At 42.2% G+C, this 57,149-nt stretch carries 59 protein-coding genes, 2 pseudogenes and 1 riboswitch (1 of these 62 running past the window's edge); of the genes and pseudogenes, 33 read left to right on the top strand and 28 right to left on the bottom strand.

The annotated features are described in order from the left end of the window. A protein-coding gene (locus UH38_RS16720) for a GAF domain-containing sensor histidine kinase (RefSeq protein WP_045055816.1) crosses the window boundary here: on the bottom strand, positions 1-154 show its beginning. The gene continues 1,625 nt to the left of window position 1, outside the view; the window shows 154 of its 1,779 coding nt (coding positions 1-154); it begins with the start codon at positions 152-154; its stop codon lies beyond the left edge, outside the window. A 123-nt stretch (positions 155-277) separates the two neighbouring features. Beyond that, positions 278-505 (bottom strand): hypothetical protein, encoded by a 228-nt coding sequence (locus UH38_RS16715; RefSeq protein WP_045055815.1) that lies wholly within the window; start codon positions 503-505, stop codon positions 278-280. 281 nt (positions 506-786) lie between these two features. Here UH38_RS16715 and lepA point away from each other — a divergent pair, with 281 nt between their 5' ends. Together lepA and UH38_RS16705 are read left to right on the top strand one after the other, a co-directional pair. Then, a complete protein-coding gene (gene lepA / locus UH38_RS16710) occupies positions 787-2,592 on the top strand; it encodes a translation elongation factor 4 (protein ID WP_045055814.1) in 1,806 nt (601 codons plus the stop codon). A gap of 166 nt (positions 2,593-2,758) precedes the next feature. Then, on the top strand, positions 2,759-2,947 hold the full coding sequence (locus tag UH38_RS16705; RefSeq protein ID WP_144405706.1) for a hypothetical protein: 189 nt from the start codon (positions 2,759-2,761) through the stop codon (positions 2,945-2,947). 42 nt (positions 2,948-2,989) lie between these two features. Here UH38_RS16705 and UH38_RS16700 read toward each other — a convergent pair whose 3' ends face one another. Further along, positions 2,990-3,403: a hypothetical protein gene (locus UH38_RS16700; RefSeq protein ID WP_200892486.1), complete on the bottom strand. Its 414-nt coding sequence runs from the start codon at positions 3,401-3,403 to the stop codon at positions 2,990-2,992. A 228-nt stretch (positions 3,404-3,631) separates the two neighbouring features. On the opposite strand from UH38_RS16700, the gene UH38_RS16695 reads away from it, so the two are divergent. Beyond that, complete coding sequence (locus UH38_RS16695; protein ID WP_045055811.1) at positions 3,632-4,219, top strand: PadR family transcriptional regulator; 588 nt, start codon at positions 3,632-3,634, stop codon at positions 4,217-4,219. Positions 4,220-4,250: 31 nt separating this feature from the next. On the opposite strand, the gene UH38_RS16690 is transcribed toward UH38_RS16695, so the two are convergent. Both UH38_RS16690 and menA read right to left on the bottom strand, forming a co-directional pair. Beyond that, positions 4,251-5,159 (bottom strand): o-succinylbenzoate synthase, encoded by a 909-nt coding sequence (locus UH38_RS16690; RefSeq protein ID WP_045055810.1) that lies wholly within the window; start codon positions 5,157-5,159, stop codon positions 4,251-4,253. Further along, positions 5,159-6,067: a 2-carboxy-1,4-naphthoquinone phytyltransferase gene (gene menA / locus UH38_RS16685; protein ID WP_045055809.1), complete on the bottom strand. Its 909-nt coding sequence runs from the start codon at positions 6,065-6,067 to the stop codon at positions 5,159-5,161. The genes UH38_RS16690 and menA overlap by 1 nt, the downstream gene beginning before the upstream one ends. A gap of 310 nt (positions 6,068-6,377) precedes the next feature. Between menA and UH38_RS16680 the strand changes: the two genes are divergently transcribed. After that, on the top strand, positions 6,378-7,787 hold the full coding sequence (locus tag UH38_RS16680; RefSeq protein WP_045055808.1) for an isochorismate synthase: 1,410 nt from the start codon (positions 6,378-6,380) through the stop codon (positions 7,785-7,787). A 105-nt stretch (positions 7,788-7,892) separates the two neighbouring features. Here the strand turns inward: UH38_RS16680 and UH38_RS16675 are convergent, their stop codons facing one another. Beyond that, positions 7,893-9,185 (bottom strand): glutamate-5-semialdehyde dehydrogenase, encoded by a 1,293-nt coding sequence (locus UH38_RS16675; RefSeq protein WP_144405705.1) that lies wholly within the window; start codon positions 9,183-9,185, stop codon positions 7,893-7,895. A 109-nt stretch (positions 9,186-9,294) separates the two neighbouring features. Between UH38_RS16675 and UH38_RS16670 the strand changes: the two genes are divergently transcribed. Further along, positions 9,295-11,118: an ABC transporter ATP-binding protein gene (locus tag UH38_RS16670; protein WP_045055806.1), complete on the top strand. Its 1,824-nt coding sequence runs from the start codon at positions 9,295-9,297 to the stop codon at positions 11,116-11,118. A 97-nt stretch (positions 11,119-11,215) separates the two neighbouring features. Here the strand turns inward: UH38_RS16670 and UH38_RS16665 are convergent, their stop codons facing one another. Then, positions 11,216-11,425: a hypothetical protein gene (locus tag UH38_RS16665; protein ID WP_045055805.1), complete on the bottom strand. Its 210-nt coding sequence runs from the start codon at positions 11,423-11,425 to the stop codon at positions 11,216-11,218. Between the two features lie 162 nt (positions 11,426-11,587). On the opposite strand from UH38_RS16665, the gene UH38_RS16660 reads away from it, so the two are divergent. The 4 genes from UH38_RS16660 (at position 11,588) to UH38_RS16645 (ending at position 13,374) form a co-directional block, all read left to right on the top strand. Then, complete coding sequence (locus tag UH38_RS16660) at positions 11,588-12,151, top strand: Uma2 family endonuclease (RefSeq protein ID WP_045055804.1); 564 nt, start codon at positions 11,588-11,590, stop codon at positions 12,149-12,151. 86 nt (positions 12,152-12,237) lie between these two features. Then, positions 12,238-12,459, top strand: coding sequence for a hypothetical protein (locus tag UH38_RS16655; protein WP_045055803.1), 222 nt, complete (start codon positions 12,238-12,240; stop codon positions 12,457-12,459). Then, positions 12,459-12,875, top strand: coding sequence for a type II toxin-antitoxin system VapC family toxin (locus UH38_RS16650; RefSeq protein WP_045055802.1), 417 nt, complete (start codon positions 12,459-12,461; stop codon positions 12,873-12,875). The genes UH38_RS16655 and UH38_RS16650 overlap by 1 nt, the downstream gene beginning before the upstream one ends. Positions 12,876-13,032: 157 nt before the next feature. Beyond that, positions 13,033-13,374: a hypothetical protein gene (locus tag UH38_RS16645; protein WP_045055801.1), complete on the top strand. Its 342-nt coding sequence runs from the start codon at positions 13,033-13,035 to the stop codon at positions 13,372-13,374. Positions 13,375-13,454: 80 nt separating this feature from the next. On the opposite strand, the pseudogene UH38_RS16640 reads toward UH38_RS16645, so the two are convergent. Further along, positions 13,455-14,783 (bottom strand): annotated as a pseudogene (locus UH38_RS16640) (IS701 family transposase). 717 nt (positions 14,784-15,500) lie between these two features. On the opposite strand from UH38_RS16640, the gene UH38_RS16635 reads away from it, so the two are divergent. The 3 genes from UH38_RS16635 to UH38_RS16625 all read left to right on the top strand — a co-directional run bounded on the left by UH38_RS16635 (position 15,501) and on the right by UH38_RS16625 (position 17,801). Continuing rightward, positions 15,501-16,562, top strand: a complete 1,062-nt coding sequence (locus tag UH38_RS16635) for a beta-eliminating lyase-related protein (protein WP_045055861.1) — start codon at positions 15,501-15,503, stop codon at positions 16,560-16,562. A 217-nt stretch (positions 16,563-16,779) separates the two neighbouring features. Then, the gene (locus UH38_RS16630; protein ID WP_144405704.1) at positions 16,780-17,157 is read left to right on the top strand and encodes a hypothetical protein; all 378 of its coding nucleotides are present in this window, start codon (positions 16,780-16,782) and stop codon (positions 17,155-17,157) included. After that, complete coding sequence (locus UH38_RS16625; RefSeq protein WP_045055799.1) at positions 17,154-17,801, top strand: HAD-IA family hydrolase; 648 nt, start codon at positions 17,154-17,156, stop codon at positions 17,799-17,801. The genes UH38_RS16630 and UH38_RS16625 overlap by 4 nt, the downstream gene beginning before the upstream one ends. A gap of 62 nt (positions 17,802-17,863) precedes the next feature. Here the strand turns inward: UH38_RS16625 and UH38_RS16620 are convergent, their stop codons facing one another. Further along, positions 17,864-18,265: a DUF4278 domain-containing protein gene (locus UH38_RS16620; RefSeq protein ID WP_045055798.1), complete on the bottom strand. Its 402-nt coding sequence runs from the start codon at positions 18,263-18,265 to the stop codon at positions 17,864-17,866. Between the two features lie 84 nt (positions 18,266-18,349). Beyond that, positions 18,350-18,436, bottom strand: a riboswitch (Glutamine riboswitch). A 281-nt stretch (positions 18,437-18,717) separates the two neighbouring features. Here UH38_RS16620 and UH38_RS26825 point away from each other — a divergent pair. From UH38_RS26825 to solA, 4 genes are all read left to right on the top strand, one after another. Continuing rightward, on the top strand, positions 18,718-18,855 hold the full coding sequence (locus UH38_RS26825) for a hypothetical protein (protein ID WP_160295980.1): 138 nt from the start codon (positions 18,718-18,720) through the stop codon (positions 18,853-18,855). Between the two features lie 11 nt (positions 18,856-18,866). Next, positions 18,867-20,411 carry an APC family permease gene (locus UH38_RS16615; protein WP_045055797.1) on the top strand — a complete coding sequence of 515 codons (1,545 nt, stop codon included), beginning with the start codon at positions 18,867-18,869 and terminating at the stop codon, positions 20,409-20,411. A gap of 28 nt (positions 20,412-20,439) precedes the next feature. After that, positions 20,440-21,939: a GMC family oxidoreductase gene (locus UH38_RS16610; protein ID WP_045055796.1), complete on the top strand. Its 1,500-nt coding sequence runs from the start codon at positions 20,440-20,442 to the stop codon at positions 21,937-21,939. Positions 21,940-22,042: 103 nt separating this feature from the next. Further along, positions 22,043-23,185, top strand: coding sequence for an N-methyl-L-tryptophan oxidase (gene solA / locus UH38_RS16605; protein ID WP_072044940.1), 1,143 nt, complete (start codon positions 22,043-22,045; stop codon positions 23,183-23,185). Positions 23,186-23,199: 14 nt separating this feature from the next. On the opposite strand, the gene UH38_RS16600 is transcribed toward solA, so the two are convergent. From UH38_RS16600 to UH38_RS16590, 3 genes are read right to left on the bottom strand one after another with little or no spacing between them, the layout of a single operon-like run. Further along, on the bottom strand, positions 23,200-23,667 hold the full coding sequence (locus UH38_RS16600) for a helix-turn-helix domain-containing protein (protein ID WP_200892477.1): 468 nt from the start codon (positions 23,665-23,667) through the stop codon (positions 23,200-23,202). A gap of 29 nt (positions 23,668-23,696) precedes the next feature. Continuing rightward, entirely contained in the window at positions 23,697-25,118 is a 1,422-nt protein-coding gene (locus UH38_RS16595) for an NCS2 family permease (protein WP_045055793.1), read from the bottom strand. A 20-nt stretch (positions 25,119-25,138) separates the two neighbouring features. Further along, on the bottom strand, positions 25,139-25,357 hold the full coding sequence (locus tag UH38_RS16590; protein ID WP_045055792.1) for a hypothetical protein: 219 nt from the start codon (positions 25,355-25,357) through the stop codon (positions 25,139-25,141). A gap of 9 nt (positions 25,358-25,366) precedes the next feature. On the opposite strand from UH38_RS16590, the gene UH38_RS16585 reads away from it, so the two are divergent. Together UH38_RS16585 and UH38_RS16580 are read left to right on the top strand one after the other, a co-directional pair. Next, positions 25,367-25,843 (top strand): hypothetical protein, encoded by a 477-nt coding sequence (locus UH38_RS16585; protein ID WP_045055791.1) that lies wholly within the window; start codon positions 25,367-25,369, stop codon positions 25,841-25,843. Between the two features lie 29 nt (positions 25,844-25,872). After that, positions 25,873-26,508, top strand: a complete 636-nt coding sequence (locus UH38_RS16580) for a hypothetical protein (protein ID WP_045055790.1) — start codon at positions 25,873-25,875, stop codon at positions 26,506-26,508. 222 nt (positions 26,509-26,730) lie between these two features. Here UH38_RS16580 and atpC read toward each other — a convergent pair whose 3' ends face one another. Continuing rightward, positions 26,731-27,144 carry an ATP synthase F1 subunit epsilon gene (gene atpC, locus UH38_RS16575; RefSeq protein WP_045055789.1) on the bottom strand — a complete coding sequence of 138 codons (414 nt, stop codon included), beginning with the start codon at positions 27,142-27,144 and terminating at the stop codon, positions 26,731-26,733. A gap of 115 nt (positions 27,145-27,259) precedes the next feature. Further along, complete coding sequence (atpD, locus tag UH38_RS16570) at positions 27,260-28,708, bottom strand: F0F1 ATP synthase subunit beta (protein ID WP_045055788.1); 1,449 nt, start codon at positions 28,706-28,708, stop codon at positions 27,260-27,262. A 216-nt stretch (positions 28,709-28,924) separates the two neighbouring features. Between atpD and UH38_RS16565 the strand changes: the two genes are divergently transcribed. Then, a complete protein-coding gene (locus tag UH38_RS16565) occupies positions 28,925-29,569 on the top strand; it encodes a DUF3318 domain-containing protein (protein ID WP_045055787.1) in 645 nt (214 codons plus the stop codon). A gap of 191 nt (positions 29,570-29,760) precedes the next feature. After that, positions 29,761-30,702, top strand: coding sequence for a DNA-methyltransferase (locus UH38_RS16560; protein WP_045055786.1), 942 nt, complete (start codon positions 29,761-29,763; stop codon positions 30,700-30,702). Here the strand turns inward: UH38_RS16560 and UH38_RS16555 are convergent. Both UH38_RS16555 and UH38_RS16550 read right to left on the bottom strand, forming a co-directional pair. Then, positions 30,665-31,213 carry a hypothetical protein gene (locus tag UH38_RS16555; RefSeq protein ID WP_045055785.1) on the bottom strand — a complete coding sequence of 183 codons (549 nt, stop codon included), beginning with the start codon at positions 31,211-31,213 and terminating at the stop codon, positions 30,665-30,667. The genes UH38_RS16560 and UH38_RS16555 overlap by 38 nt on opposite strands. Further along, the gene (locus UH38_RS16550; protein WP_045055784.1) at positions 31,213-31,419 is read right to left on the bottom strand and encodes a helix-turn-helix domain-containing protein; all 207 of its coding nucleotides are present in this window, start codon (positions 31,417-31,419) and stop codon (positions 31,213-31,215) included. Before UH38_RS16550 ends, UH38_RS16555 begins: the two co-directional genes overlap by 1 nt. A gap of 210 nt (positions 31,420-31,629) precedes the next feature. Here UH38_RS16550 and UH38_RS28225 point away from each other — a divergent pair. After that, a pseudogene (locus tag UH38_RS28225) lies at positions 31,630-31,830 on the top strand (DUF3318 domain-containing protein); the annotation flags it as partial. Between the two features lie 60 nt (positions 31,831-31,890). Here UH38_RS28225 and UH38_RS16545 read toward each other — a convergent pair. Then, positions 31,891-32,874, bottom strand: a complete 984-nt coding sequence (locus tag UH38_RS16545) for an SDR family oxidoreductase (protein WP_045055783.1) — start codon at positions 32,872-32,874, stop codon at positions 31,891-31,893. A gap of 137 nt (positions 32,875-33,011) precedes the next feature. Further along, positions 33,012-33,122, bottom strand: a complete 111-nt coding sequence (petM, locus tag UH38_RS16540; protein ID WP_045055782.1) for a cytochrome b6-f complex subunit PetM — start codon at positions 33,120-33,122, stop codon at positions 33,012-33,014. A 77-nt stretch (positions 33,123-33,199) separates the two neighbouring features. On the opposite strand from petM, the gene pdxA reads away from it, so the two are divergent. The 8 genes from pdxA (at position 33,200) to petE (ending at position 39,561) form a co-directional block, all read left to right on the top strand. Continuing rightward, positions 33,200-34,267, top strand: coding sequence for a 4-hydroxythreonine-4-phosphate dehydrogenase PdxA (gene pdxA, locus UH38_RS16535; protein ID WP_045055781.1), 1,068 nt, complete (start codon positions 33,200-33,202; stop codon positions 34,265-34,267). Positions 34,268-34,391: 124 nt separating this feature from the next. Then, positions 34,392-35,468 carry a 3-isopropylmalate dehydrogenase gene (gene leuB / locus UH38_RS16530; protein ID WP_045055780.1) on the top strand — a complete coding sequence of 359 codons (1,077 nt, stop codon included), beginning with the start codon at positions 34,392-34,394 and terminating at the stop codon, positions 35,466-35,468. Between the two features lie 87 nt (positions 35,469-35,555). Further along, entirely contained in the window at positions 35,556-36,368 is an 813-nt protein-coding gene (locus UH38_RS16525; RefSeq protein ID WP_045055779.1) for a prepilin peptidase, read from the top strand. Positions 36,369-36,451: 83 nt separating this feature from the next. Beyond that, positions 36,452-37,387: an acetyl-CoA carboxylase, carboxyltransferase subunit beta gene (accD, locus tag UH38_RS16520; protein WP_045055778.1), complete on the top strand. Its 936-nt coding sequence runs from the start codon at positions 36,452-36,454 to the stop codon at positions 37,385-37,387. Positions 37,388-37,557: 170 nt separating this feature from the next. Further along, positions 37,558-37,752, top strand: a complete 195-nt coding sequence (locus tag UH38_RS16515) for a hypothetical protein (RefSeq protein ID WP_045055777.1) — start codon at positions 37,558-37,560, stop codon at positions 37,750-37,752. 140 nt (positions 37,753-37,892) lie between these two features. Then, a complete protein-coding gene (gene psbV, locus UH38_RS16510; protein WP_045055776.1) occupies positions 37,893-38,384 on the top strand; it encodes a photosystem II cytochrome c-550 in 492 nt (163 codons plus the stop codon). A 178-nt stretch (positions 38,385-38,562) separates the two neighbouring features. Further along, positions 38,563-39,042 (top strand): photosystem II cytochrome PsbV2, encoded by a 480-nt coding sequence (gene psbV2 / locus UH38_RS16505; protein ID WP_045055775.1) that lies wholly within the window; start codon positions 38,563-38,565, stop codon positions 39,040-39,042. 99 nt (positions 39,043-39,141) lie between these two features. After that, on the top strand, positions 39,142-39,561 hold the full coding sequence (gene petE, locus UH38_RS16500; RefSeq protein WP_045055774.1) for a plastocyanin: 420 nt from the start codon (positions 39,142-39,144) through the stop codon (positions 39,559-39,561). A 102-nt stretch (positions 39,562-39,663) separates the two neighbouring features. Here the strand turns inward: petE and obgE are convergent, their stop codons facing one another. The 6 genes from obgE to UH38_RS16470 form a co-directional block, all read right to left on the bottom strand. After that, complete coding sequence (obgE, locus tag UH38_RS16495) at positions 39,664-40,674, bottom strand: GTPase ObgE (RefSeq protein WP_045055773.1); 1,011 nt, start codon at positions 40,672-40,674, stop codon at positions 39,664-39,666. A 68-nt stretch (positions 40,675-40,742) separates the two neighbouring features. Further along, the gene (locus UH38_RS28030; protein WP_045055860.1) at positions 40,743-41,414 is read right to left on the bottom strand and encodes a DUF533 domain-containing protein; all 672 of its coding nucleotides are present in this window, start codon (positions 41,412-41,414) and stop codon (positions 40,743-40,745) included. 330 nt (positions 41,415-41,744) lie between these two features. Then, complete coding sequence (locus UH38_RS16485) at positions 41,745-42,812, bottom strand: glycosyltransferase family 4 protein (RefSeq protein ID WP_045055772.1); 1,068 nt, start codon at positions 42,810-42,812, stop codon at positions 41,745-41,747. A gap of 222 nt (positions 42,813-43,034) precedes the next feature. After that, positions 43,035-44,036 carry a CsgG/HfaB family protein gene (locus UH38_RS16480; protein ID WP_052672428.1) on the bottom strand — a complete coding sequence of 334 codons (1,002 nt, stop codon included), beginning with the start codon at positions 44,034-44,036 and terminating at the stop codon, positions 43,035-43,037. Between the two features lie 114 nt (positions 44,037-44,150). Further along, entirely contained in the window at positions 44,151-45,932 is a 1,782-nt protein-coding gene (locus UH38_RS16475) for a CHAT domain-containing protein (protein ID WP_052672427.1), read from the bottom strand. Between the two features lie 232 nt (positions 45,933-46,164). Beyond that, complete coding sequence (locus UH38_RS16470) at positions 46,165-47,367, bottom strand: glycoside hydrolase family 10 protein (protein ID WP_082065413.1); 1,203 nt, start codon at positions 47,365-47,367, stop codon at positions 46,165-46,167. 160 nt (positions 47,368-47,527) lie between these two features. Between UH38_RS16470 and UH38_RS16465 the strand changes: the two genes are divergently transcribed. Further along, a complete protein-coding gene (locus UH38_RS16465) occupies positions 47,528-48,796 on the top strand; it encodes a hypothetical protein (RefSeq protein ID WP_045055856.1) in 1,269 nt (422 codons plus the stop codon). A gap of 119 nt (positions 48,797-48,915) precedes the next feature. Here UH38_RS16465 and UH38_RS16460 read toward each other — a convergent pair whose 3' ends face one another. Then, positions 48,916-49,275, bottom strand: a complete 360-nt coding sequence (locus UH38_RS16460) for a hypothetical protein (RefSeq protein WP_045055771.1) — start codon at positions 49,273-49,275, stop codon at positions 48,916-48,918. Positions 49,276-49,934: 659 nt separating this feature from the next. Here UH38_RS16460 and UH38_RS16455 point away from each other — a divergent pair. Together UH38_RS16455 and UH38_RS16450 are read left to right on the top strand one after the other, a co-directional pair. After that, positions 49,935-52,121 (top strand): cation:proton antiporter, encoded by a 2,187-nt coding sequence (locus UH38_RS16455; RefSeq protein WP_045055770.1) that lies wholly within the window; start codon positions 49,935-49,937, stop codon positions 52,119-52,121. Next, the gene (locus tag UH38_RS16450) at positions 52,118-52,633 is read left to right on the top strand and encodes a hypothetical protein (RefSeq protein WP_045055769.1); all 516 of its coding nucleotides are present in this window, start codon (positions 52,118-52,120) and stop codon (positions 52,631-52,633) included. The genes UH38_RS16455 and UH38_RS16450 overlap by 4 nt, the downstream gene beginning before the upstream one ends. Before the next feature lie 73 nt (positions 52,634-52,706). On the opposite strand, the gene UH38_RS16445 is transcribed toward UH38_RS16450, so the two are convergent. Next, positions 52,707-53,246, bottom strand: a complete 540-nt coding sequence (locus UH38_RS16445; RefSeq protein WP_045055768.1) for a DUF3172 domain-containing protein — start codon at positions 53,244-53,246, stop codon at positions 52,707-52,709. 235 nt (positions 53,247-53,481) lie between these two features. On the opposite strand from UH38_RS16445, the gene UH38_RS16440 reads away from it, so the two are divergent. Continuing rightward, entirely contained in the window at positions 53,482-54,300 is an 819-nt protein-coding gene (locus UH38_RS16440) for an ABC transporter permease (RefSeq protein ID WP_045055767.1), read from the top strand. Here the strand turns inward: UH38_RS16440 and UH38_RS16435 are convergent. Continuing rightward, entirely contained in the window at positions 54,297-55,034 is a 738-nt protein-coding gene (locus UH38_RS16435; protein WP_045055766.1) for a Uma2 family endonuclease, read from the bottom strand. The two genes, UH38_RS16440 and UH38_RS16435, sit on opposite strands and share 4 nt — an antisense overlap. Positions 55,035-55,088: 54 nt before the next feature. Beyond that, positions 55,089-57,014 carry an ATP-binding protein gene (locus UH38_RS16430; RefSeq protein WP_268748894.1) on the bottom strand — a complete coding sequence of 642 codons (1,926 nt, stop codon included), beginning with the start codon at positions 57,012-57,014 and terminating at the stop codon, positions 55,089-55,091. Positions 57,015-57,149: the final 135 nt, after the last annotated feature.

The following is a 57,149-nucleotide window of genomic DNA, read 5'->3' as shown; positions in this document are numbered from 1 at the left end:
CTTGCTGCCAATAAAAAGATAAATAACGCCCCGTAACATCCTGCGTAAATACTAACTCCGAGCCAAGATCGCGCCATAGCGAACTAGAATTGCGATCGCCTATTGCCTCAGTCGATATAGATAGCGGTGGTTCGGAATTAGCAGAGACGCTCATGTAACGCTTTTAAAATAACAAAAAGCTAATCAATACTTGCTTCGAGTTTGGCACAAAAAATTTTAAATCGCTCGAATTAATAACAGAAAAGTTTTACTTGCCCAAGTTTATGCTGCTAGTGCTTCAGTCATTCCATTCACCGCGTGGCGGTACAGGCGTGCGCCCAAGAGTGCGCGTTAGTTCGTCATCTCTTTGCGTTTCACCCCGCAACCACTGGCGGATTGCTACTTCAATTACTTTGCTTGGTTCCTTGGTTAAGTGTTGTAATTGATCGAGTAAAGCTGAGTCTAGCTGAATGGAAATTTCTACTTTGTCATCAAAAGAATCTAAATCAATGCTATTTTCATTCATAATGAGGTTATGATGCAGTGTTTTTTAGTTAACGTTTTTACTGCTGTAATGCGGAATTTATTATAGCTTGGGCAATTACACTTTAGCAGTCAATGCTAAAAACGCGCCTATGCCGCTAAGGTATATTGTATGGTCTTCCTGTAAAAATAAAAAATAATCCTCCCGCCTCTGGCGATTAATGTGTATAAAAACTACTTGCTATTGGTGTTATAGCGCTGTAGTAGACACTAAAATGCATTAAGTATGACAATATTTAACTTTGTTTGCTGCTAAATAAAAATATGACTGATGTTCCTGTATCTCGAATTCGTAATTTTTCGATCATAGCTCATATCGATCACGGAAAATCAACTCTAGCAGACCGCTTGTTGCAGACTACAGGCACAGTAGAGCAGCGGCAAATGAAAGAGCAGTTTCTCGATAATATGGACTTAGAACGAGAGCGCGGCATTACGATCAAGTTGCAAGCAGCGCGAATGAACTATCAATCTAAAGATGGTTTGCCCTACGTTCTAAATTTAATTGATACACCAGGTCATGTGGATTTCTCCTATGAAGTGTCGCGCAGTTTAGCTGCTTGCGAAGGTGCGTTGTTAGTAGTAGATGCATCTCAAGGAGTTGAAGCCCAAACTCTAGCTAATGTGTATCTAGCCCTAGAGCATAATTTAGAAATTATCCCAGTTTTAAACAAAATCGATTTACCAGGAGCAGAACCAGAAAGGGTAATAGGCGAAATCGAGGAAATAATTGGACTGGACTGTAGCAATGCAATCTTAGCATCAGCCAAAGAAGGCATAGGCATAGCTGAGATTTTAGAAGCAATAGTCGAGCGCGTACCGCCGCCACAAGATACAGTTACAGAACCATTAAGATCCTTAATTTTTGATAGCTATTACGATAGCTACCGAGGCGTAATCGTCTATTTTCGGGTGATGGATGGAACGGTAAAAAAAGGCGATCGCATTTTCCTGATGGCATCAGGTAAAGAATACGAAATTGATGAATTGGGAGTGCTTTCACCAACACAAAAGCAAGTAGACGAACTCCACGCCGGAGAAGTAGGTTATCTAGCAGCAGCAATTAAAGCTGTAGCCGATGCTAGGGTAGGCGATACGATTACTTTAGCTACTCGGCGGGCAAAAGAGCCATTACCAGGCTATACAGAAGCCAATCCAATGGTATTTTGCGGCTTGTTTCCCACAGATGCCGATCAATTTGAAGATTTGCGCGATGCTTTAGAAAAGCTGAAATTAAACGATGCAGCTTTAAACTACGAACCAGAAACATCAAGCGCAATGGGTTTTGGCTTCCGGTGCGGCTTTTTAGGTTTGCTGCACATGGAAATCGTGCAAGAAAGGTTAGAACGGGAATATAACTTAGATTTAATCACTACAGCCCCATCAGTAGTTTATCGAGTAACTACAAATAAAGGCGAAGTGTTGTATGTAGACAATCCCAGCACATTGCCCGAACCTAACGAACGCGAGAAAATTGAAGAACCGTACGTCAAAGTAGACATGATTACTCCTGAAAACTTTGTTGGCACTTTGATGGAGTTGTGTCAATCGCGGCGAGGGATTTTCAAAGATATGAAGTATCTTACCCAAGGACGAACGACGCTAACTTATGAGTTGCCGTTGGCGGAAGTAGTTACAGACTTTTTCGATCAAATGAAGTCGCGCACGCGCGGCTATGCCAGCATGGAATATCACTTGATTGGCTACCGCGAAAATAACTTGGTAAAACTAGATATTTTAATCAACAACGATCCAGTAGACTCTTTAGCCACCATCGTCCACCGCGATAAAGCATACAACGTCGGACGAGCTTTAGCCGAAAAACTTAAAGAGTTAATACCGCGCCATCAGTTCAAAGTACCAATCCAAGCAGCTATTGGCAGTAAAGTTATCGCCAGCGAACATATCCCCGCTTTGCGTAAAGACGTACTTGCCAAGTGCTACGGCGGCGACATCAGCCGCAAGAAAAAGCTCTTGCAAAAGCAAGCTAAAGGCAAAAAGCGAATGAAGTCTGTAGGTACGGTAGATGTACCGCAAGAAGCGTTTATGGCTGTACTGCGCTTAGAGTAAGAAAGCGTAAATGCGCGATCGCCTAGTTTAGTGCTATTTACTAGATGGTGCGATCGTGCTTTAAGTTAATACAGCAACTTATCGCTTGCCGATGTCGTCGAGTAAAATAGAGATTATTTATAAGTTTGAAAATATTCTAAATTCGGGCAATGGGAGATTTCACGAGATGATTAGTTTATTTAGGATTGGTTTAATCTTAACCTTAATATCTATAAGCTTTCCTACTGATAAACCTGCCTTTAGCATAAGTAGAGCATCCTATCAAGCTTGCGATCCTGTCAATAACCCTAAAGATTGCCGCAAAGTACCGATGGCAAGAGATGATGTGCGATCGCCCAATAGCACCCTAGTATAGTTTTGAGGACAACATACAGCAAGTACATTGTCCTCAATTGGTTTATTTAGCTGATGCTAGAAGCTCTGTCACCTCTGCATGTGCTAGTACAACATCGGGTTCGCTTTGGAGCGCATTGTAATATTTTCTCGCAAATCCATTGCCTACCTCGGATGGCATCAGTAAAATACCGACTTCAGTAACTAGACTTTCAACATCTTCTAGCAATAATGGTTCGTCTGCTTGCAGCATTTCGTCAATTCGCACTACAAGTAAAGAGATGCGGTGCAACCAGGCAAATTGTTCGCTATCAATCAAAAGTTGCAGCAATTCGCCGCTAGTTACTCTTCCGCTCACTTGTTCGTAGGCATTGCGCTCTGTATCTACCAAACAAGCATGAAGACGTAACAATTTGTTCCGCAAATCGCGTAGATATTGATGTTGGTTGATTCTTTGCAGCAGTGTATTAGAAGTCAATGCAACCCATCCTCCCGTTACGATAATCATCAATAGCTCAGTCTTGTTTAATTTCTGGGGCGATCGCTCCTCTAAACAAACAGATTAGACCCATATTAGCGCTCTGATAAGTTGGTTGTAGTATCAGCAGACGCTAATCTTTTGTTAAGATAAATCCTATATGTGATTATTCATATAATAGCACAAAAATATATAAGATAGAGCATATAAATATTTACCAAAAATACTATGTCGCTAGCGTATGCAATATTAGGTTTTCTCCAGCAAGCAGAAAGAACGGGCTATGACTTAAAAACAGATTGCTTCGATCGCTGCATGGCTTACTTGTGGGCAGCAGATCAAGCACAAATATATAAAACCCTCGATAAGTTAGTTGCCCAAGGTTGGATTAGCTGCAAAGTCGAAATACAGCACGATCGCCCCAATCGCAAGATTTACAGCGTAACCGAAACGGGGAAAGCCGAACTAACTAAATGGCTGGAGTGCCATCAACCCTTACCTACAGTACGCGAACCATTGCTCGTGCAGTTGTTTTTTGCCGCACAATTATCTAACGCAGCGATCGCTCAATTATTAGATGAGCAATTAGTAGCACGCCAAGAACAGCTAGCTAAGTGCCAAGAGGTTAATTTACCAAAGCTCAATCCTAGCCGCGAACAAGTCTTGCAACGACTGGTAATAGATTTAGCGATTCAAAGGGAACAAGCTTATATTGATTGGTTAAAAACCGCTATAGACACGATTAGCCAGCAACCAGAATCATTTAGGAACGTAGATGAACGAGGCAGTGCGTTGGGCGGCTTTGCCGACTTGTAGCACCTGCCATGCAGATGAACGCAGATGGATACTACTCAAACCAGTGGCTAATACCAAATCCTACAGCGCGCTCGCCGCGAGATAAATCCGCAGCTAAGTGTAAAGCCGCATCTCTACCCACATCTGTCTCAAATACAGAAGAGAAAACAGCATCAATATCGCGTTCCTGGCAAAATTGGCGCAAGCGGGAGGGATATCCAGCTATACAAGGCTTGATGACAAAAATATCTCGCCAGCCTCGCTCGTAACAGGTAACAAGTTGGTTGAAAGTAGCAACGGATTCATCAAGAGCGATCGCTGTAGCATAACAACTACCTAATTCCATCATCTCGTCAAATTGTTCTACTGGTAGCGGTTGTTCGATAAATTCAATTTCTATAGACGATGCTTTTAAATTGTCACAAGTCCATAACCACAAATTTGCCTCATCGTAACTAAGTCCACCATTAGCATCTAAACGCAGCTTGACATAATTGGGAAGCGATCGCGCCAATACATCAAAAATGGCTAACTCCTCAGCAATGGGATGAACGCCAATTTTCCACTTTAAGGTACGATAACCGCGATCGTAAAGCACTCGCCATTGCTGCAAAACCGTCTCTCCTGCAGGTAATAAGCCACTATAGGCAATATTTGAGGAGGAAGGATGAACGCTCAAGGCTGATTCAAAAGCAAATTGACAAGCAGGCAAATTGTCGGGAATTGAGAAAACTTCATTTGCAGTAATTTTTGCAGGTAACTGCTGACAAAATGACAGCGCTTGCGTCAAAGTCTCCGAACCAAACCAGCTAATCGGAGCAATTTCTCCTTTGCTGATATTACCTGTTTCATCCGTAAGCGCGATAATAATGCCCTCCCTTACATCCCAAATGCCGTAGCTAGTTTGTAAAGGAGGCTTAAATCTCCGCCTGTAAGGATGAAAATCAAAGCAGTATTGCATTAGCCAGCCAGCACAAAACCTAAAGCCAAAAATAGCCCGCTCCAAAAATGCAAAGCTACAGCAATGAATTTACAATTGCTTACTTGTTCTGGGCGATCGTGATTTTGTAAAGCATGGCGAGATAGCTTGAGCGCAAAAGGTAGACTCAACCAAATTAGCAACGTCCAAACTGGGAAGCTGCCCAAAACTACAAACAAGCTTGTCAGTAAATAGATGCTGCCACATAGCCAAGGTAATAAATTAGCAGCCTTTAGCGTACCGAGACGGACAATTGGCGACTTTTTGCCAGCGGCTAAATCGTCTGTAACTTGATGGAAATGAGAGCAAAATAATATCAAACTTGTGGCAATACCAACTACAATCGAAGCGACGAAGCAAGCAGCAGAGAAAGATTGCGCTTGACTGTAGTAAGCTGCGGCTACTGCCAAAGGACCAAAACAGAAAAAGCAAATAATTTCGCCTACACCCTGGTAGCCGAGACGAAAAGGCGGTCCTTGGTAACTATAACCTAAAGCACAAGATAGCAAAATTAGCCAGATTACAGTTAAGTCTTTTTGCCACCAAGCGATCGCAATTATACCCAACAAGCCCAAACTTAAAAACAGATTTCCCAGCCAAAAAATTAACTGCTTATTACCTGTTAAATTTACCAAAGAATGGGCTTTATTTTTATCGATACCTGTTTCTGCATCAAATACATCATTACTCAGATTAATCCAAGCAACTATAGCAATAGCAGACATTAAAAAAGTAGCAAAACACAGCCCTTTAAAAGTATTAGTTTCTGCAAAAGCGATCGCACTTCCTACCCAGATAGGAATAACAGCAACACTATACATTGGCGGCTTAATTGCTGCCATCCATAGATTTTTTTGCGGATATGAAATTGAATTTGTAATAGTAGTCATCAGAAGTTGTAAATAAAATTGTCAACAGCTTAACTAATGCACGCAAATCGACTATAAGCACTTATAAGTTAGTACCAACCGGAAAACAAATTATTACCCTTGCCAGTTCTTCTGTACCATAGAGAAATCAGTACCAACAGGAGTTTTGACTTCAAGGCTATAGACTAAGATCGAGCATGGAGATAGGCATGAAATCAGATTTCTGCCTAGATGGTTAGAGGTCGTATAAATATGCTCCCTCTAGAAATACCATCATGCTCTGTCGCAATTTAGGAACGTATCTTTAAAAAAATTTACTATTTCTACATTCATGCAAGTTCTACCGCGTCCAACGAATATTTCTTTAGACTACAAGGAACTATATCAATTTCTTTTAGCTTGCCAGCAAAAAAGCCTACTCAAAAACAAACGACAATTCATTAGCATACCAATAGCAATTGAACAAGTAGATCCGCTAATTATTTTTGAAAACTTAGCAAAACAAGAGCAATTAAATTTTTACTTTGAAAACAAAGGTAAACAAGAAGCGATCGCAGCTATAGATGCAGTAGCACAACTACAAATAGAAGGCAAAAACAGATTTAGTAAAGTTCAAAATTTTATCAAAACCTGTACAGAAGATATAATAATTTTTGATAAGCTTAATAAATTTACAACAGAACCGAGATTTTTTTGCAGCTTTAGTTTCTTTGACACCACAGAAGCAGACTATCCATTTGCTGCTGCAACAGTATTTTTACCATGTTGGCAGATTGTTAGGGATAGCGATCGCACAATATTAATTGCCAACATAGCAATCGACCCAAACACAAATTTACCAGCATTAATACCTCAGTTAAAAAGTGATATTAGCAAGATTGTCACAATAGAGCAGCAAACAAACAAATATAGTTTTTCCCACAATTTACATACAAAAGATATAGCTGACACCAAAAAACTTCAGCAAACAATTTTAGCTGCATTAACATCTATCAGAGCCGGACAACTAAATAAAATAGTATTAGCGCAAGCCCTAAATGTATGGTCGGCAAAGGATTTCAGTCTATATAACTCCTTGGATAACCTGCGGCAAAACCATCCAAACTGCTATATATTTTCCATTAGCAACAGCAAAGGGCAAAACTTCATTGGAGCAAGCCCAGAGAGACTAATAAGCATAAGCGATCGCAAATTAGAAATAGATGCCTTAGCAGGTTCAGCCCCTAGAGGCAAAACAGCCATAGCAGACAAACAACTAGCCAACCAATTATTAAACAGCGACAAAGAAAAACGCGAACACAAAGTAGTAATAGACTTTATTACCCAACACTTAAACCAGCTAGGAATCAAGCCTCAGATTCTAGCACCAAGACTAAGGCAACTAGCAAACATCCAACATCTGTGGACACCGATAGAAGCAAAAATTCCTCACAACGTACACCCCTTAGAAATAGTAGCCCAACTTCACCCTACCCCAGCAGTAGCAGGAGAAACCAGAGACATAGCCTGCCAACAAATCAGACACTACGAAAACTTCGAGAGAGGCTTATACGCAGCCCCTATAGGATGGATAGACACCCAAAACAACAGCGAATTCATAGTAGGCATACGTTCCGCACTGATAGACAGAAATAGAGCTATCCTATACGCTGGAGCAGGAATAGTAGCAGGCTCAGATCCAGCCAAAGAACTAGCAGAAATCCAACTCAAACTCCAAGCCCTACTCAAAGCCTTAACTTGAAAAAGAAAATAACTTGTTATCTGTTTGCTCATACTCCCCCCGTATTCATGCTAGACGTAGCAGCTAGACGTAGCACTGCTAAGTCTCTACATCCCCTGCTCTGTTTTACCCCAAATCCTGATGCTTAAACTGTTTGCAATCTGTGCCTGTGTAACTAGCTACTATATGCCCATCACCTACAACCTGATACTTGTAAGTAACAAGCCCTTCTAAGCCCACAGGACCGCGAGGAGGCAGCTTTTGGGTACTGATTCCCACCTCAGCCCCGAAACCGTAGCGGAAGCCATCAGCAAAGCGCGTAGAGCAATTATGATAAACTCCAGCACTATTAACCTGGGCTATAAATACATTAGCAGCATCAGCGTCTTGAGTTGCGATCGCATCAGTATGACCAGAACCGTAATCATTAATATGAGCAATCGCCTCAGCCAAAGAATCTACAACCCTTATAGCCAAAACCAAATCGCTATATTCAGTCGCCCAATCCGCATCGTTAGCCACAGCAACATCAACAACAGCGCGAGTACGTTCATCGCCCCTTAACTCCACCTGACGCGCCTGCAAAGCCTCTGTAACAGCGGGAAGAAAAGCTGGGGCAATATCCTTGTGGACTAGCAAAGTTTCAATTGCATTACAAGCAGCGGGGTATTGAGTCTTAGCATCTACAGCAATATCCACAGCCTGAGCAATATCCGCCTGTGCATCTACATATAAGTGACAAATACCTTCCGCATGACCTAATACGGGAATATGAGTATTATTTTGCACAAAGCGGACAAAAGAATTAGAGCCTCTAGGAATAATTAGATCCACGTAAGCATCTAAACTTAATAGTTCTAATGTTTCTTCTCTAGTAGTCAGCAATTGGACGACATCAGGACTAATCCCAGCTTGCGCCAATCCTTGACCAATAGCTTTTAGAATTGCCTGACAAGAATTAATCGCCTCTTGTCCGCACTTGAGGATTACGCCATTTCCTGACTTAATTGCCAATGTAGAAATTTGAATAGCCGCATCAGGTCTTGCTTCAAAAATAACTCCCAAAACTCCCAACGGACAAGTAACGCGCTTGAGAATTAAATCATCATCTAACTGACGGTGAATTTGCACTGCACCCACAGGATCGCTTAATTTAGCAACATCGCGTACTCCAGCGATCGCATCTTTGAGCTTGGCTTCATCCAATTTCAGGCGATTGTATAAAGGCTTGGGAATACCTGCACTCACAGCAGCTTGACAATCTGCACCATTTGCCACAATAATTTCTGCTTTTGCTGATTCTAGAGCTTGGGCGACTTCTTCTATAGCTGCATTTTTCGCCTCAGTTGATAACATTGCTAGCTTTTGGGCGCTTTGGCGACAAGCTTGGGCAGTTTTGATTAGGGAATTATTACTCATAACAATATTTAGCGCTACCTCAATCTGTAGCATGGTGACAGGGGTAAGAAGCGATCGCTATCCTTGAAGGAATGTAAAGATATTAGCAGCCTTACTATTTAAGTTTTAAATGACTAGCGTATCACCTGCAACACCGCTGCGAAATCGCCGCACCAAGGAAAATGACTGGCGCTTGTTTCTGAGGTTAGTACCTTATGCCCGTCGTCACGGACGGTTACTGACAGTTTCGATGTTGTTGCTCGTGCCATTATCTATCGCTGGAGCATTGCAGCCGATTTTAATTGGACAAGCAATTTCCCTGATTCGGCAAGAACCAAGTACCTATGAATTTCTGCGAAATCTGCCGTTATCGCAAGGACTAGCGTTTTTAGAAGCTTTATTGCTATTTACAGTTGTAATTCGCTTAATTTTTACTGGTATCCAGGGATATCTAGTTCAAAAAGTAGGGCAACAAATTACTGCGGATATTCGTGCAGATTTATTTCAGCACGTCACATCCTTAGCGGTGCGCTTTTTTGACAGCACCCCAGTAGGAAAATTGATTACCCGCCTTACTAGCGATGTAGAAGCATTAGGCGATGTCTTTACTACTGGTGCAATTGGCATCGTCAGCGATTTGTTTTCTATGCTGGTGATTGTATTTTTTATGTTTAGGGAGCAATGGCAACTAGCTCTAATGCTAGTGTTGATGCTGTTTCCTATTACTGGGCTAATTATCTATTTCCAGCAGCAGTATCGTAAGGCGAACTACAAAGCTAGAGAAGAGTTATCGATTCTCAACTCTTCATTGCAGGAAAATATCATCGGCATCAATGTCGTGCAGCTATTTCGCCGCGAACGATTCAACTCTGAGATGTTTCGTACCAATAACCAGCGTTATATCAAAGAAGTAGATAAAACTATTTTTCACGATTCAGCAGTATCAGCTACTTTAGAATGGATTGCCCTAGTTGCGATCGCTGCTGTACTTTGGCTAGGTGGTTTCCTTATTCTCCGCGAACAATTAACGTTAGGGACGCTATCAACATTTATTTTATTTGCCCAACGCTTATTCGATCCTTTGCGTCAATTTGCCGAAAAATTTACTGCTATTCAAGCAGGGTTTACGGCTGTAGAGCGAGTTAGCGATATTTTAGACGAGCCAATTGAAATCCGCGATCCAGAATACAAAATTGAAGGAGCAGCCACAATTGCTACTCCCCAAGTAGGCGAAATCCGCTTTGAGAATGTCTGGTTTGCTTACAAAGATGACGATTACGTAATTAAGGAGCTAAGTTTTACGATTAAACCTGGGGAAAAAGTTGCTTTAGTTGGTCCTACAGGTGCGGGTAAAAGTTCGATAATTAGGCTATTGTGCCGCCTTTACGAACCTAGTAAGGGGCGGATTTTGGTAGATGGCATTAATGTCAAAGACTTACCGCAATCTGAACTGCGGCGGCGGATGGCAGTTATTTTGCAAGAAGGATTTTTGTTTGCTGGCGATGTTAAAAGTAACATTACCTTGGGCGATAGTTACTCAATGGAGGAAATTCGTGCAGCCGCCGAAAAAACTAACGTTGCTCAGTTTATCGAACAACTACCGCAAACCTACGATACTCAACTGCGGGAACGGGGTACAAACCTTTCGAGCGGACAAAAACAGTTATTAGCATTTGCTCGCGCCGCTATTCGCAACCCGCATATTCTGGTATTGGATGAGGCAACAGCTAGTTTGGATGTAAGAACAGAAGCATTGATTCAAGATGCTTTAGATCGATTATTGGTAGAACGAACTGCGATCGTTATTGCTCACCGCCTCTCAACTATTCGTAATGTAGATCGAATCTTTGTCCTCAAACGGGGTGAATTAATTGAGTCAGGTAGTCATGAGGAGCTATTAGCCCAAGGTGGATTGTATGCTAGCTTGCATAACTTGCAGATGTTGGGGAGTTAGCGATCGCATTTTCCACGCCTGAGTTTAGATAACTGATCGATCGTTTATTAGCTCTTTGAATTACTAATCGACGCAGAAAAGCTGGGATTGCAGTCACTTATGCTTGCTTCGTGACTTGTGTTGAGCGCAAACGCAGTAGAGACAAAAATTCTGCTAGTTCAACAAGCCCTGCTGCTTCCTGTTGTTCTGCATAAGATAGCGCATAACCCTCATCCTGACGCTCTAGCAAAAATTGTAAACGTGCTTGAACCGCTTGGGGAGACTGGAATCGTGTTAATTCTACAGGAATCTCAATAACTTCAGACATATAGTAGCGAACTTAATTAAAAAGTTGACTGTAGTTTTGTTGTAGGTGAAAGATGCAAAATAGGAATTTGAGGTTATTTGCCGCATGAAGGTGCGCGGCTTGGATACAGGCAATACAATAGAAATTTAGTTTGGATCTTACAGAGCTAGAGGTAAGCCCAAAATGGTACAAATACCATCTAAATCATTGACATTGGCGGAGTTTCTGAAACTACCGGAAACAAAACCTGCTAGTGAATATATTGATGGTCAAATTATCCAAAAACCGATGCCACAGGGAAAACATAGTGCCATTCAAGGAGAATTTGTACCTGCTATTAACAGCATTGTCAAACATAAGCGCCTTGCTCGTGCATTCCCTGAGCTACGTTGTACCTTTGGCGATCGCTCGATTGTTCCTGATATTGTAGTTTTTACTTGGGAAAATATCCCCCGCGATGAAAATGGGGAAATTGCTAATATATTTTCTATTGCTCCAGATTGGACAATTGAAATCTTATCCCCAGACCAAAGCCAAACTAGAGTAACAAAAAACATTCTTCATTGTCTCAAGTATGGGACGCAAATGGGCTGGTTAATCGATCCTGAAGAGCAAACCATATTTATCTATCGTCCGAAACAAGAAATGGAAGTATTTGATGAGCCGGATCAGGTGCTTCCTGTACCAACTTTTGCCAGCAATTTACGCCTCACAGTTAAGGATTTGTTTGCTTGGTTGCTGGAGTAAGAATAGCATTTTTCTCCTTTTGAGTCTTGCACCAGTACCAAAGGCTTAAAATCAGTGTATGGTAGGCTCTACACATTTCTGGGAAAATGACATTACAAGAACTACAAAAACAAGTGCTGCAATTATCCACTAGCGATCGCTGGCAGTTGGTACAAGCTCTTTTAGAGTCTCTTAAAAGAGAAACACACCCTAATTTAAAACAGGGAAACCTGTCTCGACTAAGAGGCATTGCCAAGAGTTCGGCAGCTACAGGTGAGGCTGATACCAAAGAAGATTACGTGACTTACTTGACCGAGAAGTATCAGTAATGCGGGTTTTAATTGATACCAATGTTATTCTTGATTTCTTGCAAGAGCGAGAACCATTTGTAGCAAATGCAGCAAGATTATTTGAGCGTATTGATACTGGAGAGATTGAGGGATTTATTGCCGCAACAACAATTACAAATATCTACTACATCGTCCGTAAAGCATCAGGGAAAGTAGTAGCTCAAGATGCAATTACTCAAATTTTGTCGGATGTAAACATTTGTGCAGTCGATCTAGAAATATTAGAACAAGCTCTTGCTTTAAATTTTCAAGATTTTGAAGACGCAGTACAGTATGCCTGTGCGGTAGCGCACAAGGTAGATGCAATAGTAACTCGCGACCCAGCTGGATTTATTAGTGCGGAGATTCCTGTAGTATTGCCTGAAGAACTCGATACTCTCAGCAGTGGTGAGTGAAGAAACTAAAGTCACTATTGGCGCGGCATAATAATTTCAATGTATCCGACCGCCGAGAGGTTATTTGTTAGTATTCAAGATTATTTGCGGAGGATAATCGGAGATGTCGTACTGCGCTACGGCTGGAATGCGTGCGATACAGCGATACAGTTAAATCATGCTCATTAATTGGATTTATGAAGAAAATCTCAAGCTTCTGCTTGAAACATTGTCTTGTCTTGTCGATTATAGTTTTGATGAATCTGATTGGGTGGCATTCAACATTGGTATAGTCAATACAAATGTTGAAAAAGATGAATGGTACGAATACCAGTTAATCGGTAAGCAAACTATTGAAGTCAAAATTGCGGCTGACCCTGGCTCGTGTGTTATTCATGTGCAACTGCAAAGTAAGCCCGATGTAGAAGAAAAAGCCGAAGTAGCAATCACCATCTTCAGCAATACAAAGTGGTGTAAAAGTAGTCAACCGCAACGCAAAAAAGCACGCAAAATGACTTAGGAAGGTAGCTTTTCTTATCGACTATCTAGATATCCCTCTTTTGTCACTTTCCGCATTAAGCGAGTAGGAAATAAACCGTTTTATCCAGAAGAATAAAAAGGTTTGAATTGATTCATTGCACTGATTAGGTGATTAAATCCCAGCAATAAGTTGGGATTAGGAAAAATATCTAACCAAGGAGAAACTAACCAAAACAATAAGAGTGGTTGGATAATTAAGCGCCAGATTATTTAGAACATTCTTCCATCCGCTTTTGTGATTCCATTGTTGATGATTAGAAAAATCCACACGCTCACTTTTTTGCCTCTCAGTTTGAATTTGATGAGATTAATATACAGCTAAAAAAGCTGGAGAACTTAAACTAATCATTGTACAAACGCAGAAAATAATCTCCCACCACTTCTCGATATGCTTGAAATTGGTAAAGCGATAATTTGTCCAGCCTAATTCCTGTTTGCACTGCCGAAAGCCATATTTAACCCAGGTTCTCAACCCATATAAGTCGCCTATGGTCTTTTTTAAATTTCCTTGAAAATTGGTATGACAAATGTCGTAGAATTCTCAGGCAGTATCTCTGAGGCAGTAGTTATTTGCCAGTAAGTTATTGCTCTTTTTTTACCATAGATTATTTCCCTAATGTATCTAATTTCTGATTTTTGATTGCTAAATGTTCGCTCAAATTTACACCACTTATTTGCCCTAACGCTTTGGTTGGAAGGCAACCAGACTGCATGATTACTTCTAATCGCTACCACATAATCTAAGTTATGCTCAGCTAAACTACTCAAAAACTGGCTACTTTCCCCAAATAAGCTATCCGCTAAAACCAGTTTAATATTAAAGCCTTCTTTAATTAATTCTGTAATAATTTCTACGGCTAACTCAATTTTAGTTTGATATTTATCTTCTGCTTTCAGCGTTCCTTTAGGTTTGAACACCTTGACGATTAAGGGAAAGCTTATATTACAGTAAACTCCATAGGCATTAACCGAAACTATCCCATTATCTATTTTCCCGATGCTTCCTAAATATTGCCTAGCCACATAATCTGTTTTTTTGCCTTTTTTTATATCTCCTGTCTCATCAATTACTACAGTTATGGTCTTCCCCTGTAATGCTTTCTTTATTCTTGCTAATCATCTGCTTCTTAATTGCTCTACTGACCAATCTGAATTTGCTATAAAATGATGTAATAACTGGGCTGAGTTTATACTTACTACTTTAGCTATCTCTGGTAATGATTTTCTTTTTATTGGGGAAATTATTCCTAAGTGTAGATATTTGAAGCACTCATAGTTTCTTACTTCTTTGAATAAGTCTTTATACTCTGTGCAATACGAGTCTATGATTGCCACTGTTGGATGGGCATCTCTAGGCAAATGCTTCAGGATTTGTAATTCCACATCCATTGCCCTATCTACCTTATAGAGTTTTATTTTTTGATTTATTTACTTATCATCCTCGGAAAGTGACAAAAGAGGGATAAGCTGAAACAGGGAATCTGTCTCCATTGCAAGGAATTGCCAAGAGTTCGGCAGCTACAGAAGAGGCAGATACTAAAGAGGATTACGTAACCTACTTGACCAATGGCTTAAAGTAAGATAATAAATTTTTAATATTATTGTTTGTCTTTTTTGGTGTATTGGGTTTGTTAATGCAAATTGTAGGCATCCCAATCTTAACTTGTAAGTTTAATATACTTTCTTTATTATTTATAGTTTTATTTGTACGTAGCTTATCGTTTTTTTTTGATGCTAATTTGGACAATTGTTAAGTATTTTATTGCAATTAGCATAGTGTTTTCTATATTTAATTCATTAGTGCAACCAGCGATTAATACACTTATTTGTTTTAACTTAAGTCAGCAGACCAAGGAACTGTGATAGGATCGGATGCATTTTATTTAGCTAATTTTAATACAATTGGACGTGTAATTGCTAGAGTGACAATAGATAGCAAAAATCTCACAAAATAAGGTCATTCTTTATATTTAGCTGGAATATTAACCTTTTTAGTATTACTGCTAGCAGTATGTACGCGGCGAAAATATGCAGTTAAAGGTACTACTTAAAGCTGACGATTTTAATTTATCTAATTATCCTGAAAAAGAAAGTATAAAGCTAACTATGAATTTTTGCAGCGACAATGTAACTGGAGTAGCGCCGGAAATTATGGCGGCGCTAGCTGATGCAAATAAGGGCGTAGCAATGCCTTATGGCGATGATGAGTGCAGCCAAAACTTGCAAACCAAGTTTTCCTACTTATTTGAAAAAGAGGTTACAGTTTTCCCTGTAGTCACGGGTTCAGCAGCCAATTCTTTAGCATTATCTGTGATGTGTCCGCCTTTTGGGGCAATTTTATGTCATACTCAATCGCATATCAATATTGATGAGTGCGGCGCACCAGAATTTTACACTGGTGGGGCAAAGTTAGTTACACTTGCTGGCGATTGTGGTAAGCTTGTCGCCCAAGACTTGCAAAATACTATCGAACGTGCAGGTATTGGCTTTGTGCATCACGTACAGCCAGCAACTATTAGCATTACTCAAGCTAGCGAAGCAGGTACGCTTTACAGCAAAGCTGAAATCGAGCAGATTGCCGAAATTGCTAAGACTTACAACCTCAACTTGCATATGGATGGTACGCGGTTTGCGAATGCTGTTGCTAGTTTAGGTTGTTCTCCTGCAGATATAACTTGGCGTGCTGGAGTTGATATTCTGTGTTTTGGTGCAACTAAAAATGGGGCAATGGCGGCTGAAGCGGTAATATTTTTTAATCGTGCTTTAGCAGAGACATTTGGCTACAGACGCAAGCGTGGCGGACATCTGTTGTCGAAGATGAGATTTGTATCAGCGCAGTTAGATGCTTATATTACTAACGATTTATGGTTAAAAAACGCTACTCATGCAAATAAGATGGCAGCCAAACTAGCTGCAGGAATTGAGTCATTACTAGTGGTGAAGTTGTGTTATGAGGTACAAGCTAATGAAATATTTGTCCAACTACCTGAATTAGTTATAGAAAAACTAATTGCCACTGGCTTCGCGTTTTATCGAGGCGAATACAATACTGTACGTTTAGTAACTGCTTTTGATACTCAAGCAGCGGATGTTGATGCTTTTATAACTACGACTCGTACTTGTATAGATAATAATTATAATGCGATCGCATCGTCTACTCTGGGATAATCTCATCTATATAACGTAGCAACATCAAATGCTAAAAACCCTTAAGTTTAACTTGTTTTGGTACATTTTCGCCAGCTTAATAATTGCCTTTACATTTACAATATTTTCTAACTGGGTAATACTATCTTGCGTTTGGTTCGGGGCGTTTTTTATTTTTAGATTCTCTGGTTTAGAGGCGAAGTTACCAAATAAAGAACATCGCCTTTATTTAATGACTATGTGTATCTACCCTCTCGTTGAAACTTCAATTACATGGGTAATTCAAAAAAATATTGTTCCCTTTTCTTGGAACGTACTAAATCGGTTAGAGCATTTTGTTACTTCTGTAGCTGTAGTAATTATTTTCTTGCCATTGTTTGCCTACGTTTGGGCAAATTTGAAATGGTGGCAAAGTTTAGTATTTATCATAGGTTTAGTTTGCTTAGTTGGCAATATTAATGAAATTTTTGAATATAGTTTGCGTGCTTGCTGTCGACCTTACAGCGATTTTAAATATGCAACTTATTACTGGGATACTATCTACGATACAGTTATGAATATAGTAGGTGGTTTAATCGGTTTTGTAATTATTAGGTGGAATGCTAAACTGTCATGAAGCAACCTAAAGTTATTTTTCTAGACGCTGTAGGCACGCTATTTTATATCAAAGGTAGTGTAGGTGTAGTTTACGCTGATATCGCTAGGCAATTTGGTGTTGAAGTTGCAGGCGAAGCCGTAAATGCAGCCTTTTTTCAAAGCTTTGTTGCTGCACCGCCGCCAATGTTTCCAGGCGTGAAACTAGAAGATATTCCCGATTATGAATACGAGTGGTGGCAAAGTGTAGCCCTAGATACATTCAACAGAGTAGGAGTATTAGAGAAATTTGCAGATTTTGCTACTTTTTTTGATTCTCTTTACAGTCATTTTGCTACTGCAAAACCTTGGTTTATCTATGCAGATGTTATCCCAACTCTAGAATATTGGCAGCGAAGAGGGATTGAGTTAGGTATAATCTCAAATTTTGATTCGCGCCTATATTTAGTATTAGCAGCGCTGGGATTAGAAAATTTTTTTAGTTCTATTACTATTTCTACAGAAGCAGGCGCGGCTAAACCAGAATCACAGATTTTTACAACTGCTTTAAGCAAGCATAACTGTCTACCTGAAAAGGCTTGGCATATTGGCGATAGTTTTAAAGAAGATTATCAAGGCGCTACAAAATCTGGATTGACAGCTATTTTATTAAAGCGCAGCGAATAGTTATAAATAAATTACCTACTAAATTGTTTAGTAGGTAATTTGAGTTCAAAAGTATAAATTATTTAAATTAATTCTCTTGCCTCAATTTGCAATAAGCGAATCAAGTCTTCGTCACCTTTTTCTATCGCTACTTGCAATCTGCGTTCTAAGTTATTGCGAATATTAGCAAGATGAGTGCTAGTTACTTCATGTGCAGGTAGCTGGATGGGTGCTTGCACTTGTTCTTGAGTAATTTGCACTTTAAAGCGCTTTGGCAATAAGTTAGCTTCTACGTCTATAGGGTCGCCAAGTGAGTAGCTATTACCGCGATACTTAAGTTCTACTGCTAATGGTGGTACTGGTATATGTTTCACGTATTTGGGCTTCCAGTGAGCGCCGCGATATTTACCGCTAACCTCACCTTGGGTGAGTTCTAAGACGGGATTGTTTGCTTCGTAAGCAACACCACGATAAGTAAGTTTCATCTTTTTATTCTCTAGTTTTATGGTTTGACTTTAGTAAGTTCAATCTGAAGAGCGCCCCAGCGCAACTCCGTAATTTAGTCTATGGGCGCGTTCCTTCAGGATTACTCCTTACTTCCGTCTCTATAAAACATCTATCTTGAGTTAGATAGTTAAAAAATAGAAATGAACGATTTTATTTCTGTATTCAATTTTACTGTTTTGCCAATAAAACGGCAAGTTTACAAAAACTTAACAAAAGTAGCTGTTGTACATTACTCAATCAAAAAATATTACTTAGGATAGAGGTGCTAAAATATAATTGCTGCATAAGACAGCGCGATCGCCTCAGTGAAATTAGCTAAACAATAGCTGGGACTTAATACTTTCACAAAACAAAAATACTAAAAGCAAACAGTTCTTCGTAATATTGCTGATAAGCCTAACTGCTGAAATGAGCGTAGTGCAAGGCTTGCGTGAATTCACTCAATTTTTCTAGCTGCAAATGTTCGGATTTAGAAAAATTTGGGTTATATAAGTACGGTCATTTTCTCCAGCTATGTCTAAGGGCAGAACTATTGATGCGATCGCCTACTGGTCAAATTAAGGAATAGAAAAACTAACAATGGATGAACATATACAACCGTCTGCACAAGCAAACAACTTAGATGCAGGTAAGATGAGGCGGGCTATTACCTGGAAAGATGCCTTTTGGATTACGACAGGAATATCAACGTCAATTCTGTTTTCAATTGGGGCAATGGCGGCAACTGTAGGTACGCCATCGCTGATTGTTTGGGCGCTGTCAACTTTGATTGGTTTTGTCCAACTATTTTTGTACGCAGAGATTGCAGGCATATTCCCCAATAAATCGGGCGGGGCATCAATTTACGGTGCTGTTGCTTGGTTGCGTTACGGCAAAATATTTGCACCCATCAATGTTTGGTGTTATTGGTTAGCTTGGTCGCCTGTACTGGCAATTGGCGCTTCAGTGTCGGGCAGTTATTTTGTATCTGCCTTTTTAGCTGATACGGCATTTGCCAAATTTTCCTTGACTTTGCTCGATCTTTCGGCTGTGCTACCAGGGATTAGCTTTAAGTTGAACGCACCAATTTTAGTGGGCGCGGCGATTATGCTGCTTACTTTTTATATTCAACACACAGGCATCCTCAAGACAGCTAGAACGCAGTTTGCTCTAGCACTGCTATCGCTAATTCCCATGCTGCTGTTAGGAATCGTCCCCATACTTACAGGTAAAATCAATTTTGCCAATTTCTTCCCCTTAATTCCTCAAGGTACAACCAGTTGGTTTAGCGCCGAGTCATTTACGTTGATGATGGGGGGAATGTTTATTGCGACATGGATTACTTATAGCGCTGAAGCTGCAGTTTGTTATGTGAGCGAATTTAAAGACCCAGGAAAAGATAGTATCCGAGCTATTGTTGCTGCTGGATTGATGGGGGCTGTATGCTTCATTCTTTTGCCCTTTACTTTTTTAGGAGTATTGGGAATCAAAAATATTACCGACCCCGCCTTTGTGGCTGGAGATCCGCAAGCAGCGATCGTTAAGCTAGCAGAAATTACGTTTGGTACTGGTTCCGGTCACATCATTACTTTAATGCTGATTTTGGCTTTGATGTTAGCCATTAGTACGGGCATGGCAGGTAGTTCGAGAACTTTGTATCAAGCTTCCGTCGATGGCTTTTTACCAAAATTCTTAGGCAAACTCAACAAGCATGGCGTACCAGTTAGGGGAATGTGGATGGATCTAATCTTCAACTTATTTTTATTGAGTTTAGGCAATCCAATTTTCATCCTCGCAGCAGCAAACGTTGCTTATGTAATTTGCATTTGCATGGATATGAATGCTGCCTGGATGCATAGAATAGATCGACCAAATAATTTCCGTCCTTTCCGCGCTCCCAAATGGCTAGTTTTTATCGGTGGTCCAGCCCTATCTATCCTCAATGTCGCTTTTATCGTGTTTGGTGCTAATGTATTTGCGCCTAATGCCTTGTGGTATGGACTAGCTGGCATTGCCTTAGTATTCCCCATTTTCTATTATCGGCACTACGTAGTTGACAAAGGCGCTTGGCCCCAGGCAGCTGAAAAGGATTTTGGCATTGTCGCTACCGCTAAAAAGTTGAATGCAGTAAATAGCGATCGCTAATAGTAATAGCAACAAAAGGATAATAATCATGACGGCAAAGACTAGCTTTGATTATCTAGTTGTAGGCGGCGGTACGGCAGGAGCGATCGTCGCAGCACGACTAGCAGAAGATAAAGATGTGACTGTCTGCCTTCTAGAAGCAGGCTACTCAGATGAAGGTGTTAAAGAAATCGAACAACTGAAAGTTTGGGCATCTCTGCTAGGGACTAAATACGATTATGACTATTTAGGGGAAGCTCAACCACACGGCAACAGCAACATTCGTCACAGTCGCGGGTTTATGTTGGGGGGATGCAGTTCGCATAATTCTGCGATCGCCTGGAATGCCCCAGATATAGATATGAAAACCTGGGAAGCAAGCGGGGCAACAGGTTGGGCTCCTGAAGGCACTCGTCCCTATTTCAATCGCCTGCGGGAAAAGGTAAATATTGAATCGCCCGCACAAGATAACGTTCTGGTTCAAGCTTTTGTTGCTGCCGCCCAGCAGGCAGGCTTACCATTAGTATCTTTCAAAGAGGAATTTACCGAAGGGGTAGGCTGGTTTGAACTGAACAAGCGAGGCGAAAAACGCGAATCAAGTTCGACCGCATATCTGCATCCTTTGTCTACATTGCCGGAAAACTTAACTGTACTGACATTAGTGCAGACCAATCGGATTGTCGTCGAAGGGGAAAAAGCGATCGCAGTAGAAACCTCCCAAGGTACTTTTTATGCCAACCGCGAGATTATTGTCTGCTGCGGCGCATTTAATTCACCTAAATTACTTTTACTCTCAGGAATTGGCGGGGCAGCACAATTGCAAGAATTGGGTATTCCTGTAGTCGTGGATTTGCCTGGAGTAGGCGAAAATTTGCTCGATCACCCTGAAAGTGTAGTTTTATTTGCTTCTTCGCAACCCGTACCAGCTAACACAAGCCAGTTTTATGAAGCTGGTTTATTCAAGCGTTTGAGTCCAACATCTATTTGGGCAGAATTGATGTTTCACTTTGGCACAGAAACCTATGACTTATACACTAAGCCATTAGGATATCCCACAGCCAACGAAGCATTTGTAATGACACCAAACGTTACTCATCCGCGCAGCAAAGGAGTAGTGCGTTTGCGTTCTAACGATCCTTCCGCGCCGCCAATTATCGATCCACGTTACTTTAGCGATCCTGAAAATTACGATCGCGATGTATTAGTGGCAGGCGTAAAATTAGCGAGGGAGATTGCCCAACAGTCACCATTAAAGTCTTGGATCGAGCGAGAATTAGCACCAGGAATAGACGTACAAAGCGATGCTGAGTTAGGCGAATATGTCAGACGTAGTAGCAATACTGTCTATCATCCGGCGGGGACTTGTCGCATAGGTAGCAATGAAGATCCGATGGCGGTAGTCGATCCGAGTTTGCGCGTGCGTGGTATTAGTAACTTACGAGTTGCCGATACTTCAGTTTTCCCGACAATGATTGGTGTCAATCCCTGCATTACCTGCATGATGGTGGGTGAAAAGTGCTCCGATTTAGTAAAAGCAGGAACAAATTAGAGTAGATGAAGATATGGGGAGATAAGTGAGTAAACTTAACTTTCTTATATCTTCCCCATCCCCCTGTAGTCTCCCTTGTCCCCTTGTCTCCTAATCACAACCAGTGTCTAATACATTTGATGTCATCGTCATCGGTCTTGGCGGTATGGGTAGCGCTACCGCTTACCAACTTGCCCGTAGAGGTAAGCGAGTTTTAGGATTAGAACAATATACTCCTGCTCATAATTTAGGTTCTAGTCATGGTAAATCGCGGATAATACGCCAAGCTTATTTTGAACACCCTGCCTACGTACCCCTATTACTGAGAGCTTACGAACTTTGGCAGCAAATCGAGCAAGAGACGGGAAAGAATTTACTAACGCTTTCAGGTGGGTTGATGCTGGGGCTACCTGATAGTCAAACAGTTGCAGGTAGCCTTCTTAGCGCCAAAGAACATGGATTAGAGCATGAAATGTTGGATGCTAGAGAAATTAAACGGCGGTTTCCTCCCCTCCAACCTAGCAACGACACGATCGCCCTCTATGAAAAAAAAGCTGGTTTCGTTCACCCCGAAAACAGTGTCAGCGCTCATTTGCAACGGGCAACTGAACTAGGTGCAACTTTGCATTTTGAAGAACCTGCTTTGAGTTGGGAGGCTTCTTTATCTGGCGATCGCGTGCGCGTAACTACTGCCCAAGGGTGCTATGAAGCGGAAAAGTTAGCGATCGCTCCTGGTGCTTGGGCATCAGATATATTTAACTTTGACTTACCCCTAACTGTAGAACGTCAAGTTATGTACTGGTTCGATCCGGTAGGGGGAATTGAACCATTTTTAAGCGATCGCTTTCCTATATATATTTGGGAAGCAGAAGATGAAGTAAAGTTCTACGGATTTCCTGCCCAAGAAAGGCAAGATGGTGTCAAGGTTGCTTTCTTTTATAAAGGCGTTGCTTGTACGGCAGAAACTATCGATCGCACCGTACAAGTAGAGGAAATTCAGCAGATGCGTCAGTATCTTGCCCAGAGAATCCCTACTCTTAACAGCGATTGTCTTCAAGCCTCAACTTGCCTATATACAAATACGCCTGACTTTCATTTTGTTATTGCTCCACACCCGCAATACGAGCAAGTTGCGATCGCATCTCCTTGTTCCGGTCACGGTTACAAGTTTGCTAGTGTAGTAGGCGAGATTATGGCAGATTTAGTTATTGACGGTAAAACACGCCATCCACTCGATTTATTTGCACCAACCAGATTTTTAGGTTAATAGATTTGCCCAATTTAAGTAAGTAACTCTGGAGACACATGAAAAAACTCTCCTAAAGCCTTTGCCTGCTCTTTACCAATGTTTCTTTTGCCGTTGACTATTTCAGAAACATCTCCATGAGATCCAATTATTCCTACTAAATCTTCCTCTTTAATATTTTGAGCTTCCATTAAATGCAAAAGCATGGAATGAGATTCGTGTTTAGGAAGTGGGTAATACTCCTCTTCAAATTTCTCAATCAGCGTTACTAACAGTTCTAGTAAAACGTCTTCTTCTGGAGTGCGAAGTCTTTTGTGTTCTAATTCTTCAGCTATAGAGATTGCAGCTTTATTTTCTGCCTCCGTTTCGATTACTTTAGGTCGATATTTTGAAAGCAAAATAGCGTAAAACTCAGCATTATTACTATTAGGGGGCATTTTCAATGTTTTTTTGTCATATTCAGTTTTTGCAGTATGTATCTTGTTGACTACTGTAAAACCCACAAGACTAAAGGTGTAAAGACAAATGATATTCAATCAAAACGCAGTGTCATAAAGATATATCTAGCCACAAAGATAGCAGCAACAAACCAAGTTCCTAATGGTACTTCATGAGCTTTGCCTTGGAAAGACTTAACCAAGGGATAGGAAATAAAGCCAATTGCCAAGCCTTCAGCGATCGAATAAGTAAGCGGAATTGTAAACACAGTCAAAAATGCTGGAATTGCCTCTGCCAAATCTTCCCAAAAAATTTCTTTAGCTTGCGCTAACATCATTGCACCCACAATCACTAAAGTAGGCGTAGTTGCAAAAGCTGGAATAGATTGAAAGATCGGGATAAAGAACAAAGATACAGCAAATAATCCTGCAACTACTAACGCTGTAAAACCAGTACGCCCACCTTCGACAACACCAGCAACCGATTCTACATACGCCGTAACGCTAGAAGTACCAAACAAAGGACCTACAGTAGTTGCGATTGCATCCGCCATTAAAGCTTGATTAGCGCGGGGTAATTGTCCATCTGCGCCGATGTATCCCGCTCGCATTCCTACACCTGTGAGCGTACCAATGGCATCGAAAATATCCACAAATAAGAAGACAAATAGTACAGCCAACCAATCGACGAAGTTATTAGCATTTAGGTAACTAAGTCCAATAATCGCTTGCCCAAACAAATCTTGCGGTATTTGGGGAACGGCAAAAATCCCTTGCGGCGGGGTAGCAACGCCAAATATCCAAGCAATTAAAGCAGTTGCTAAAATGCCTAGTAATAAAGCTCCTTTAACGCGGCGCACCACAAAAGCTGAGGTAATAAATAATCCTGCGATCGCCATTAGTGTAGCTGGTTCTCGCAAGCTGCCAAAAGCAGTTTTAGTTACCTCATTGGCAACAATTATCCCAGCGCCGCCTTTAGCTGGATCGCCAGATAAACCAATATAAGCAATAAATAAGCCAATTCCTGCTGCTGTGGCGTGTTTTAGGGTGTTAGGAATGCAGTTAATTAACAAGCGGCGAATATCTGTAAATGTGAGAGCGATAAAGATTAATCCTTGTATGAACACGCAAGATAAAGCTAGTCGCCAGTCAATTTTTAGCCCCAAAACTACAGAAAAAGCAAAAAATGCATTCGTTCCCATTCCAGGCGCTAACCCAAAAGGGTAATTGGCAAATAAAGCCATACATAGCGTTCCTACTGCTGAGGCGATCGCTGTAGCCACTGCTAGTTGCGAAAATAAGTCTCCTTGTTGCCTAAGAAATATCGCATTTGACAAAATAATCGGGTTGACTACCAATATGTAGCCCATTGTCATAAAGGTAGTGATACCTGCCAAAATCTCAGTTTTGAAATTAGTGCGGTAATCGGCAAACTTGAAGTATCGAGCGATCGCTTTTTGCCAGCCGATATAAGGCGTTGATTCTGTAGTTTCTAACTCGTCTGTGTTGTTGCTCATAGCAATCGTCTCCCGCTCCCTTATTGTCTATCTTGCTGTGTATTTCGGTAGTCAGAAGTATTGAATTTAACTTCTACCAAAGGCTGGATAAAACGACTTGTATTTTTCGCTACCATTGCCAGCAAGCGCCGCATACGTTGCTGTTGTAAATCGTTGAGTACATCGATTGAACGCCAGCGATATTTTGCTGCTAGCAGCCCAAAAACTTCTAGCTGGTATTTGAGGCGTTCTTTACTCAAGGAAAAGCGATGCAGACAATACATTCACAAAAAAGATGGTTACGCCCGATCGCACTATTACTTACAGCAGTATTATCGCTCTCAATTTTCACAGGTTGCGGTAGTAGAGTAAATACTGCTGCACCTACAGATAATACTCGCATTGAAAACCAAAGTTATCGCAATAGCGATCGCCAAGTCGAACCGCGTAAAGGATTATCAAACAAGCAAAAAGTAGTAATTCTAGCTGGAGCCGCTGCTCTTTATTATCTCTACAACCAGCACAAAAATAAGCAAGCAGAGGGCGCAGAAGGACAATACTACCTATCTAAAAATGGTCGTGTCTACTACAGAGATACTCAACATCGCGTTCATTGGGTAACGCCACCACCAGAAGGTATTCAAGTTCCTGAAGCTGAAGCAAGAAGATACCGTGAGTTTCAAGGATACAACAATAGTCCTACAGGACGCGATCTTACTGACTTACAACCAGCCGCAGCACTGTAGAGAATTTTGATAACACAAAGGAGTCAGACATGGGTTTTTTAGAAAATATACTTGGTGGCGGTCAAGAATCAGAGCGAGACTACCGAGATTTTGTCAATCGCTACGAACAAGGTTCGCCTTACGAAGGATACTCTGATGATGAAGTTGCTAGTCGCTACCAACAAGTGTCGAGGCAATTACCTGACGATATTTATCAAGAATCTGCCCACGAAGCTTTTAACCGGATGTCTCCACAAGAGCGGATGCAATTTGGGCGCTACCTTCAGCAGCAGACGCGGCAGCAAAATTATAACTTCCCCGATTTAGACGGCGATGGTCAAGACGATCGCTATCAAGATCCTGGCTATCTTGCTCGTGCAACAGGTCAAATTCATCGCCAACAGCCTGATTTACTCGGTCAACTATTAGGCGGTGCTGCGGGGATGATTGGCGGTAATCCTCAAGGCAATGTATTTAGTAATCCCCTAGCAAAAGGAGCAATGGCTGGAATTGCAGCTATGGCTGTTAAGAAACTGATGGAAAGACGCGGGGGTAATCGCGGGCAATATGGCAACGTACGCCCAGCAAGTGAAGATCCGTACGGCGATCCTGGCGACTATTATGGCAACGTGCGTCCAGCAAGTGAAGACCCTTATGGCGATCCTGGCGATCGCGGACGTTGGTAATCTAGGTTCAAGATTCTAACTCTAATAGCAAAAAACTCCTCTACCAATATCTGGTCAGAGGAGTTTTTAAAATAGAGCAAACATAACAATTTAACAGTGACCAGTTAAATATTCATCTCTTGGGTCTGATTCCCTAACTTCTAAAAGTTGTATGTTTTGGATAAGGTCACCGACCCCCATCTTTAAACCTGGTCACTGGTAACTGATAAACTGGTCACTGTTTTAAACCATGCCACCAGCAGCTTGAAACCGAGCGCGGGCGCGTTTAAAAGCTTGATTTGCTTGAATTTGTTCTTGGCGATTTGCGTTTGCCGACTGATTTAACTTAGCTTCTGCTTGAGAGTAAGCATTGCGAGCAGCTTCTAAATCGATTTTGTCACCGCGTTCAGCGCCATTAACCAGAATTGTAACTTCATCATTTTCAACTTCAGCAAAACCACCCATCAAAGCGATCGCAATCCACTCCCGATTTGAATCAGGACGAACGCGCATCACAGCAGTATCTAGGGCAGTCAGTAGGGGAGCGTGTCCGGTCAAAATACCCAATTGACCAGTAGTGCTAGGCAAAATTACTTCTTCAGCCGTAGCATCCCAGACTGTCTTATCTGGAGCTACTACACGAACAGTTAGTGTCATGGGGTGTTGTAAAAGAGCAGGGAATGGAGAGCAGGAGAGGGGGAGACAAGGGAGAGGGGGAAAAAATTCTTCCTTGTCCTCCTCTAATTACGAATTACGAATTACGAATTATTGTCTAGCCTTTGAGTTTCTCAGCTTTAGCGATCGCTTCGTCAATGCTGCCTACCATGTAGAATGCTTGCTCTGGCAGGTCGTCTAATTGACCGGATAAAATCATCTCGAAGCCTTTAATCGTGTCTTCTAGCTTCACGTACTTGCCAGGAGAACCTGTAAATACTTCCGCAACGAAGAATGGCTGCGATAAGAAACGCTCAACTCGTCGCGCTCTTGCTACTGTTAGGCGATCGTCTTCTGACAATTCATCTAAACCCAAAATAGCAATGATATCTTGCAGTTCTTTGTAGCGCTGTAGAGTTGATTGAACTCTACGCGCCATTTGGTAGTGCTTTTCACCAACTACGCTAGCTTGCAACATTGTTGAAGTAGAATCGAGCGGATCTACCGCCGGATAAATACCTTTTGCTGCCAAACCGCGAGATAGCACAGTTGTCCCATCTAAGTGAGCAAATGTAGTCGCTGGTGCGGGGTCAGTCAAGTCGTCTGCTGGTACGTAAACTGCTTGAATTGAAGTAATCGAACCTTCTGTAGTTGACGTAATCCGCTCTTGCAAGTCACCCATATCTTTAGCTAAGGTGGGCTGGTATCCTACCGCTGATGGCATTCTACCTAGCAGCGCCGATACTTCCGAACCTGCTTGTACGAACCGGAAGATATTATCAATAAATAGCAATACGTCTTGCTTGTTGACATCGCGGAAGTATTCAGCCATTGTCAAACCAGTTAGACCAACGCGCATCCTGGCTCCAGGTGGCTCGTTCATCTGACCGTAGACTAAAGCAATTTTTGAGTCGCCAATATTTTCTTCATTAATAACCCCTGACTCTTTCATTTCGTTGTAGAGGTCATTACCTTCGCGGGTGCGTTCGCCTACACCAGCAAACACGGACACGCCACCGTGATTGATCGCAATATTGTTGATAAGTTCCATCATGATGACGGTTTTGCCTACACCAGCACCGCCAAATAAACCAATTTTGCCGCCGCGACGATAAGGAGCTAATAAATCTAGTACCTTAATTCCTGTTTCAAATACGGAAGGCTTAGTTTCTAAATCGGTAAAGGATGGTGCAGCGCGGTGAATTGGGAAAGTGGCTTCGGTATTGACAGGTCCCATATTATCTACAGGTTCGCCCAATACGTTGAAAATACGTCCTAATGTTCCAGCACCGACTGGTACAGTAATCGGAGCGCCAGTATCTACTGCTTCCATGCCGCGAATTAAGCCGTCGGTGGTACTCATCGAAACCGCGCGTACCTGGTTATCGCCGAGCAATTGCTGTACTTCACAAGTAACAGCAACTTCTTGTCCGGCTTCGTTAGTACCTTTAACGGTCAAGGCGTTGTAGATTTGCGGCATCTGACCGTTAGGAAATTTAACGTCTACAACGGGACCGATGATCTGCGTAATGTAACCAATGTTTGCTTTTTCTGCCGTAGTGACCATGCTTTCGTTTATGTATTAATTTAGCTGTTTCGGCGGCTGGAGAACTAATGCCATTTTTCAGATTATCACTGAAATGGTAACAATCTATTAACGATCTTATATAGTTGTGTTTTGTTGGCGATCGCCTGCTGCTATCTTAACTAGCTGCTTAACAGTGCAATATAGTTCAAAATAGGATATAGAAGCTTTATTTGAAATTTTCAGAGAAACGAATCTATGACATCTTATGCTACCTCTTCAGCCAAAGCTGAAATGAGCGAACTAAGAAGATTAAAAACTATCATGCCGCCAGAGTTGCAAAGCTGGGTAACAGTTGAAGGCACAACAGAAGTAAATCCACCGCTAATTCGGTCTGAGGAAGTTGGTAGCGACCAAGTTGAAATTCAAATCGACTTGGTAAAGTGGGATGCTTTAGCAATGGATCAGCGCAATTTACTGTTTTGGCACGAAATTTCCCGCGTCCAAAGCGATACTATCCCCAAAGATGGCTGGGAAATGGCAGCCTTGGCGATTGGTTTAGGCGGTGCTGTAGGCGAATTATGGGTACAAGATATATTGCTGCTACTATTAGCGCTTACTTTGTGTGGAGTTTCTGGTTATCGCCTATATGTGAAAAACAACGGCGAGAAACAGTTAAAAGTAATGACCGATGCTGACGAAAAAGCGATCGCTCTTGCTACTCGTTTCGGTTACACTCTCCCCAATGCTTACAAGAGCCTTGGTAGTGCCTTGAAAACCTTAATCGATCAAACACCAAGCAAGCGCCAACGGCAGAAGTACGAGCGCCGTTTACAAGCGCTCAAACGCAGTGCTAATAAAGCTAAAAATAAGTCTAAGTCTGCCCAGGTAGAGGAAATTTAAGCACGATTTGGAAAAGTGATATCGAGGCTAAAGTCTAATTAGCCTCTCTTCCCCTTGCCCATTATGCGATCGCAATAATTACACTGTATAAATTTCTAAGTGAGTAACGTTAGTTATCACAACTATTTTGTACTAGTTGACAGACTCAATCATGAATACTATAAGTATCATATTGAGTAATTTTCTAGTTAATGCAAAACCCTCCTTTAAATGAAATATTAATTGGTGACTGCCGTGAAGTAATGAAAACATTGCCAGAAAATTATATTTCTGCGTGCATTACCGATCCACCTTATAACTATGAATTTATTGGTCATAAATGGGATAACTCAGAAATTCAAAGACGTATTGAAAAAGTCAGTGGCAAGGGGAATAAAACTTTAGTTAAGAATATTCCTTATGGCAGTGGTTTGGCAGGGGGAGTTAGAAATAAGAAATGGTATCAAAGAAATCGTCACAATATTCTTGACTATGAGAAGTGGTGTTTTGAATGGGGCGAGCAGCTTTTTAGGATCTGCAAGCCTGGTGCAACAGTTTTAGTTTTCAACAGCACCCGAACTGTTGCTCATGTACAAGTTTCTCTAGAAAATGCGGGTTTCTATGCTAGAGATATGCTTGTTTATAAAAGATCGAGTGGTATCCCTAAAGGTGTCAACATCAAACAACAATTGGAGAAAAAAGGGTACGAACAACCAGAGAAATGGGACGGTTGGCACAGTTGCTTGAGAAATGAATGGGAAGCAATTTGTGTATTGCAAAAACCACTATCTAATAATTATTTGGAAACTCTCCTAGAGTATGGCACAGGGCTTTTTTATGCCAAAGAACAGTTTGGTGGTTTTCAATCAAATATTTTGGAAGGTATACAACGCGATAAAACTGAGGATTTTAATGTTCATTGCACAGTGAAACCAATTTCTCTAATGAGGAAACTAGTTGAAATATTTGTGCCACGCTTGGAAAATTCTATTCTCATCGATCCTTTTACAGGATCGGGAACTACATTGCTTGCTGCAAAAGAACTAGGAATTAATTATGTTGGAGTCGAAATAGTTCCTGACTACCTAGAAATAATCAACAAGCGCCTCGATGGGATTAGCGGTTTACAGGGAATGCTCCCACTCTCTGAATAAGAAATGATTTTAAATCAAAATTGCTGATTCTTTGTAGGAACACAAAGGAATCGTCACCTGTATAAACTTGCCAAGTGCCAATTTGACAGGCGGCGATCGCTGCGGGTAAATTATCTTCTCTAAGGATCAAAAGAATTGGCTCATATTTATAGGTACGAAGTAATTGACCATAAGATTTAAACTTTTTAAGCGTTCCAGAGTCTCCAGAGCCAATACGATATTTTGTATCTATTGCGTATCTATCGACAATAAGATCGCATGGTTCATCGCTACCTACCTTAAATGCTGGCTGAAAACTGGTGCAATAGGCTCTACATATTTCAACAACCAACAATTGCCAACACATACCTAGTTCGCGCCCCCAATATTGTCTGTTTTCTTTTTTTAGTATGGGCGAAATACCAAATACATCCATTAAAAGATCGTGTTCTTCGTTTTCTTCTGCATAAACCTTTTCAACAAATGAGTATTGATATCTTGTGAGAACTTGCTCTAGGATTCTTTCATCCATTATTCCGTTACCAGTTCAGCTAAACTTACAGACAGTGCGTTAGCTATTTTGTTGGCATTAATTAAGGTTATATTCCTTTCTCCTCGTTCAACAGAGCCAATATAAGTACGGTGCAATTCACATAATTCTGCAAGCTCATCTTGCGAAAGATTTTTAAGCTTTCGCAAATGTCTAACTTTTTTCCCAAATTGCTCTGTAATATCCATAGAATGGGTAAGATTGAGCAATGATAACTATAGGACGACAGACTATAAGTAGCGACAGACTATAAGTAGCATTAAGGATAGTTAGTTTTAACCTTTAGCTCTAGTATTGAGTTCAGAACTAGGTAACGCGCGATCGCTTTTATGCAGAATTTATCTCCTTTTTTAAATGCTTGTACGCCAGCAATATACCCAAGCTGTAAAAAACTGTAGAGAGCGATCGCTCTTGCTACTCGTTTCGGTTACACTCTCCCCAATGCTTACAAGAGCCTTGGTAGCGCCTTAAAGACCTTAATTGACCAAACACCAAGCAAGCGCCAACGGCAGAAGTACGAGCGCCGTTTGCAAGCGTTAAAGCGCAGTGCCAATAAAGCTAAGAATAAGTCTAAATCTCCTCAAGAGCAAGAGTTTTAAGCTTGCTGGGGAAAGGCTTACCAGAGGATATTACGCCTTTCCCTTAACTATCAAATTAGTTTACTGAGGCTTTTTAAACGGAGTCTTTTTCGGTGCTTTCTTTTTAGTTTTTAATTTCTCGTAATCTAACTCTTTGAGCTTTTTCATAATTCTGCTGAAATACTCTTGCATATAGGTTTCTACAGTAGTAGTTTCATCAGGATTTAGCCCAAATACTTGATATACTTCATCCATTGGGGCAGCTAAAGGCTTTCCTGTTGCCATGACTTCAGCAAAAGCTAGGCGATCGCTCACATTCCATCCCCACTGAAAGAAACGCGATACATGGCGCACTGTCCGCAGCAAGTTGATTGGCATCCGCGTGATTCTAGCTTCTTGACCTGATAGCCTCTCGCATAAGCTAATAAGTTCTTCTGCACTCCAAGCGCGAGTACCAACTACCGGAAAAGTTTTATTTTCTGTTTCTGGCACTTTAAGAGCAGCAATTGCAAACTTAGCGATATCTTGAGTATCCATATAAGCAATGGGAGAAGATTCGCCAGTAATCCATACTGCCTGTTTTTCCAAGATTGGGATGGCATACTGACCGACCAATCCCTGCATAAAGCCGCATAGTTGCAATATTGTATAATTTAGACCAGATTGGGCTAAAAATATCTCCGTACACCGTTTAATTTCCATTAACGGGACTTCAGGATACTTATCAACATCAAGCAACGAAAAGAAGATAAACCGCTCTACACCTGCAGCTTTTGCAGCTTGAATTAGCGCTACTTTTCCATCCCAATCTACTTGCTTAATACTTAGTGAGTCGGTAGGACGAGCCGTAGCCGCATCAATTACCGCCGTAACGCCTTCTAACGCTGGCTTCAGAGTTTCGGGATAACACAAATTTCCTGGGACGAGTTCTGCACCCCACTCCTTCAAAAAAGCTGCTTTTTTAGGACTTCTCACCAAACAGCGTACTTTGTACCCCTCATCGAGAGCGCGGCGAACTACTTGTCTTCCTAAGGTTCCTGTGGAACCGACAACTAATAAAGTCATGAGGGGTTACTTAATGATTCTTAAATATTATTAATAAAATCTTACCAGACTTTACTTGACAAATCACAGGGGAGGCAGGAAGAGATCCCCCTAGCCCCCTTGTCCTCTTATAATTACGAATTACGAATTACGAATTATTAAAGCGCTTCTTCTTCGTCGCCTTGAATTTTAAGTAGAGCGTAGCCGAGGACTATACCCACGAAAATTAAAGAAAATGACAAAATAGCTGCTGTGTACATTTCGCTCATTTTATGTATTCCTCCAATCGATTTGCGAAAATTAGATATATGTAACGTATCTTAAAACAGTTTCAGGTATTTACGGGATGTATTCACTAGAGCGATCGCATTTAGCCACCTCATCAAAAACCATCCGTCCGCGTTTGGCTGTGCCTGTAGGCGATCCTGCTGGCATTGGTTCAGAAGTAGTTTTAAAAGCGCTAGCGGATACGGAAATAACTCAAGATTGCGACATAACCGTAATTGGCAGCCGATCGCATTTAAATGAAACTTATCAACATCTGCAAAATCAGCCTAATTTTACCGCCCAAAATTACGTTAATCCTAACGAACTACCTATTAAAGATATTGACTTGCAAAGTCACATTACTATCGGTACAGGTAATGCTGGTAGTGGGGAAGCTAGCTTTACTTACTTAGAAAATGCGATCGCGCGTACACTAGCTGGTGAGTTTGACGGCATTGTTACAGCACCCATTGCTAAATCAGCTTGGAAAGCTGCGGGATATAATTATCCTGGTCAAACCGAACTATTAGCCCAAAAAGCAGGCGTTGAGAAATTTGGGATGTTATTTTTCGGGAAGTCGCCTCATAGCGCCTGGACGCTGCGGACTTTGCTTGCTACTACCCATATTCCTTTAAGACAGGTAGCAGACGCGCTCACGCCTCAATTAATGACCGCTAAACTCGATCTATTAGTAGAGTGCTTGGAACGCGATTTTGGCATCAAGCAGCCGAGAATTGCGATCGCTGGTTTAAACCCCCACAGCGGCGAACAAGGACAATTAGGGACAGAAGAACAAGACTGGTTAATTCCCTGGTTAGAACAAGAACGCGATCGCCGTCCGCAAGCAATATTAGATGGTCCCATTCCGCCCGATACTATGTGGGTAAAACCGAGTCAGGCTTGGTATGGTGCGATCGATCCTACAAAAGCCCACGATGCTTATTTGGCTTTGTACCACGATCAAGGGTTAATTCCTGTCAAACAGCTAGCCTTCGATCGCGCTGTTAATACTTCGATTGGTTTACCGTTTATTCGCACATCTCCAGATCACGGAACAGCATTTGATATTGCAGGTTTGGGCATTGCCGATCCTAGCAGTATGAAAGCCGCAATCCAATTAGCCATCGAAATGGTTGCACGGCGGTAGAGACGTAGCACTGCTACGTCTGTACAATTTGGTCTAGTAGTGCTATTTGTCTACCACGTTTATACAATACGATCGCACAAGTCGCGTATCCTCAAAAAATACGCATTTTACGAACTAACCAGAGATGATATACCGAATTACGCTTTTACCAGGCGATGGCATTGGTCCTGAAATTATGGCAGTAGCCCAAGAAGTATTGCAAGTAGTCGGTAAACAGCTAAATATTGATTTTGAATTTCAAGAAGCCTTAATGGGAGGTGCAGCCATTGACGCTACAGGCGAACCATTACCCCAAGAAACCTTAGATAAATGCCGTAATAGCGATGCTGTATTATTAGCTGCGATCGGCGGTTATAAATGGGACAATTTGCCGCGTCATTTGCGCCCCGAAACTGGACTATTAGGACTAAGAGCAGGATTAGGGCTGTTTGCTAATTTACGCCCAGCGAAAATATTACCGCAACTAATAGATGCTTCTTCTTTGAAACAGGAAATAGTTGAGGGCGTTGATATTATGGTAGTTCGCGAACTAACAGGCGGCGTTTATTTCGGACAGCCAAAAGGAATTTTTACTACCGAAACTGGAGAAAAACGGGGAGTAAATACAATGGCTTATACAGAAGCCGAAATCGATCGCATTGGTAGAGTAGGCTTTGAAACAGCACAAAAACGCGGCAAAAAGCTGTGTTCGGTAGATAAAGCCAATGTATTAGATGTATCGCAATTGTGGCGCGATCGCATCAACGCCTTAGCCTCAGAATACCCAGATGTAGAGCTAACGCATTTGTATGTAGACAATGCTGCTATGCAGTTAATTCGCTATCCCAAACAGTTCGACACTATTGTTACTGGTAATTTGTTTGGCGATATTCTCTCCGATGCAGCAGCAATGCTCACAGGTAGTATCGGAATGTTACCTTCTGCTAGTTTAGGGGCGCAAGGACCTGGAGTATTTGAACCAGTACACGGTTCAGCGCCAGATATTGCAGGGCAAGATAAAGCTAATCCTATTGCTCAAGTTTTGAGTGCAGCCATGATGTTACGCTACGGTTTGAATCAACCCCAAGCTAGCGATCGCATCGAGCAAGCAGTATTAAAAGTATTAGAGCAAGGCGATCGTACAGGCGATATTATGGCTCCAGGGATGAACTTATTAGGCTGTCAAGCAATGGGTAAAGCTCTAATTCAATCCCTAAACTAACTTTTATCCTGCTTTTAGACTAGATTAGAAATTCGGTAACTAGAAACCAAAATTTAACTAATAACTGGTCACTGGTCACTGTTAAAAATGGACGCATTACTCCTACCTGCATCGATTATCGTCTTCATTCTAGGAGCATCTATAGGTAGCTTTCTCAATGTAGTAATTTATCGCGTACCTGCGGGGCTATCGGTGCTTTACCCGCCCTCTCGCTGTCCGCAATGCCTGCATAAATTAGGCAAACGTGAGAACGTGCCTGTTTTTGGCTGGTTGCTGCTGAGAGGGCGCTGTCGTCATTGTCAAACCAAAATTTCCCCCCGCTACCCAATTGTAGAAGCAGTAACAGGACTGATATTTTTATTCGTCTTCTGGATGTTTGGCTTTTCAGTGCAAACTCTTGGCTACTGGGCTTTTTGTAGCTGGTTGCTTGCCCTATCGCTGATTGATTTTGATACAATGACTTTGCCAGAATCGCTGACGCGATCGGGCTTAGTATTAGGGCTAATATTTCAGCTAGGTGTCGGTTATCTGGCGGTAGGCGGGATCGGCACCACAATTAATCAGTTAATGTTTGCTATTAGCGGCGCAGTTGTCGGTATATGGCTGTTGAGCCTAATTACTATATTTGGTTCGCTGATTTTGGGACAAACGGCGATGGGTTGGGGAGATAGTAAATTAGCCGCCATGATGGGCGCTTGGTTGGGGTGGAAGTATTTGCTGTTAGCAGGTTTCTTGGCTTGTGCTTTAGGTGCATTTGTCGGCGGAGGCGCGATCGCTATTGGACTACTAGATCGCAGACAACCTATGCCTTTTGGTCCTTTCCTGGCGATGGGAGCAGCGATCGCTTTGTTTTGGGGTGAGTGGATCTTATCTAGCTACTTGCAATTATTTTTTCCTTAAAGCAGCAGAGGAAAACTTAACCCGATAGTCTACGCCGTTTCGAGTAAGATAATAGAGCCTAATTACAAGATCGCGCTAATTTAATGTCTCTGTTTGATTGGTTCGCAAATCGACGCAAATCTAGCTCTACCAACCGAGAACCCCAAGAGCGTGATATTGCTGATGGGCTATGGAATAAATGTGTAGAATGTGGTGTATTAGCTTATACCAAAGACCTCAGAGCAAATCAGATGGTTTGTTTAGAGTGTGGGCATCATATTAGAGTTGATAGCGACGAGCGCATTCGTCAATTGATTGATGCTCATACATGGAACCCGATAGATGTAGAAATGCGTTCGGTAGATCCATTGCAGTTTCGCGATCGCAAAGCATACAGCGATCGGCTGCGCGAAACCCAGGAAAAAACTGGTTTAGCAGATGCCGTACAAACAGGAATTGGGCATCTTGACGGCTTACCTGTTGCCTTGGGAGTAATGGATTTTCGCTTTATGGGCGGCAGTATGGGTTCAGTGGTAGGGGAAAAACTGACTCGCGTTATCGAAACAGCCACTCAAAAACGCTATCCAGTAATTATTGTCTGTGCCTCTGGCGGGGCAAGAATGCAAGAAGGTATGTTGAGTCTGATGCAGATGGCAAAGATATCAGCCGCCTTAGAACGCCACCGCGAAGCCCAGTTACTTTATATACCAGTATTAACCAATCCGACAACAGGCGGCGTAACGGCAAGTTTTGCTATGCTAGGTGACTTAATTATCGCCGAACCCAAAGCCACAATCGGTTTTGCAGGTCGTCGGGTAATCGAGCAAACTTTAAGAGAAAAGCTACCAGAAGAATTTCAGACAGCGGAAGAATTACTTAGTCATGGATTTGTCGATGCGATCGTCCCGCGCACGCAACTGAAAAAAACCTTAGCTCAGTTAATCTGCCTGCACCAGCCAATTACAGCCACGCCACAAGTAGAGCATTGGCAACCAATACCTGGTAAAGAAAAAGTACCAAGTGTTAAGGAAGAAGTTTAGGAAAAGAGACAAGGGGACAAGGGGACAAGGAAGATATTAAGTTAATTAAATTCTCCTTGTCTCCCCTCTCTTCATCTCCCTTTGCCAATTTTCTGTAACAAATGGCTCAGTGACATGATATTCATATTAGAGCGGCTTAATCTCTACCTGTCACTGCGATCTTTCACATTATGGGTTTTGCAGACTTGTCCATTGCCGAAATAGCAGCGGATTATCACCTTCCTGAAGCAGAGGTACTCGCTTTATGCGATCGCTTGGGAATAGCTTATAAAACTTCTAGAACTCGTTTGGCTTTAGAAGATGCTAAGACGATTATTTCCGAAATATTGGCTCAACAACAAGCAATAAACGCTGAGAAAGATTAATATGCTGTTAAACCTAGATAATTGCCCAAATTTATTTAGATTTACAGCATTATGCCCGTTTTGCAGTGACTTTATAGGCAATAACAGCTTAAGCCGATGATAAATAGCTGTGTTCGGAGTCGAACTTTTGAAGGGGAACTATGTTTAAAAAAATGATTGGGCTTGTAATGGCAACATTATTGCTAGCATTTGGGCTAGTTGTGGGACGTGCATCGGCAGTTGAACTGAGCGACGCTGTCCGTACAGTACAGTTAAACAGTCAAGGAGATACTACTGTACTTAGCCTCAAACAAGTCCAGGAAGGCAAACGCTTATTTAATTATGCTTGCGCTCAGTGTCATGCTGGGGGCGTAACTAAGACAAATCAAAACGTAGGACTCGATCCTGAAGCTTTAGCCCTAGCTACACCACCTCGCAATAATATTGAAGGATTAGTAGATTATTTGCACAATCCTACTACTTATGACGGGGAAGAAGAAATTGCTGAATTACACCCCAGCACTAAGAGTGCAGATATTTACGCGGCAATGAGAAATTTGTCAGAAGATGATTTAGTAGCAATTTCAGGACACGTTCTCTTGCAGCCGAAAATTGTTGGCGACAAGTGGGGCGGCGGCAAAATTTACTACTAAAGCCAGTATCAACGTCTAAATGATTGTTATCTACTATTAATCAGCCGTCAGCATATTTAGATTAATCACCTAAGTTGCTGGCTGCTGATAGTTTTTTATTTACCAAGGCAGATTATTGAATAACTTAATCGCGGATTTGTTATTTGCCCACGCTTACAAACAGAAGGTTGTACTTTAAATGCTACGTTGTTTACTATGTCTTGTTGCTGCAGTATTAATTATAGTATTGCCGACTAATCCAGCTATTGCGGCAACAAATGACCGCTATCTGGTGCGATTTTTACACGTTACTGAGCCAATTGATTTGCAGTTGGATGAGAAAGGCGAAACCCGCTCTTATTCCCCTGAATCTTTACTACGCGGTAAAGAATTATTTGAAGCTAGCTGCTTGAACTGTCATGTCGGGGGCGCAACATTACCCGATCCGCAAGTGTCTTTGGCGCTCAAAAAACTTCAAGGCGCAAACCCACCTCGCGATAATATCAATAATTTAGTCGCATTTATGCGGCAGCCGATGGTGTATGACGGTAGTACGGAGACTTTTTGGTGTCGCCAAGTACCCGAAAGTTGGATGACTCAAGATCAAATTGAAAGTTTGGCTGCCTTTGTTCTTACCGCCGCCCAGCGAGCGCCTGGGTGGGGAACTGATGAATTTTAAGTTTACTTAACTTAACTTCAAACTAAGCGATCGCGCGGCTGTGAATTACCCAGAGACGGTATTATTGAATAGCAAAGATAAACCTTTTTGGAGAAAGCTATGAAATTGATTGCTGCAACTCTGCGGCGCTTAGGTGTAGCAGTATTAACAATGGTATTGTTGGTCAGCAGTTTTGCTTTGTTTACCCCCTCTGCGGCGGCTGAAACTTACCAAGTTAAATTGGGATCTGATAAAGGAATGCTAGTATTCGATCCTCCCAAACTTACTATTAAACCTGGCGATACCGTTGAGTGGGTGAACAACAAAGTTCCTCCCCACAATGTTGTTTTTGATGCAGCTAACAACCCTGCCAAGAGCGCAGACTTAGCTAAAGGCTTGTCTCACAAGCAATTGCTAATGACTCCTGGACAAAGTGTAAAAGCAACCTTCCCTGAAGATGCCGCCGCAGGTGACTACACTTATTACTGCGAACCTCATCGCGGTGCAGGCATGATTGGCAAAATCACTGTAGAAGGCTAATAACTTTAGCTGCGCGATCGGTTGATAATTATTAAAAGGGAAAAGGTTTAGCTTTTCCCTTTTGTTGTTTGGGGTGCGTTGCAAGTCAACGAAACCCTTCACTCAAGCAAGTTGGACTTCGTTTTGGCGATCGAGAGTTAGCCAAACTTGCTGCATCAATTCGTCTAAGCCTCGGCGAGTTACAGCCGAGATGAAGTAAACTGAGGTTTGGCTCAAACGCACTAATTCTTTGGCGATCGCATCAGCAGTATCTTCATCAACTGCATCGACTTTGTTAATCGCTAAAATCTGCGGGCGTTGGGCAAGTCCTCGTCCGTAAGCGTGGAGTTCTTGCTGAATAGTTTGGTAGTCAGCGATCGGATCGGGCGCAGTAACATCAATTAAATGCAGCAGCACGCGGGTGCGTTCGATATGACGCAAGAAATCGTGTCCTAAACCTGCTCCTTGATGAGCGCCAGCAATCAATCCAGGAATATCAGCAAAAACTGTGCCATCTCCGCTCGGCTTGCGAACTACTCCCAAATTTGGCACTAGCGTAGTAAATGGGTAATCAGCTATTTTCGGACGGGCGGCGGACAAAGAAGAAATTAAAGTAGATTTACCAGCATTCGGCAACCCAATAATCCCTACTTCTGCTAAAAGTTTTAACTCTAGCACTAATAGGCGTTTTTCTCCTTCTAAACCAGGTAAAGCGTACTCAGGAGCGCGGTTGCGATTGCTCAAAAAGTGCTTGTTGCCCAATCCTCCCTTACCACCAACAGCAACGCATAAGGTTTGCTGGGGTATAGTCAAATCGCCCAAAAGTTCGCCAGTCTCAGCGTCATAAACTGCCGTACCGCAGGGAACTTCAATTATGAGGTCATCCCCTGAAGCTCCCGTACAATTATTCGGACCGCCGCGATCGCCATTTTCTGCTTGGAAGCGATGGTTATATCTAAAGTCCAGTAAGGTTTGTAAGTTCTCTTGACTTTGCAAAATTACCGAACCACCACGCCCGCCATTTCCACCTGCTGGTCCGCCTGCAGGTACGTATTTCTCGCGTCTGAAGGCAACAATCCCATCGCCGCCTTTACCTGCTTCAACTTCAACTTCTGCTCGATCGATAAATTGCATAATTTTTAGCTTTTAGCTATTACTTTCTAGCTACTAGCTCCTGTATTCCATGCTAAAGCTTAATTGGTTTAGCAGTAATTTGAGATATCTTCGTGACAATCATCTGCCAAATAAGATAAAGCGCGGAAACGTAGACCTACCAGTTGCTCGTATAAAGGATTGAGTTTGCATAATGGTGGGATATGAACGATTTTTTGTCCAAACAAATTGACATCTCGTTCAAACGGACATTGTGCTGGGATCATCTTGCAGAGAAACCGAGCTAACTTGGGATCGTGGATCTCTAAGCCGTCTAGCCATTTACGGACGGGGCGCAAGGTATCGCAATCAGGTGTAAGCGAAGTAGTCGAGTTCACAGTCATACCACGTTCTGGGTCGCAAAGAGTACATTGCAAGCCTGCTAAAATTGTTTTCGGCAATCCTAGTGCTTGACAAAATTGATGTAATAGGTGAGCTTCACAGATCGAGTAAATGCCATCTGCGATCGCTACCATTACTGCTGTACGCAAAAAGTTCTCAGCGGCAGCGCTATCTTGCCCAAAGGCTGCTGCAAGTTCTTGAGGTGCTATTGGTTCGATTGAGCCTAAACTAACGCTTGTAACGCTCGTTTCCTGGGTTAATGCCGCGATTAGCTCTTGTTCGTCGGCATCAAAGTTGCCGTCTGCCCAGGCAATGGTTAACAGTCCGCGCAGCCAGAGCGCGATTTGCTCGTCGGTGTGGAGAGTCACAACGTTTGTCATAAAACTACACTTTGCAATTGGACGCATCGATTCTAACTCTGGTTCCATGTTGTTTGTCTATCAAATACAGAACCAAAACCCTATTTTTGATGAAAGTTTGGTAAAACTTTTGCAGTTAATTTGCTTGTTTCTACCTCGATCCTAGCTAAAACGGTTGCAGGTAATGGTTTTTAGGTAGGGGGCGATCGCTACATTTATGTATGGATATCAGGAAGATCTCCCAGTTAGTCCCTCTTGCAATTACGAATTACGAATTACGAATTATCGAAGTTTCCCCTGTATTCCCTCTTAATAATTACGAATTACGAATTACGAATTATCGAAGTTTCCCTACAAATACTGAGATAATACTTTTACCGTCGCTTGTCCGGTTTTTTCCCAGCTAAATTCGCTGGCTCTCGTTAAACCAAGTTCGCGCAGGTGCGATCGCATTTGCTCGGAGTTAGCGATTTCCTGCATTGCAGCGCTGATTTCCTCGGTATTATAAGGATCGACTAATAAGGCTGCGTTTCCTGCTACTTCTGGTAGCGAGGAGATGTTAGAAGTAATTACCGGAGTACCGCAAGCCATTGCTTCTAAGACTGGAAAGCCGAAACCTTCCCATAAGCTAGGAAATACAAGAGCGATCGCACCATTGATAATTACGGGTAGTTGGCTGTAAGGAACGTAGTCTAAAAATTTTACTTGCTCTGTTATCCCTAAATTGTCTATTAAGGCTTTGAGTGTAGGGGTATAACGGGAATCAAAAGAGCCTGCTAGCCACAGTTGGTAGTCGCGGCAATTTGGTATTGTGGCAAAAGCTGCGATCGTTCGCTGTAAATTCTTATAAGGGTCTTGTCGTCCGATATAAAGAAAGTAATTTTGTTTAGGTAAATCGAGCCAGCGAAAATGTTGCTCGTCATGTGCCAATAGAATTGGCGTAATCTTACTTGCTGCAACGCCAAAAAAGCGGGTAATATCTTGGGCGGTAGCTGTAGAGTTGCAAATAATGTGTTGCGCTTGAGCGAGAACTTGGGGGACGTAGTAGCGACTATATAAAGTTAAAGGCGACTTCTTGGCAAAACGCAAGGGGATCAAATCGTGAACGGTGACAATATAGCGACAGTTAGTAAATAAAGGAGCTTCTGGGATCGGGGAGAATAATAAATGCGATCGCAGTTGCTTGTATATTTGCGGTAGTTGAAATTGCGTCCAGCGCAAACGGCGAAAATGTCCTTTGCTACCTTCATCTGGGGTTAAATTTGGCGCTACTGGGTAACACGCACTATCTTCAATTGGACGAGCGCTTAAAAGCGTGGGCTGGAGCTTTTCTAGATGCGGAATTAAGTTACTAGCATAAGTAGTTATGCCTGTTGGTTTGTTGCTAACAAAAGCTAAATTAACTAGAAGTTGACTCAATTTCAAAAGTATTGCTCAAGAAACTGCTTTAGTTTACTGCAAGCAGTAGATAACAAAATAGCTCCCTTATTGCAGGGAGCTATAGGGGAGCGATCGCTTAAACAGTAGATTTCTTGCAAAAGTAGGCAACGCTCTGTAAATTAGCAATCCTATCTTCTTCTTCCTTGCCCTCCTTGTCTCCCTTGTCCGTTGAAATTATGGACTTATGCAAGAGGTCTAGTATTATTGAACTGCTTTAGCTACATCCCCGACTTTAAACCCCGAACCCGATACAATTTTGCCTGTTGAATAACCATTACTGACTTCAATTAGCTCAATTCTGCCTACTGGAGATGTAATAGTGCGTAGCACCTTACCAGTTTGCGGATCTTTAACTTGTTTGACTACGCGCTCTATAGAAACACCGATCCCGCTTCTAAAACCAGATTCATTACCTTTGTTGATAGTAATCAAATTACCTGTAATATCAGCAACTACACCTTCAACAGTGGGTAAAACAGAAGGCAATGCTGCAAGTTTAGCTCCAGCGCTTACCAGTTCTCCGCTTACCTTATTTACAGCCGTTTCCGCCGCCGCACTCAAAAGACTGTCAACTTTGTTAGAGCTAGTATTAGCGCTCACACCGAAAATACTAAAACTTCCACCGCCTTTGCTTGATTTCCCTTCTCCCTCAGCAGCCGCCAAAATCTCGCCAGTTGTTGTACTAACTAAACGGGCGGTAACTTGAACCACTGCTTTAGTTTTGTCTGCACTACCACCAAACCCTAGAAAACCAAGCGTTCCACCAGATTGTGACTGTTCGACGTTAAATTGGGATATTGTTCCAATAATTACTGCATCTGCGCCTAGCAACTTACCTATTTGCGCTGCTGTAGAAGCATCTATACGTCCAGATGCACCTAAATTTTGTTCTTTAAGAATCTCATCAATTTTGCTACGTTCTAAAACAATATAGCTGCCATCTTTAACTAAAGTATTAGTCAATAGTTCGCTGACACCCTTAGCAGGACCTATTCCTAGCCAGCCGTAATAAAAACCCGAACCACCAGTGCTAGCAAAATCAAAGTCCAATACCGCAATGCGCTTGCGTTCTACTGGTTTTTGCGCTTGAGCAATCTGTACTTGACTAGATATTGATTGAGAGATAACAGGTGTTGGTAAAAAAAAGTTAGTAACAATTAACGCGCTTAATCCCAGACACACAGAACGAGCTTCGATTTTCACTTGATAACCACCTTCGCAACTAGACGGAGTACATTAACTACTCGCATCTGTAAATACATCAATTTAAGTACATTTCCTGAAATCTGAAAACTGACTTCATCAAAATTTTTTAATTCAATTCCAGTTGCCTACTAAGGTATAAGCAGACCAATAGTAAGGATGAGTGAGATTCAATTTAGCGCCGCTTAAGTTTGATGGTAAGGTTACGCTTTGCCCGTTGGATAGTTTTATCTGTCTTTCTTTTAACTCAACTTTACCTTGCAACATAGCAACTTGAGCTTGTCTGAGGGCTTCGCTACGAGTGGGTGCATTTTTCAGTTGCGAATAAAATTCACTCATCAAAGTCAAAGATGCTGTATCGCTGACATACCAAAGACTACCAACTACAGTTTTTACACCTGCTTGAAATGCAAGTCCAGCAAAACCTAATTCTGCTTGTTCGTCGCCTAATGCGGTGCGACAAGCACTCAGCACTAACATTTCTATAGTGGGGTTTTTATTCCAGCCTGATTCGCTCGTGTATTGTCGTAATTTGTCAAGCCGCAGTTTCTCGCCCCAAAATTGAATAAATGACTTATCTCGCTCTCCTTTTTGAAATTCTGCGTGAGTCGCCAAATGAATAATTCCGTAGCGTTGCTCCTGAGTTAGGGATTTAAGCTTGTTGAGTGTAAATTCCTCATCTAAAAAGCCTTTACTTTGCGACCATTGTTGCGATAATTCTGAGACTTCTACAGCTACGGCGGGTAGGGGTATTTGCTCTTGGGTGCTTTTAGAAATACCCATTGCTAGCAAAGTTGTCTTACGCAAATCTTTGTAGCGCGTATCTGTCATGGCAAAACTGGGAATAAGAGCAATACTATACTTTTCAATTAAAAACTGTTTGCCATCGTGGAGGGCGGCTAAGGGAATCGATCGCAAATGATTATCGGCGGAGATAATTAAAGTTTTAACTTTATTTGCTTGTAATTCTGGCTCTAAAGGTGCAATCAACAATTCATGCAATTTTTGTGCCGAACTTAGGTAGCTAGTTGTATTAGTTTTGCGTGAATTTGTGACTTCTTGACGAAATTCTTGAGCTAACTTCTGGATGTCTTCCGCATTAGCGCGTAAGGTAATGCGCCGCACAGGTAAAGAATCTGAATTTTTGGTAGCATCTTTACGCGGTAGCACCAAAACTAAATCTAAACGATCCTTAAGAGTGACAACGTAGCTAAGAGCAGGTTTTTCCTGTGTTTTCTGCTCTATTTTGGCTAAATCTTGAGAAATTTCGCGTAAAGTAGGAGGTTTTGGTGGCGGTACGTCTAAATGCTTGGCGATCGCATTTGTCTGTTGAGCTTCAAATAAGCTAGCTGCTTGTTCTGTAGGTGCGCTGCGAAATCTAGTTTCAAATGTCGATCTATCGATGAGTGTAACGCTACGAGTTTGATTGGGATCGGCGGCTGATTGGCGAACTAAGGTAAACGCGCCTGAAGTCTGACAAATGCGATCGCCCGATCGGTAATAAGTAGTAGTGACAGTACCCGCAAATACGCCATCAGAGCGCAAGGAACCGTTAAATGTATCGGTAATTGTCCCTACTTGGTTAGGATCGGGTTCGCCAGAGGAGCGATCGCTAACTGTAAATCCTTCGCCCTGAATGTTGCTATCTTGAATGTTTAATTGAGAAACATTTTGTCCAATTCCGCCCCGCAGGATATTACCATTTTGATACAGCGGGCGTTGGATATCTTCAAAGGAGCCATTTACGACACAGCGCCCACCAGTGTAAGCAAAGTTTGGTCTTGTCAATATCCAAGCATTGCCTTTATATTGTGGAGTCTGCGCCAGTGCTATAGGTGGTTCAAATCCCGCAAATATTAAGATGATGGTTGCACTCAGGCTGTTTAACTTAGACATATATACTGACCAAAACAATTCGTAATTCGTAATTCGTAATTACGAATGAAATTAATCATTAATTCATTTGGGTTTCAATCCAAACTCGCTCCCTAAAACGTCGCGCCACACTTTCAGTCATGGGGTATTAATTACTTAATACTGGCGATCGCAATAATCTCTTTGGGTTAGGTGGATTTTTGTACTTTCTACTGGGTGCTTAGACGTAGCAGTGCTACGTCTCTACAATTGTTTAATTTGGTTTCCAACCTGTTAATACGTTTGGACGCTTTACGGGTTCTGCAAACATATTTTTGAAGGCTGATTGGCGACTTGTTGGTGGTTCTTGGCTCAGATTCCACAATGTCTCGTAGAAGAAGAAAGAAACGCCTGCAAATTCTCGCTCTCGGCTAGCTGTGACTTGATCTTGGATCTGGGCTGAAGCTACAGCACGATTTTTTAAGCCTGATAAAATACCGATGCTGACAGGAATATGTTTTTTGGCAACTTGCACTTCTGGGTATTCTAATTCAGAAATAAATACGTTCAAATCGTTGCGATATACTTGCAAAACTAATTCCTCCACTAATCCCAGGCGCTCCCACTTTTCCCAATCTGCTAAAAATAAGTCGTAGGAAACGCGCTGCGGGTTGGGAGCAATTGAAATGACGCAGTTGGGTTTGCGGGCTTTGACTGCTTTAAATACTCTTTGCAGATATTGAGTAATTTTGTCTGCTCTCCAACGCACCCATTCGGGATCTTTGGGGTTGGCGGGTGGATTTTTGCCGCGATGTTCGTTTTTATACAGCCTGGTTGTGTATGCATCGTATCCTAACTCTGAGGGTAAGCCGAAGTGATCGTCGAACTGAATACCATCTACATCGTATTTGCTGACAATTTCGACAATTAGGTTTTGGATAAAGTTTTGTACTTCTGGGCGGAAGGGATTGAGCCAGACGCGATCGTGCTTACCTTCTTTCCAAATTTTGCTCCCGTCGCGGCGGCTAGTTAGCCAGTTAGGATGGCGCTGGGCTAGGCTAGAATCAGCAGGAGCCATAAAGCCAAATTCAAACCAAGGTATGACATCCATACCTTTTTGATGTCCTTGCGCGATCGTTTCTTTGAGCATATCGCGCCCTTTGAGTCCAGGTTCGGGATCTTGCGATCGCCCGATTACTTTTTGAGCAACAGGACTAGGGTAAAGTGTATATCCCCAATTCCAAACGGTCGGGTAAAGAGTATTAAAATTAAGTTCTTTTAAAGTTTTGATGGCGCTGCTGAGGCGATCGCGTCCAAATAGAACGTTACTATCAATATTTGTCAGCCAGACTCCTCTTAGCTCTGTTTTGGCTGTGCGAGCGGTTTGAGTTGATGCGGGTAGTTGCAGCATCATGACAATTATTAGGCTCAAAGCCAATAAACTAGCAATTAGCTGCGGGCGGCGGATTTTCAACATTATTTTGCCAATTAATTGGATACAAGTAACCGATAGACGATTTTCACAGACTATAGTTGCTTGCGATCGCTTATGTAAAACTTCGGAACAAATTAACATTATGCCAGCGTCTAGTTTTTTGTTAACTGCCTATAAATGGCTACAAGATTTATTATTTAATATGAAATCACAAGTAAAAAAGCGTTTGCCTAAACATCCGCACAGGCTGGCTTCTGCATTATTTTTGACGGGAATTTTGTCTTTAAGTAGTAGTTCTATTTTGGTACAAAATGCTACTGCTGTCACGCAGGCAACTAAGGGCGAACTAATTGCCGATCGCGGTAGTGATGATAGTTATGACGATCGCGGGCGCAGAGGTAGAGGTAGCGACAATTATGAAGACAATCGCGGACGCAGAAATAGAGGTAGCGATAATTATGAAGGCGATCGCGGACGTAGAAGAAATTCTAGTAGAGGTCAACTACCCGCACGCCTTGCTAACGCGGTAATTCTAGATTTATCTAAACGTACGGGAATTGCGCCAGGACGATTGCAAGTGACTCAATCTAGTCGCCAAACTTGGTCTGATGGCTGTTTGGGTTTGGCTAGACCTGATGAAATTTGCACTCAAGCATTAGTAGATGGGTGGCGGGTGGTAGTATCTAATAATCGTCGCACTTGGGTCTACCGTACTGACAGCACTGGGCGAGTTTTGCGCTTACAAGGGGAAAATTCAGCTAGTAATACTAATAAACTCCCTAATAGTATTGCTAGGGCGGTCTTGCGTAATGCTGCACGGCAGTTGAATGTCTCGACTTCTCAAGTAGAAGTTGTCCGCGCGCAGCGGCGCAATTGGTCTGATAGCTGTTTGGGATTAGGTCGTCTTGACTATCAATGTGCAGCAGAAATCGTCCCTGGTTGGTTAGTTACAGTAGAATCTGGGCGAGATCGTTTAGTCTATCGCACAGGCGATATGGACAGTGCAATCGTTTTGGACGAAGCTGCTAGCTCTTTTGACAATAATGCATCGAGCGAGATTAGACCTGTTGAAATTCCTCGCAGTCAGTTACCACCCGATCTAGAAAGTGATGAAGTCTTCCGCGCGATCGCCAGTGGTGGAATTGCTGGTCGTACTTATGAAACTATACTATTTGCAGATGGGCGAGTAGTTAGGGTTTTAGTTAGCGATCGCAATAATGCTCGACCTCAAACTTATCAGATTTCTCGCCAACAAGTTAGGCAGTTTGAGCGATTGCTACAACAACAGCGATTTGAGGGATTTGACGGTCTAAGTTACCCGCCTTCTAGGGGTACGGCTGATTTTATGAATGTTACTTTGACTAGCCAAAGGGCAACCACTAGCTACACCGACATAAACCAAGATCGTTTACCGCGCTCTTTGCAGAGCGTTATTCAGGCTTGGAACCAGATTGCTAGCGATCGCATTTGACAGTGACCAGTTAATTACTTTAGCTGGTTGCTGTTAAAAAATATTTTGTACTAAAAAACTAGCCTGCACTGCTGGCTAGTTTTACTGTTAGTATTTCTGGGTAGAATTAGGCGATCGCTCTATTTTTCGTCTATATCACGAGCGCTTCGTTTAGCTGTATCGGGGTACAACGAACCAAAATCTTTTACAGCTTCGGCTGACTCTTTAGCAATTCTTTTAACTCGTTCGCCAGGAGCATTTTCTGTTTCTTGCCCTTCCCGCTCCCATTCTCCTATGGTCTTCGGTCTGTCGGAATTGTCCTGATGTACTACTTCATCCAGTTTCTTAGTTACAGCTTGAGTATTGCGATCTTGAGCGATATTAGTGTTAGTTGTGAGGATCAAAACTCCAACTAATACTAACGTCACTAAACGCGTTACCTGGAATTTTTTTAGTAAGGAACTGATACGATTAACAGCACTAGAAAGCATATTTGTCATGGTAAGACTCCGTTAGTTCATTATCAATAGTATTGGTGGCTGCAAAAGTCCATTATTTCGCTTTTATAACGGGTTAGTTATAGAATTATAGAGAAATCGATTCTATTACCTAGCCAATTAGCTCTTTTGGACACAAATGTAAGATTAATCTTAAACAAGGCACTTGTTCCTCTAACAGAAGTTATAAATTCTGCAACAGTGAGATTAGTCTGTTACTCCATTGGATTTGAGATGAATAGCAGGAAACAGGCGTAAAATTAGTCTCTTCCTGTAGATAGGTCTTTCCGATGGCGAGAGTGATAAAAATCTACCGATTTGAGCAGTTCTTCGTTAATATCGATAAAAAAGCTAAATTATCGCTGCCAAAGCGCTATAACTCTGCCCGATATCATCCGATCGAGATTTATTTGATTTTTCTTAAATTTCCTTTCGTTATAGCAGGAAATTAATAAAATTGTTTTGAAGTAAATACGTAGAAGTATTTTGGATTTTTTGAGTATCTACGCGATCAAGCTATAGATAATGACATTTTTAAGCCTAAATTAGCTACTTTACTGTCAAAATCACCCCTTTTCCTGAGCTATCGCTGCAATCTTGACAAAATTAAGCCGATTACAAAATCATCTTAGGGCATCTAGTCATCCTGTTTTACGCAAATTATGAATGCAGTCGTTCTTGTTTTATTTGAAGTGCTGATCGTAATTGGACTTTCACGGCTTGTAGGGCTGGGATGTCGAGCAATTAAGCAACCGTTAGTAATCGGTGAAATTGTTGCTGGGATTATGCTGGGACCTTCCTTGCTTGGCTTAGTTGCTCCTGGTTTAGCCTCAACTTTATTTCCGGCGGAGACAGTCCCTTATCTGTTCGTGCTATCGCAGATCGGACTAATATTTTTCATGTTTCTAATTGGGTTAGAGCTAAATCCTAAGTATCTAACTGGGCAATTGGATGTAGCGATTTTAACTTCTCACGTCAGTATTTTAGTACCATTTTCTCTAGGTAGCATATTAGCAATATTGCTGTATCCACAATTGTCTAATGGCAGCGTATCATTTACCGCCTTTGCTCTATTTTTGGGGGCGGCGATGTCTATTACTGCCTTTCCGGTACTGGCAAGGATTATTACCGAAAATAACTTGCAAGGTACGCGCCTGGGAACTTTGGCATTGACTTGTGCAGCAGTAGATGATGTAACGGCATGGTGCGTGTTGGCATTAGCGATCGCTGTAGCGCGCACTAGCAGCGTTGTTGGTGCTATTCCGACCATTATTGAGTCCTTAGTCTATATCGGCTTTATGGTGACGGTAGGGCGCTGGTTTTTAAAGCGCGTCGCCAGTTATTACCAGCGTCTAGGCAAACTCAACCAGTTACTTTTAGCAGGAATTTATGCAGGTGTTGTCGCTTCAGCCCTAATTACTGAATTGATTGGTATTCACTTTATTTTTGGTGCGTTCCTCTTAGGGGCGGTAATGCCCAAAGATGAAGGTTTAGTTAGAGAAATAGCCGAGAAAACCGAGGATTTTGTTTTAATTTTCCTATTACCAGTATTTTTTGCTTATAGTGGTTTACGCACGCAAGTTGGCTTGCTCAATCGCCCTGAATTGTGGCTGTTGTGCGCCGCCGTTGTTGCTGTAGCAATTATTGGTAAATACTGCGGTACGTATGTAGCCGCCCGCGTGAGTGGAATTGAAAAACGCGAAGCGTCAGCCTTGGGTTGGTTGATGAATACGCGGGGTTTGACAGAGCTAATTGTCTTAAATATTGGTTTGAGCTTGGGTGTAATATCGCCTCTACTATTTACGATGCTGGTAATTATGGCGCTAGTAACGACATTTATGACATCGCCTTTATTGGAATGGACTTACCCCAAGCGGCTGATCAAACTAGATTTGGTAGAACCAGAAACAGAAATAGGAGTTGCAGATACTACCGAACCTGCTTACCGCGTATTAGTACCAGTAGCTAATTTAAGCACCCAAAAAGGACTGATTGAGTTAGCTGCAGCGATCGCACTTAATGATTCACAACTAAGTGTAGTTCACCCCTTGAGTTTAGTAGAACTAGAAGAAGACTACGCTTTTCAAAGCTTGCCAGCAGAAGCAGATAGACTAATGAACGAGCGGCGATTGCAAATAGAAGAGTTAATTCAAACTTTAGAACCAATAAATATTCGCGATCGCATTCAACCAATTATTAGAGTGACTAATGATGTAGCTAGAGAAGCATCGCAAATTGCTACGTTGCAAAAGGCTGATTTAATGTTAGTTGGATGGCATCGCCCAGCTTTTAGTACCAACCGTTTAGGCGGACGTGTCGGGCAGATGTTAAGCATTGTTCCTGTAGATGTTGCCGTTTATGTAGATCGAGGACAGGAGTTGTTAGAGAAGATATTAGTCCCTTACTCTGGCAATATTCACGATGATTTGGCATTGGAACTCGCTTTAAGATTGTTAGTCAGTTCCGATAGCCGCACTTTGACAATTTTGCGAGTAGTGCAATCAGGGCAAACTAATAGCGAATTAAGTTATGAGTTAAGTGCGGTAATGCAAAACTTATCGCGGAAAATGCGCGATCGCATTGACGTACAAATTCAAGAAGCTCAAGAACCTATTCAAGCTGCAATTGAAGCCTCCGCACGAGCCGATTTAACAATTGCTGGAACTAGCCGCGCTTGGGGAATTGAACGCCAAACTCTGGGGCGCTATACCGATCAGTTAGCCAATCAATGTCGTTCTTCTTTGTTGATAACTCGTCGTTACAGTCAAGTAACATCTCATCTTGCTTCTGTACTTGCACAGACGGATACTCAAGCAAATATCAGCGATAACACAGGAGTTCAAGCATGAGCAGTCATTTTAGTGCCAAATCTCTAAGTTTTTATGCTGTAGCAATTGGTTCGGTATTAGTATTATTCAACATTGTTACTGCTTACGGAGAAAGCAAGCTCAAAGCACCAAGCGCAATTAGCGGTCGCTATCGTCTAGCTTTCGCCAGTAATTTACCTGGTTGCGCCAAACCCGAACCCTTGCTGTTACAGATCGATCAATCTGGAATTTATGCAAATGGAGCCATTTTATCAGCATCAACCACCACTGAAAATCCCATGTCTGTCGAAGAAAGACTAACTCTAACAGGCTTGTTCCAAGACAAACAGCTAAATCTTGCTGGGATGGTTCCGCAATCGGTGCTGTGCAATCAGTCGTCTGCATCGGGAGCAAAGATGGTTGCCATTAATAGCCGCATTGAGGGGGAAAATATGGTGGGAGAAGTAGCTGTCGATTCACAGCCCCAAAAAACCCAGGTTACTGCTCAAAAACAAGCAGATGCAGCAGCAAACAAGAAGGCTGCTAGCCACTAACTAAGCGATCGCCATATAGGATGGGTGAATGGAATTCGCGGCTATACAAGCGAATTCCGCCTACGCGGACTATTTAAAACTGATCTGTGTTTGTGGGCGCATTTACTGCTCCTGGTTGATTGATGAAGAAGTTTTGTGCGTCTTCGTTTTGATAGATACAGCTAATTGCTGGCGAACTGCCTAAGTCTCCGGTATAACCAAAAGTATTGAGCTTTTGTTTGCAATCGCGGACTTGATCGCCTGTAACCAAATTACGTTGTTCCAAAATTGCCCAGTTATTTTGGCGCAAGACACAACCAGGACGCATAGTAGGCTGCGATACATACACTTTGAAAGGTCTGAGGGTAACAAAGATGCGCGTATCCATTACCATTGCGCTAGCGCCGTACTGAACGCATATTTCTGGGTTGGGAGCAGCTTGATCGATTTGGATACTAGAACTGACATTATTGGGCGTTGAGCCGCTAATGTCAGAAGTAAAAGCCGTACCAATACCAACTCCTAAAACAAATACTCCACCCAAAATTGCGATCGTGGCGTAGTTGAAAGCTGGGGATTTAAATCCAGATGACTTAGACTCAGGAGGGTTATACCGAGAAGATTTACGTCTCATTGTCGTTTAATCAATTGCAACCAATGTAAGTAGGAAGTAGTTGTTCTCCCTATCCTATTATGACGGAGGACATTACTGCTTTGGTGTGGTGACAGCGTGCGGGAAACTATGCATCAACTAAAATAATTCGTAATTCGCGCATTCGTAATTATGAATTGCCGCCTTGCGGGTATATGTTAGCGATCGCTCTATCTTGATACATTTAGATAAATGCTCCTAAGTTGCCAACTTTCAAGTGAATAACACGCGATCGCCAATTCTTGTCAAAACTAATAAATCTGCCGAGTGGCGCACTCTACTAGCTGATAGTCTGACTATATTTTGGAGCGATTGGCTAGATTTGCGCGTCCGCATTGCTCAAATAGCGGCTTCAGGGTTAATTTCACCTTTGATCTACATTCTGGCTTTTGGTTTGGGTTTGGGTAGTTCTTTGCCTAAACCTGCTGTGGGAGACAACTATTTAGAATTTATTTTGCCTGGAATGGTGGCGCTATCGTCAATGACTATTAGCTTTGGCGGAACGACATTTTCTATTTGCGGCGATCGCTTATTTACTAAAAGCTTTGAAGAATTGCTGTTAGTACCGATTCACCCTTTAGCTTTGCACGTTGGCAAAATGCTCGCTGGGATTGTCAGGGGGTTGATGACTTCTGGTGCAGTAATTTTAGTGGCAATTCTATTTACTGGGAAAGTTTGGAGTTTTATCAATCCCTTATTTTTGTTGCTATTAGTGCTAAATTGTGCTGTATTTTCGGGGTTAGGGGTAATTGTGGGGTTGAACGTGCGATCGCTCGAAAGTGTGGGTTTGTATAATAATTTTGTTATTATCCCCATGTCATTTTTGGGTGCAACCTTTTTCGATCCAACTACTCTACCGATGGCTTTACGAGTAATTGTCTACTTATTACCGCTAACTTATACAGCAATTGGCTTAAGAGCGGCTGCATATTTACCCTTGTCAGAGTTTCCCTGGTATAGCATACCGATATTGTTGGTAGTTGCGATCGCTCTTTCCTTGCTAGGTGCGCGTCAATTTGCCAGCCAACAAGACTAAGCTTCTGGTTCTATCCCCAAAGCTCTTAATTGCGCTGCTAGTCGTTCTGCACGTTGTGCTTCTGCATCTGCGCGTTGTGCTTCTATATCCGCTCTTTCGCCGCCAGTTAGTAATAAATTACCTCGATCGTCCCACCAACGCAGCCAGGGTAGTTCTGCATTGTAGTAGCTTCCCTGCCAAATTCCTAATTCTACTCCTAGCTGATGAATTGGATAATGTCCGCGCTCGTTTTTTGCTAGCGGTTGATAGGAGTTTTCGATCAAGTGATACATTTCTACAGCAGCTTTTTTAACTTCGTAGATGCCGTAATATGGGACTCTAATTGCTTGCTCGTACACCCAAAACTTGCCTGTTATTGGCGTTCGATCTCTTTCTGCTGCGCCATCACCGCTGACAAATTCTAGAACAATTAGTGGTGCTACATACTCTTGCCATAATACATAAGAACGTCGAAGTTCACCGTTTAGCATAGGTGGAACGGAGCCAACATAAAACCAATCTGGTGCTTCTGCACCTTTTTCTAGTGGTTCTGTTAGCCGCCAATATATGCCGCAATCTTGACCAATACAATATTGCCCGTCGGGATGTATTTGTTGCAATATCGGTTCAATTGATTCACTCAGCAATATGCTTTGAGGATGTTCTTGGAAGTTTTTCACAAATGTTCCATCTGACTCAGGCAATTGCGTATGGTCAGGTAAAGTTAATGCTTGCTGTTGGATGATTCCCGTCATAGTAGCATCCTCAAAGGAATTTTAAGTTTATTTTAGCTAGTAAAAATCTTATGCTCATGTTAACTTTGCCAAGCTAGATAGTAACTCAAACGGGTCAACGGGTTTGGCAATGTATGCCTGAAACCCTGCATTTAGGGCTTCTTGGCGATCTTCATGTCGAGCAAAGGCAGCAAGGGCAATTGCTGGAATGCGATCGCCTTGAGGCAAAGCTCTGATTTGACGCATCAATTGGTAGCCATTCATTTCGGGCATACTGATGTCGCTGATAATTACATCTGGCGGGTTGTCTTGAATGAGTCTGAGCGCTTCAGGAGGTGAAATCGTTGCAGTGACGATCGCTCCGTTTTCTTGCAGCAGAAAACGCAATAAGTCTAAATTGTCTGGATCGTCATCAATTAACAGAGTGCGAAGTCTGCTATTGTGCGTCAATTGCGTAGGTGGCGTATTTTGAGGTGATGAGCTATCTACCAAGCCCTTTATAGTCTCTTGAAGTGGACGATCGCTATGCAATCCTTCAGGCGATCGCACAGGTAGCTTGACGGTAAACGTGGCTCCTTGACCGATTCCAGGACTTGACGCTGTAATCGTGCCACCGTGTAACTCGACTAAATGCTGCACGATCGCAAGTCCCAATCCCAAACCGCCATATTTGCGCGTAGAAGTGCCATCAGCTTGCTGAAAGCGCTCGAAGACGTGGGGCAAAAACTCAGCATCAATCCCAATCCCGTTGTCGGAGATGCAAACTTGAGCGTAGCCGTTAGCATTATCATCTACAAGCGATGATAATTGCACGTTTACTTTTCCCCCTGGGGGCGTAAATTTGATCGCATTCGATAGCAGATTCCAAAACACTTGCTGCAAGCGATCGCCATCTCCAATTGGCTGAAAAGATAGCAATCCCTGACACTCGATGGCAATGTCTTTGGCTTGAGACGCAATCCGAACAGTATCGATAGCAGCATTTAGCATTAGTGTCAAATCTACTTCCTGAAACTGCAAATTCAGCTTGCCTTGAATTGCACTTGACACATCAAGCAAATTTTCAACTAAGGCAATTTGTTGGCGGGTATTGCGCTCGATGATTGCTAACGCTTCAGTAGCTTTAGCAGGTGTCAGCCTTTGCGATCGCATTAAAGTTGTCCACCCCAAAATCGGATTGAGCGGCGTTCTCAGTTCGTGGGAAAGCGCTGCCAAAAATTCATCTTTGAGGCGATTGAGTTGACTTAAATCCTCTGTTTGTTGTTGCAAGGATGACACTAACTCTGCTCGCTCTAGCGCGATCGCAATTTGGTCGCACAGTGCTTGAAATAACTTAGTTTCTGCTGTTGTAAATGTAGTGCGACTTTGACTGCCAAATCCCAAAGTGCCGAAGAGTTTGCCTTGGGCGATCAAAGGTTGGCAAGAATAGGCAGTTAAACCAAGCGATCGCAAAATTTCGCTGGTATGGTTTGAGTGTTGCAAATCGAAATGCACAACTTGAGAGCGCTGTTGCGCCACAGTGCCACAAATACCGTATCCTACTTCTAACCATTCAATCTCACGCGCCAACTCCTCTGAGATTCCGCCATGAAACATTAGATGTAGTAGCTGCTTTTCTTCATCTAGTACGTAGTTAAAGTAAACATCTAGCCCAATTATGGGTTTGAGTTTGGCAAATAGCGAATTGATTAGGGACAAAGGTTGAGTAGTTGAGAGCAAATCGCGGCTAGTCTCAAACAATAGTTGAATGTGTTCGCTGCGTTCTTGCAATTGGGCTTCGGCATATTGGCGTTCTGCTTCGCGGTGCTTCGCCTCGCTAATATCCTGCGCCGTTCCTAGCATCCTTACTGGTTTGCCAGTCTCATCATAGAAGCCTCTTCCTCTAGCAGCAATCCAATGAATGCTACCATCTGACCAAACAGCGCGATATTCAATGTTGTATTCTTTTTTCTGTTCTAGCGCCAAAGTGACTGCAGCATGAGTGCGATCGCGATCTTCAATGTGCAGGGGAACCTATCCCACTAACTTTGGAAACCAAATATAGGAACAGGCTAGGAGGAGGAAAGCATCAAAACACACCTTCAAACGTTCCCATCGGACAACAAGTCTTCTGTACTTGCGTTGAAACCAAGAGAA

This window comes from Aliterella atlantica CENA595 (assembly GCF_000952155.1).
Classification (GTDB): Bacteria; Cyanobacteriota; Cyanobacteriia; order Cyanobacteriales; family Chroococcidiopsidaceae; genus Aliterella; species Aliterella atlantica.
This window is presented reverse-complemented; position numbering and strand designations above follow the sequence as displayed.

What these genes read in the sequence shown, in the direction of transcription:
- UH38_RS16580 (WP_045055790.1), top strand. Translation starts at nt 25,873, where the DNA reads ATGGGTTTTTTAGAAAATATACTTGGTGGCGGTCAAGAATCAGAGCGA.
- UH38_RS16525 (WP_045055779.1), top strand. Translation starts at nt 35,556, where the DNA reads ATGGACGCATTACTCCTACCTGCATCGATTATCGTCTTCATTCTAGGA.
- UH38_RS16620 (WP_045055798.1), bottom strand. Translation starts at nt 18,265, where the DNA reads ATGAAACTTACTTATCGTGGTGTTGCTTACGAAGCAAACAATCCCGTC.
- petE (WP_045055774.1), top strand. Translation starts at nt 39,142, where the DNA reads ATGAAATTGATTGCTGCAACTCTGCGGCGCTTAGGTGTAGCAGTATTA.
- UH38_RS16635 (WP_045055861.1), top strand. Translation starts at nt 15,501, where the DNA reads ATGAATTTTTGCAGCGACAATGTAACTGGAGTAGCGCCGGAAATTATG.
- UH38_RS16660 (WP_045055804.1), top strand. Translation starts at nt 11,588, where the DNA reads ATGGTACAAATACCATCTAAATCATTGACATTGGCGGAGTTTCTGAAA.
- lepA (WP_045055814.1), top strand. Translation starts at nt 787, where the DNA reads ATGACTGATGTTCCTGTATCTCGAATTCGTAATTTTTCGATCATAGCT.
- UH38_RS16455 (WP_045055770.1), top strand. Translation starts at nt 49,935, where the DNA reads ATGAATGCAGTCGTTCTTGTTTTATTTGAAGTGCTGATCGTAATTGGA.
- UH38_RS16435 (WP_045055766.1), bottom strand. Translation starts at nt 55,034, where the DNA reads ATGACGGGAATCATCCAACAGCAAGCATTAACTTTACCTGACCATACG.
- accD (WP_045055778.1), top strand. Translation starts at nt 36,452, where the DNA reads ATGTCTCTGTTTGATTGGTTCGCAAATCGACGCAAATCTAGCTCTACC.
- UH38_RS16450 (WP_045055769.1), top strand. Translation starts at nt 52,118, where the DNA reads ATGAGCAGTCATTTTAGTGCCAAATCTCTAAGTTTTTATGCTGTAGCA.
- UH38_RS16670 (WP_045055806.1), top strand. Translation starts at nt 9,295, where the DNA reads ATGACTAGCGTATCACCTGCAACACCGCTGCGAAATCGCCGCACCAAG.
- UH38_RS16695 (WP_045055811.1), top strand. Translation starts at nt 3,632, where the DNA reads ATGTCGCTAGCGTATGCAATATTAGGTTTTCTCCAGCAAGCAGAAAGA.
- UH38_RS28030 (WP_045055860.1), bottom strand. Translation starts at nt 41,414, where the DNA reads ATGACAAACGTTGTGACTCTCCACACCGACGAGCAAATCGCGCTCTGG.
- UH38_RS16475 (WP_052672427.1), bottom strand. Translation starts at nt 45,932, where the DNA reads ATGTCTAAGTTAAACAGCCTGAGTGCAACCATCATCTTAATATTTGCG.
- UH38_RS16555 (WP_045055785.1), bottom strand. Translation starts at nt 31,213, where the DNA reads ATGGATGAAAGAATCCTAGAGCAAGTTCTCACAAGATATCAATACTCA.
- UH38_RS16585 (WP_045055791.1), top strand. Translation starts at nt 25,367, where the DNA reads ATGCAGACAATACATTCACAAAAAAGATGGTTACGCCCGATCGCACTA.
- pdxA (WP_045055781.1), top strand. Translation starts at nt 33,200, where the DNA reads ATGTATTCACTAGAGCGATCGCATTTAGCCACCTCATCAAAAACCATC.
- UH38_RS16465 (WP_045055856.1), top strand. Translation starts at nt 47,528, where the DNA reads ATGAAATCACAAGTAAAAAAGCGTTTGCCTAAACATCCGCACAGGCTG.
- obgE (WP_045055773.1), bottom strand. Translation starts at nt 40,674, where the DNA reads ATGCAATTTATCGATCGAGCAGAAGTTGAAGTTGAAGCAGGTAAAGGC.
- petM (WP_045055782.1), bottom strand. Translation starts at nt 33,122, where the DNA reads ATGAGCGAAATGTACACAGCAGCTATTTTGTCATTTTCTTTAATTTTC.
- UH38_RS16630 (WP_144405704.1), top strand. Translation starts at nt 16,780, where the DNA reads ATGTGTATCTACCCTCTCGTTGAAACTTCAATTACATGGGTAATTCAA.
- psbV (WP_045055776.1), top strand. Translation starts at nt 37,893, where the DNA reads ATGTTTAAAAAAATGATTGGGCTTGTAATGGCAACATTATTGCTAGCA.
- UH38_RS16665 (WP_045055805.1), bottom strand. Translation starts at nt 11,425, where the DNA reads ATGTCTGAAGTTATTGAGATTCCTGTAGAATTAACACGATTCCAGTCT.
- UH38_RS16615 (WP_045055797.1), top strand. Translation starts at nt 18,867, where the DNA reads ATGGATGAACATATACAACCGTCTGCACAAGCAAACAACTTAGATGCA.
- UH38_RS16445 (WP_045055768.1), bottom strand. Translation starts at nt 53,246, where the DNA reads ATGAGACGTAAATCTTCTCGGTATAACCCTCCTGAGTCTAAGTCATCT.
- UH38_RS16545 (WP_045055783.1), bottom strand. Translation starts at nt 32,874, where the DNA reads ATGACTTTATTAGTTGTCGGTTCCACAGGAACCTTAGGAAGACAAGTA.
- atpC (WP_045055789.1), bottom strand. Translation starts at nt 27,144, where the DNA reads ATGACACTAACTGTTCGTGTAGTAGCTCCAGATAAGACAGTCTGGGAT.
- UH38_RS16655 (WP_045055803.1), top strand. Translation starts at nt 12,238, where the DNA reads ATGACATTACAAGAACTACAAAAACAAGTGCTGCAATTATCCACTAGC.
- UH38_RS16610 (WP_045055796.1), top strand. Translation starts at nt 20,440, where the DNA reads ATGACGGCAAAGACTAGCTTTGATTATCTAGTTGTAGGCGGCGGTACG.
- atpD (WP_045055788.1), bottom strand. Translation starts at nt 28,708, where the DNA reads ATGGTCACTACGGCAGAAAAAGCAAACATTGGTTACATTACGCAGATC.
- UH38_RS16625 (WP_045055799.1), top strand. Translation starts at nt 17,154, where the DNA reads ATGAAGCAACCTAAAGTTATTTTTCTAGACGCTGTAGGCACGCTATTT.
- leuB (WP_045055780.1), top strand. Translation starts at nt 34,392, where the DNA reads ATGATATACCGAATTACGCTTTTACCAGGCGATGGCATTGGTCCTGAA.
- UH38_RS16565 (WP_045055787.1), top strand. Translation starts at nt 28,925, where the DNA reads ATGACATCTTATGCTACCTCTTCAGCCAAAGCTGAAATGAGCGAACTA.
- UH38_RS16515 (WP_045055777.1), top strand. Translation starts at nt 37,558, where the DNA reads ATGGGTTTTGCAGACTTGTCCATTGCCGAAATAGCAGCGGATTATCAC.
- UH38_RS16715 (WP_045055815.1), bottom strand. Translation starts at nt 505, where the DNA reads ATGAATGAAAATAGCATTGATTTAGATTCTTTTGATGACAAAGTAGAA.
- UH38_RS16645 (WP_045055801.1), top strand. Translation starts at nt 13,033, where the DNA reads ATGCTCATTAATTGGATTTATGAAGAAAATCTCAAGCTTCTGCTTGAA.
- UH38_RS16470 (WP_082065413.1), bottom strand. Translation starts at nt 47,367, where the DNA reads ATGTTGAAAATCCGCCGCCCGCAGCTAATTGCTAGTTTATTGGCTTTG.
- menA (WP_045055809.1), bottom strand. Translation starts at nt 6,067, where the DNA reads ATGACTACTATTACAAATTCAATTTCATATCCGCAAAAAAATCTATGG.
- UH38_RS16560 (WP_045055786.1), top strand. Translation starts at nt 29,761, where the DNA reads ATGCAAAACCCTCCTTTAAATGAAATATTAATTGGTGACTGCCGTGAA.
- UH38_RS16690 (WP_045055810.1), bottom strand. Translation starts at nt 5,159, where the DNA reads ATGCAATACTGCTTTGATTTTCATCCTTACAGGCGGAGATTTAAGCCT.
- UH38_RS16595 (WP_045055793.1), bottom strand. Translation starts at nt 25,118, where the DNA reads ATGAGCAACAACACAGACGAGTTAGAAACTACAGAATCAACGCCTTAT.
- UH38_RS16650 (WP_045055802.1), top strand. Translation starts at nt 12,459, where the DNA reads ATGCGGGTTTTAATTGATACCAATGTTATTCTTGATTTCTTGCAAGAG.
- UH38_RS16675 (WP_144405705.1), bottom strand. Translation starts at nt 9,185, where the DNA reads ATGAGTAATAATTCCCTAATCAAAACTGCCCAAGCTTGTCGCCAAAGC.
- UH38_RS16460 (WP_045055771.1), bottom strand. Translation starts at nt 49,275, where the DNA reads ATGACAAATATGCTTTCTAGTGCTGTTAATCGTATCAGTTCCTTACTA.
- UH38_RS16705 (WP_144405706.1), top strand. Translation starts at nt 2,759, where the DNA reads ATGATTAGTTTATTTAGGATTGGTTTAATCTTAACCTTAATATCTATA.
- UH38_RS16550 (WP_045055784.1), bottom strand. Translation starts at nt 31,419, where the DNA reads ATGGATATTACAGAGCAATTTGGGAAAAAAGTTAGACATTTGCGAAAG.
- UH38_RS16680 (WP_045055808.1), top strand. Translation starts at nt 6,378, where the DNA reads ATGCAAGTTCTACCGCGTCCAACGAATATTTCTTTAGACTACAAGGAA.
- psbV2 (WP_045055775.1), top strand. Translation starts at nt 38,563, where the DNA reads ATGCTACGTTGTTTACTATGTCTTGTTGCTGCAGTATTAATTATAGTA.